This window comes from Pectobacterium nicotianae (assembly GCF_023272715.1).
Taxonomy (GTDB): Bacteria; Pseudomonadota; Gammaproteobacteria; order Enterobacterales; family Enterobacteriaceae; genus Pectobacterium; species Pectobacterium brasiliense.
This window is the reverse complement of record NZ_CP096821.1, coordinates 4,785,775-4,843,445: the sequence shown is the minus strand read 5'-3', so window position 1 is coordinate 4,843,445 and position 57,671 is coordinate 4,785,775. Positions and strand designations below refer to the sequence as shown.

Sequence of the window (57,671 nt, the reverse complement as noted above, 5' to 3'; positions counted from 1 at the left end):
TGGTTCTCCCGATTGGTCATTTATCGTCGTGGAACGAATATCGTTGTGGATTGATGTTGTTGCCGTGAGTAGACTAAAGCTAAAAGTGTGCCAACTTTTTAAATGTGTGCAATGTGTTGCTCCTTGGGGCTTTCTCACGGAAATCCACTGCACCATTATAGTCTAAAGCACCAAAATGGTGCTCCATATGTGAATTATTGCACTTTTTTGGTGCATTCATGTTCGCTTGTAGCGCTTTTGCACCGTGAAAGGGATCACAAAGCAGGCAGCTCTAGGTTGTTTATCATAGATGCTTGTGATCTTGTTTAGTCCCTCGATTAATACGTGTACAATAGCGCGCTATTTCTAAATGCCTGAGGCAAAGCTGTGATCGAAAATTTGCGTAACATCGCCATTATTGCGCACGTTGACCATGGGAAAACCACCCTGGTTGACAAGCTGTTGCAACAATCCGGAACGTTCGGTGAACGTGTCGAAGCAACCGAGCGTGTAATGGACTCCAACGATTTGGAGAAAGAGCGTGGAATTACCATCCTCGCAAAAAATACCGCCATTAATTGGAAAGACTACCGTATTAACATCGTAGATACCCCGGGACACGCCGACTTCGGCGGCGAGGTTGAGCGTGTAATGTCGATGGTTGACTCGGTACTGCTGGTTGTTGATGCGATGGATGGCCCGATGCCGCAAACGCGTTTCGTGACCAAAAAAGCATTTGCCAACGGTCTGAAACCGATTGTGGTTATCAACAAAGTTGACCGTCCTGGCGCGCGTCCTGACTGGGTTGTCGATCAGGTATTCGACCTGTTCGTGAACCTGGATGCGACTGACGAGCAACTGGATTTCCCGATCATTTATGCTTCTGCGCTGAATGGTATCGCGGGTCTCGACCATACCGACATGGCGGAAGATATGACTCCGCTGTATCAGGCGATTGTCGATCACGTTTCTCCACCTCAGGTTGAGATGGATGCGCCGTTCCAGATGCAGATCTCTCAGCTGGACTACAACAACTATGTTGGCGTTATCGGTATCGGCCGTATCAAGCGCGGTAAAGTTAAGCCTAACCAACAAGTTACTATTGTTGATAGCGAAGGCAAAACCCGTAACGGTAAAGTCGGTAAAGTTCTGACTCACCTGGGTCTGGAGCGTATCGACGCGACTGAAGCGGAAGCAGGCGATATCATCGCGATCACCGGTCTGGGCGAGCTGAACATTTCCGACACCATCTGCGATCCGCAGAATGTCGAAGCGCTGCCAGCACTGAGCGTCGATGAACCTACCGTTACCATGTTCTTCAACGTCAATACTTCACCATTCTGCGGTAAAGAAGGTAAGTATGTTACGTCGCGCCAGATTCTGGAGCGTCTGAACAAAGAGCTGGTACACAACGTTGCCCTGCGCGTTGACGAAACCGAAGACGCTGATGCGTTCCGCGTTTCCGGCCGTGGTGAGCTGCACCTGTCAGTTCTGATCGAAAACATGCGTCGTGAAGGCTTTGAACTGGCCGTATCACGTCCGAAAGTTATCAACCGCGTTATCGACGGCCGTAACCAAGAGCCGTTTGAAAACGTGACGTTGGACATCGAAGAACAGCACCAGGGTTCAGTCATGCAAGCCATGGGTGAGCGTAAAGGTGATGTGAAAGACATGATCCCAGATGGCAAGGGTCGTATCCGTCTGGATTACCTGATCCCAGCTCGCGGTCTGATCGGTTTCCGTACCGAATTCATGACCATGACCTCTGGTACAGGTCTGCTGTACTCCACGTTCAGCCACTACGATGACGTGCGTCCGGGTGAAATCGGCCAGCGTCAGAACGGCGTTCTGATCTCTAACGGTCAGGGTAAAGCTGTCGCGTTTGCGCTGTTCAGCCTGCAGGATCGCGGTAAGCTGTTCCTCGGACACGGTGCAGAAGTGTATGAAGGCCAGATCATCGGTATTCACTCACGTTCTAACGATCTGACAGTAAACTGTCTGACCGGTAAGAAACTGACCAACATGCGTGCATCGGGTACTGATGAAGCAACCACACTGGTTCCGGCGATCAAAATGTCTCTGGAACAAGCGCTGGAGTTCATTGATGACGACGAACTGGTTGAAGTTACGCCACAGTCTATCCGTATTCGTAAGCGTCACCTGACCGAAAACGATCGTAAACGCGCTAGCCGCGGCAGCAAAGACGTCTAATTTCAGACGGATTTGTCTTGTTACGCAACAGGGCACCTTCGGGTGCCCTGAATTTTATGCGCTTTCTTCCACTTTAACCTTTCCTTTATATTTCCTCCCTGTTCAGTTTCTCCATTTCCCGCTACAGTGAAAATCCTACGATTACGTCAGGAGGTCACTGCCATGCTGTATATCTTTGATTTAGGCAATGTCGTCATAGATATTGATTTCAATAGAGTATTGGGTGTCTGGAGTAATCTGAGCAGCGCGCCGCTCGCGACGTTGCAAGAGCGTTTTGTCATGGGCGACGCGTTTGAACAGCATGAGCGGGGTGAGATCAGTGACGAGGAATTTGCCACCAGACTGTGTCAGGAAATGGGCATCGCTCTGAGCTTCGAACAATTCACCGCTGGCTGGCAGGCTATTTTTGTCGCGTTGCGTCCTGAGGTTATCGACATCATGCAGCGCCTGCGTCAGGAAGGGCACCGCGTGGTGATTCTGTCGAACACCAATCGCCTCCACTGTTCACACTGGCCTGCGCTATTTCCTGAAGTGGCAACGGCGGCTGACAGACTCTACCTGTCGCAAGAGATTGGATTACGTAAACCGGAGCTGGCGATTTACCAATATGTCCTGACAGAGGAAGGCGTTCCGCCTGCGCAAGCCGTCTTTTTTGACGATAATGCTGCGAACGTCGATGCGGCACAAAGCCTGGGCATTCACAGCATTCTGGTGACCGATCGTCAGGTGGTGCCGGATTTTTTCGCCATGCAGGCGACGACGGCTAAAGCATGATTTATATCGCAGGGGCGGACATCGCCCCTATTGGGAATGATGACATCAGGAGTAGTCGGGTTTTATGATTGCGCTAATTCAGCGAGTATCCAGCGCCAGCGTTACGGTAGAAGGCAGTGTGGTTGGGGAAATCGATAAAGGTTTACTGATCCTGCTGGGCGTTGAGCAGGGCGATGACGAAAAAAAAGCTACGCGACTCTGCGAGCGCGTGTTGGGTTACCGCATATTCGGTGACGATGACGGGAAAATGAATCTCAATGTTCGTCAGGCTGGCGGCAATGTGCTGGTGGTTTCGCAGTTTACGCTGGTGGCTGATACGCAGCGTGGCATGCGGCCTGGGTTTTCTCGCGGTGCGCATCCTTCAGAGGCCGATCGTCTCTATCAATACTTTGTCGGACAGTGTCGTGAGCAAGGCGTTCACACAGAAACAGGGCAGTTTGCGGCGGATATGAAAGTGGCATTAGTGAATGATGGCCCAGTGACGTTCTGGCTACAGACATAGGGTTATGACGTCTGGGGTTGTAATGTCATAGGTTTGTAACGCCATTGTCTTATGAAGTGCTATCGCCGTTGCTGCTCAGCGTATAAATTTGCTTCAACAGTCTGATCTTATGAACCCCGATGTCATGAGGCATCTCGGTATAGAGGAAGGGTTATGTATCATTTGAGAGTACCTGAAAGCGCGGAAGAACTGGATGCGTACTATCAATTTCGCTGGGAAATGCTGCGTAAACCTCTACGCCAGCCGCTGGGTTCTGAACGTGATGCTTACGATGCTCTGGCACATCACCAAACCGTGGTGGATGAGCAGGGAAGGCTGGTCGCGATTGGGCGCCTTTCTATCAATGCAGATAATGAAGCGGCAATCCGTTTTTTAGCCGTTCACCCCGATGTGCGGGGGAAAGGGTTAGGCACGCTGCTTGCGATTACCCTGGAGTCCGTTGCGCGTCAGGAAGGCGCCAAGCGCGTGGTTTGTAGCGCCCGTGAAGACGCAATGGATTTCTTCTCCAAGCTGGGTTTTGTTAATCAGGGGGAGATCACCGCGCCACAAACCACACCTGTGCGGCACTTCCTAATGATTAAACCGGTGGCGACGCTGGATGACATTCTGCATCGTCCTGACTGGTGCGGACAGTTGCAGCAGGCGTGGTACGAGCATATTCCCCTGAGTGAAAAAATGGGCGTGCGGATAAGCCAGTACACCGGAAAGCAATTTATTACCACCATGCCTGAAACGGGCAACCAGAATCCGCACCATACGCTTTTTGCCGGCAGCATGTTTTCTCTCGCTACGCTCACCGGGTGGGGATTAATCTGGCTGTTGCTGCGTGAACGGCACCTCGGTGGAACGATTATTCTGGCGGATGCGCACATTCGTTACAGTACACCGGTGAGTGGCCGACCGAACGCCATCGCTGATTTAGGATCGCTGAGTGGCGATCTGGATCGCCTCGCGCGTGGGCGTAAGGCGCGCGTGCAGCTTAATGTTGAGCTCTTTGGTGATGACAATAAAGGGGCGTTGTTCGAAGGGGTTTATATCGTGCTGCCTGCTCAACCGGATGCACCGCTGGAAGAAGGCGGGTCAGAAGTAGATTAGCCTGCCGCTCGGTATTATGACTGTCTTCTCATCAGTACATCACGCTTCACAATCTCTGGCAGTACCCTCGAAACAAGTCGTACCCCGTGATTTCCACGGGGTTTATGATGCTGTTTCAGCACGTAACAACGTTGCGGATGTTTTGAAAACTCTTATTAAAAAACCGTATTTTGAAAACGTAATATTTATTGCGTTTCTGTCACGGTTCCCTGATGCATTTGCTGTCTGATGGGATGATCATTGCTATCCACACCTTGTAGCGTGCCAGTTAGCGTTGGCTTCAACTGCGTATCAGCGGCAAGCCGTCCATTCAGTTGCAATTGCAGATTTGTATTGCCCGTCGGTGCGGTTGCGGGGTCTGGCCATCCCCAACGTGTCAGAACATCCAGCGGTACGGCGCGTCCTGTCAGTGACAGGGAAAAATTGCGTGCCGGTTGCTGATTGATCGTTGCCTTGGCATCCAGCATGCCATTTTGCGTAAACGCGCTGAGTTCGTTAATGGCGATCTGATTATCGTCGGCTACCAGTGCCATCGAAGGACGGCGGACATCGACTTTATTAAACGTCGCGTCGCTGGCATTAAGATTCAACGACCCTGTCCACATTCCCCACTGGTGATTGCGAGCCAGTAGCAAATTGCTGCCGTAGCCATCTAATGCAGTTAGCTGGAAGGGGAAATCCGGATTGATATCGATCAGCAGATTGCGGTTCGCCGTGAATTTTCGCACATTCACTTCTGCCAGCCATGATGGCAGGGTCGCTTGCCACCGTTGACGCCAGTCGCTGGGGAGCGTGTACTCCATCCCTGCGACAACAAACTCATTCAGCTCTAAACGGTGGTTACTACGCTGCCAACTGCCGTTGGTTCGCAGTAAACCGCCTTCCCAGCGCGTAGAAAACTGCTTGATGTTAACGCCCGCCGGTGACAAGTCCAGATTCACGATAGGGTCGATAAGGTGCATGTTGCCGTTCACAATGTCAGTCGCATTGAATGACAGCGTTCCACCCTCGCTCTGCCAGTCATTCTGCTTAAACGTGACATTTTGCAGGGCAACATCAAGGTCGATAAACGCCCATCCCGGTCCTTCAATACGGGCATCAATCAGATCAAAGCGGTCAACGGTAACAGAAGGCAGTTCGGTCACGGGTTGCCAGAAGGCCTCCGGCGTTCTCTGCGTTTGCAAACGGACATTGCTGAGTCGCAGGTTACCGATCTGCCAACTGCCGTCTTCTGCGCGGCTGGCATTGCCCGTTAGCTGCCCCTGAGCGACATCTGCGCCGAAATTGCTCAGAATCAGCTGATTGTGGTTGATTTCGCCCTGAACCAATACCTGACTGGCGGGAATATCGTTGAGTTCGAGTGAGCGGGCGCTGAGCTGGAACTGCCCCTGTTTACCCAGCACATAGCCTGCCTCGGGCTGCCACGGCATTATGCCGCCGTTAATTTGTTGACCGTTCAGACGCCAATCGCCGTCCTTTGCCTGCAGTGCCATTGTACGCAGCTGTAGTACATCGGCTTCGATAGGGAGTGTGGCGGCCTGTGAGGAAAGGTTTAGCGTACCGCCTTCCAGTTCGAGGCTGGCGAAGTGGCGCGGATCGGTAATTTGACGGGCGCTAAACCCGGCTGAAATTTGCTTTGCCGTGAGTGTCGGTGGCTGATTTTTCTGGCCAAAACTGACATCGGTGAATTGGATATGATCGGCTGTTGACCAGTCATGATTAATTTTGCCCAGTGACAACTGGTAGTCGGTATTCTGGTTTACCCAATTACTCACCCAGCCTGCTGCCCAACTGGTTTGCAGTAATACATATACGACTACTAGCGCTAAAAAGGCTAGCAGCAGTAGGGTCAGCAATAATTTCCCGATAAATTTCATCGTGTCAGTCCATGCCAATCGTCAGGGAGAACTGTTCTTATGCCGCAATTTCCCTGAAGGCTCAATAGGTAATGCTGTTACAGACAGTAAAAAGCGAGCGGTGTTGCATCACCGCTCGCTTTTACATGAACTGAACTGAAATTATTGCGGGCTGGCGCTATTTTTCTTCGTGTGGGAAGACAATATTCAGCACGATTGCCGTAATCCCGCCAGCGGCGATACCGGAAGACAGTAATGTTTTAATCCAATCCGGTGCGAACTGCAGAATCAGCGGCTGCTGCGATACGCCAAGGCCAACAGCCAGCGACAGCGCAATAATCATGATCGCACGACGATTCAGCGGCTCACGGGACACAATGCGCACACCAGAAGCGGCGATCGTACCAAACATCACGATAGTGGCACCGCCCAGAACTGGCTCTGGAATATGCTGCACAAATCCGCTAACGGCAGGGAACAGCCCTAGTGCGATCAGCATCAGCGAAACCACGAAACCCACATAGCGGCTGGCAACACCGGTAAGCTGGATGACGCCGTTATTCTGGCCGAAGCAAGAGTTGGGGAAGGTGTTGAATACGGCAGAAAGGCAAGAGTTCAGGCCGTTTGCCAGCACGCCGCCTTTTAAGCGTTTCATGTACAGCGGGCCTCTGACTGGCTGCTCTGAAACGTCGGAGGTCGCGGTGATGTCACCGATGGTTTCTAACGAGGTCACCATGAAGACCAGCATCAGCGGAATCAACAGGTTCCAGTCAAAGCCTAGACCATAATGCAGCGGTGTGGGCACCATAATGACCGTGTCGTTTTGAGCAGGCGCATTTTCCGGCAGCATTCCCATCAACCAGGCACCCAGATAACCCACCGCCATGGCAATCACCAGCGATGCGACGCGCAGGTAAGGATTACGCTGGCGGTTAAGCAGAATAATAACCAGCAACACCACACCCGCTAAGAGTAAGTTCTTGGGGGCGCCGAAGGTGTTATTACCCATTGCGGCATAGCCGCCGCCGATGGAGGTCAGGCCGACTTGAATCAGCGACAGCCCAATGATCATCACCACAATGCCGGAAACCAGCGGGGTAATAATGCGGCGGGTTAAATGCAGGAAGCGTGAAAGAATGATTTCGGTGAAGGAAGCGACCATCAGCGTACCGAACAGTGCTGCCATCATCGTGGGAACATCTGCACCGCCGTTTTTCAGCGCCAATCCACCCATAATCAGCGGCGTCACGAAGTTAAAGCTGGTGCCCTGAATAGACAGCAGACCAGAACCGACAGGGCCCCAGGTTTTAATTTGTAGAATAGAGGCCAGACCGGAAGCGAAAAGCGACATGCTGATGATGCGCTGCGTATCCTCAGCGGGTAAACCTAATGCCTGACAGATCAGTAGCGCGGGGGTAATCACCGCAACAAACATGGCAAGCAAGTGCTGACTGGCGGCGAACAGCGTTTGCGGCAGCGGCGGCCGATCTTCAAGATGATAGATGAGTTCACTGCGCTGAGGTGCAGCAGCGGCTTCTGTTTGGGACGTTTCCGTGGTGGTAGTCATGATGTAAGTTGGCGTTCCTGAAACGACAAAGAGCGCATTTTAATGATCTCTTTGCTGAAAGCAAACGTTTGCTAACTCATCTTTTCGATATGAATTTTGTCTGATAAGCAAGGCCTTATTATTTAAGGGGATACTTTTAGGAAAAATGCAGAATACATAGCCGCAATCAGGCGTTGGTGTAGCGTGCGCGCTCGGGTAGCCAGCGTTCGATTAGTGCAACGGCATGCTCGGGATAGTGTTCGTGTAAGTGGCGAGCAACGCGCTGTACCTGTGGAATCAGGCCCTGATCGCGCAGGAGGTCAGCGACTTTAAACTCGGCATTACCCGTCTGGCGCGTACCGAGTAATTCTCCCGGCCCGCGAATTTCCAGATCGCGCTGCGCGATAACAAAGCCATCGTTGCTATCGCGTAGAACCTGGAGCCGCTTTTGTGCAGTCTTGCTCATTGGCGTTTTGTAGAGCAGCACGCAGTGAGATGCCACCGCACCGCGTCCGACGCGCCCGCGCAACTGGTGCAGTTGCGCTAAGCCCAGACGCTCAGGGTTCTCAATGATCATCAGGCTGGCATTCGGTACATCCACACCTACCTCGATGACGGTGGTCGCTACCAGCAGTTGCAGTTCGCCCTGTTTGAAAGCCTGCATTACCGCCTGCTTTTCCTGCGCTTTCATGCGGCCGTGAACCAATCCAACCTTGAGATTCGGCAGGGCAGCCTTCAGCTCTTCGCTGGTGGCTTCTGCTGCCTGCGCTTCTAGCAGGTCGGATTCTTCGATCAGCGTACACACCCAATAGGCCTGTCGCCCTTCCTGCTGACAGGCATTATTCACGCGTTCGATAATGTCGCTGCGGCGTGAATCGGGTATGGCGACGGTGGTGACGGGGGTTCTGCCCGGCGGCAGTTCATCAATGACGGACGTATCCAGATCGGCATAGGCCGTCATCGCCAGCGTACGGGGAATCGGTGTCGCGGTCATAATCAATTGATGGGCATGAAAGCCCTGTTCTTCGCCTTTTTCCCACAGCGCAAGGCGTTGATGCACGCCAAAGCGGTGCTGTTCATCGATAATGACCAATGCCAGCCCGTTGAATTGTACCTGCTGCTGGAAAATAGCGTGCGTCCCGACAACCATGGAAACCTGACCGCTGGCGATGGCACCCTGCTGCGCCTGACGCGCTTTCCCTTTTTGTTTGCCAGCCAGCCAGCCGACTTCAAGCCCTAGTGGTTCAAACCACTGGCGGAAATTATGGGCGTGCTGTTCGGCCAATAGCTCTGTGGGTGCCATCAGCGCGACCTGCTTGCCGTTGGCAATGGCGCGTAATGCTGCCAGCGCGGCGACCAGCGTTTTTCCTGAACCCACATCGCCCTGCACCAGACGCATCATCGGGAAATCTTTCGCCATATCCGCTTCAATTTCGGCTACGACACGTTCTTGCGCCTGCGTGGGTTTGAACGGCAGCGCAGCGAGCAACTGTTGCTTCAAACCGTCTTGTGCCTGTAGTGGTGAGGCTTTATGCCGTTGTTCCCCCGCCCGCACCGCGAGCATACTCAGGTTATGCGCCAGCAGTTCTTCCATAATCAACCGCTGTTGTGCCGGGTGTTTCCCGTGCTCAAGCTCGCTGAGCTGCATATCCGGCGGGGGACGATGTAAGGTGCGTAGTGCGTCCGGCAGGCTAATGAGCGAACGGCTTAGAGATTCAGGCAGCAGCTCATCGATGTGGTTGGCATCGAGCAACGCCAGCGCCTGATCGGTCAGTTTGCGGAGCGTGGCCTGACGAACGCCCTCTGTGGAAGGGTAAACCGGCGTGAGCGATTCTTGTAACTCGACCTGCGTACTATCCCCCTGAACTCTATATTCAGGATGGATGATCTCCGCGCCGATTTTGCCACGCTTGATTTCACCATAAGCGGTAACGCGCTGTCCCGGTGCGAGGCTGTTTTTCATCGCGGCGCTGAAATTGAAGAAACGCATGGTCAGCATGCCGCTGCCGTCGCTGATTTGGCAGGTCAACATGCGACGGCTGCCAAAGGTGATGTCGTTGCGTAGGATTTCACCTTCCACGGTGGCATACATACCTGGGAGGAGGTCGCCAATCGGGTAAAGATGCGTGCGGTCTTCGTAGCGCAGAGGTAAATGCAGGAGGAGATCCTGCACGGTTTCCAGCCCGAGTCGCGCGAGCTTCGCTGCCTGACTTGCACCCACGCCAGTAAGTGTACTCAGCGGTTGGGTGTTCAGCAGGCGGCCTTTCATCAGCACTCCGACGATTGCATCGCGGCCCACCACGGGGTATCCGCTACAATCTGACCCTGATGGTCAATATAAGGACGAGGCAGTCCTTTACGTTTTGCGACGCGCGCCAGTACCGGGTAGCCCCCTTCGAAAAGCAGGCGCTGCTGCTCTTCTTCATCAAGCGGGCTGTCTTCACGCTGGTACATACCGGCGATCTGGCGCTGGCGTTGCGCTTCATACAGGATCAACGCTGAGGCAACGGAGACATTCAGCGACTGCACCATGCCAGTCATCGGAATGATGATATCCCGATCGGCCAGTTTGAGCGCTTCGGCAGTAATACCGGTTTTTTCTTGCCCGAGCAGAATACAGGTGGGGCGGGTGTAATCAATTTCCCGAAAATCGACGGCATGTTCAGACAAATTGGTCGCCAGAACCTGCATGCCTTCTGCTTTCAGATGGCCGACTGCATCACCGATATTGCGATGGGTTTTCACCTGTACCCAGCTATTGCTGCCTGCGGCGGAGGAAACCAGCGTTTTCATCCGGCTGGTGGGCCAAATCGCATGGACCTGATGCACGCCGACGGCATCCGCCGTACGGATAACGGCGGAAATATTATGGGGTTTATGCACCTGCTCCATGCAAATCGTCAGATCGGGCTGACGACAGTTGAGCATTTCTTTTATACGTGCATAACGTTGAGGGGTCATGACGATTAATTTCGGTTACGGTTAACTTTGATGACATCCGGCATCACGCGGATTTTACGCATAATATTGGCCAGATGAACGCGATCGAGAGTCGTGAGACGGATAAAGGCACTGTATACGCGGCCGTCCTTCTCTTCCGTATTGATGCTCTGAATATTGGAGTTCGCGGCGTTGATCGCTGCCGTCAGGTTCGCCAGCGCGCCCTGATGGTTGAACATATCGACTTTGATTTCGGCGATGAACTCTTGTTCCGTCACCTTATCCCACTCTACCGCCATGAATTTTTCAGGTTCTTTCTGATAGCCGCGAATATTGCGACAGGATTCATGGTGAATAACCAGCCCTTTACCGGGGCTGACGTGGGCAATAATCGGGTCACCGGGGATAGGGCGGCAGCACTTGGCAAATGAGATCATGACGCCATCTGCGCCTTTGATCGGCAACTTGCGCAGCCCGGTGGTTCCCAGTTCAGATTGTTCGTTCAGCAGATTTTTCGCCACAACGACGCTCATGGCATTACCCATACCAATTTCCGCCATCAGATCGTCCAGCGTAGCGAGCTTCATGCGCTCAAGCTCAAGCTGAATCGACTTTTCAGGGATGTCGGAGAGTTTGCGACCGTTGCCCAATGCGTGATTCAGCAAACGGCGACCGAGGCTCACGGAGTCATCACGCTTGAGGTTTTTCAGCATCTGACGAATTTTGGAGCGTGCTCTGGAGCTCACCACGAAATTAAGCCAGGCGGCGTTTGGTCTGGCACCCGGCGCGGTAATGATTTCAACGGTTTGGCCGCTGGTGAGCGACTGTGACAGCGGGTAAGGCTGGCGGTCGACGCGGGCGCCGACGCAGGCATGCCCGATATCGGTGTGTACCGCGTAGGCGAAATCGACGGGTGTCGCGCCTGCGGGGAGTTCCACAATACGGCCTTCCGGCGTAAAGACGTACATCTCGTCAGGGAAGAGATCGGACTTCACGCTTTCGATAAATTCGAATGAGCTACCGGCGCTTTGCTGGAGTTCCAGCAGGCTTTGCATCCAGCGTTGAGCGCGTACCTGTGCGGTAGTGCTGCTTTCGCCTTCTTTATAGGCCCAGTGCGCGGCAACACCCATTTCCGCCATTTGGTCCATGTCGTCGGTACGAATCTGTACTTCGACCGGCACGCCGTGCGGACCAATCAGAGACGTGTGCAGCGACTGATAGCCGTTGGCTTTGGGAATGGCAATGTAGTCTTTTACCCGACCTGGGCGCGGCTTATACAGGCTGTGAACCTGACCGAGCACGCGATAGCAGGTGTCCAACTCTTTCACGATGACCCGAAACGCGTAGATATCCATGATGGAGTGAAAACGCTGTTCTTTCAGGTGCATTTTGCAGTAGATGGAATACAGGTGTTTTTCGCGACCGCTGACGCGGCAGGCAATCCCGGCTTCAGTCAAACGCCCTTCGATTTCCGACAGGATTTTTTGAATCATCTCCTTACGGTTACCGCGTGCGGCCTTGACGACCTCTTTAATGACGCGATAACGGTTCGGATACAGCGCCTCAAAACCCAGTTCTTCCAGCTCGGTTTTGAGATGATGGATACCCAGTCGATGTGCCAGTGGACTGTATATTTCCAGTGTTTCACGGGCAATGCGGCGGCGCTTGTCCGGGCGCAATGAGCCCAGTGTGCGCATGTTATGGGTACGGTCTGCGAGTTTGATCAGGATGACGCGAATATCTTGCACCATCGCCATGATCATTTTGCGAAAGTTTTCAGCCTGCGCTTCTTTCTTATCGCGGAACTTCAACTTGTCCAGCTTGGACACGCCCTCTACCAGTTCAGCAACGCTTTTACCAAAAAGCTGTTCCATGTCCTGATAGGTGGCGGGGGTGTCTTCTATGACATCATGCAGCAGTGCTGCCATCAGCGTTTCGTAATCGAGACGCATCTCCGCCAGAATACAGGCGACAGCAACAGGGTGTGTGATGTAGGGTTCACCGCTGGAGCGAGTCTGCCCCTCGTGAGCATCACGTGCAACTAAGTAAGCCTGCTGTAAACGTTTGATCTGGTCTTCTGGCAGATAACGTTGAATCAGCAGATTAAGGCTTTCAAAAATGTACAAGGGCGACTCGTGGTGTGATTAACGACGGCCTTCAGCAATCGCGGTAACCGCCTGAATCTCTGCGGCTTCCTGCTCTTGCTGTTCCTGACGGTCACGAACATCCAGAATCTGGTTGTTGATCAGACCTTCTTCGATTTCACGCAGTGCGATCACGGTGTACTTATCGTTTTCTTCAGGAACCAGCGGATCTTTGCCGCCAGTCTGGATTTGACGGGCGCGACGAGCAGCGACCAACACCAGGTCAAAACGGTTACCAATTTTCTCTACAGCGTCTTGAACAGTTACGCGTGCCATAATGTGCTACTCCACAGGAAATAAAATGACTGCGCATCATACTGAAAGAGGCGTCAGTCTGCCAATAGTTTGGTGATTAATGCATCATGCCGAACCTGTTGTCTGCTCAAACGCAGACGTTCGGCGCGAATAATGGTTTTTAGATCGAGCAGCGCCAGATCGAAATCATCATTCACAATCAGGTAATCATACTCGCCGTAGTGCGTCATTTCAGCCACTGCCTGAGACATACGACGGGCAATCACTTCATCGCTGTCTTGTCCACGACCACGCAGGCGGCGAGCCAACTCTTCTTTTGACGGCGGCAGAATGAAAATACTGCGCGCGTGCTGCATCTGGGCGCGGATTTGCTTGGCTCCTTGCCAATCGATATCCAGAAAAACATCAACGCCAGTCGCTAATACCTGCTCAATTGCCGGCCGGGATGTGCCGTAGTAATTGCCAAAGACTTCAGCGTGTTCCAGAAACTCGTTATCCTGAATCATACGCTTAAATTCATCGACTTCGACGAAGAAATAGTGCTCGCCGTGGTTTTCTCCCGGTCGTTTCGCTCGCGTGGTATGCGAAATCGATACCTGAGTGTCGTAAAGCGGCTGAGTTTTTAATAACGCCTGAATCAGGCTGGATTTCCCAGCTCCACTGGGAGCAGAAACGATATATAACGTGCCTTGAGCCATAATGAAGTTTTATTAACGGTTACGGTGGTGAATGGTGATATGCAGCAGAAAAATGCGCATTTCTCCGCATTATACACGCCTATATGTCATCAGTCGCGCTGCGATAAATTCTCCGCTGACTGTTTTTTCGTTATGCCATCGGGAAAATTTTTTGCCAATGTTTCTTTTTTAGATTGCGAAGCGCGTTCCCGTCTTTTTTATCGCTGCTGCAAACGATGAATCATCTTGCGGCGCGTTTAGCATTTCTCCTTTTTTTGCCTCGTATTTTCCTCTCCGTTGCTATGTACTGCGGCCCTTCGCTAATGGATGGCAGGAGGGGTTATGTGGCTCAGGATTCGTACATTTTTAATCATCATCGTCATGGGGAGCATCAGCAATTTCCCTGCCATGGCTGCGGTGTGCCCCGATTGGGATAGCACGCGTTCCGGCAAGGAAATTGATGCATTGCGTCACCAGCTAGAACAGTGGGATGACGTGTATTACACCGAAGGGAAAAGCCCGATAGAAGATGATGTTTACGATCAACTGCGGGACCAGTTAAACCAGTGGTTAGGCTGTTTTCAGCCTCAAAACGCTATTCCTGCTCGGTTACCCGATAATGGTAAGCAGCCTCACCCTGTTGCCCATACGGGACTGAAAAAATTGTCCGATCGTCGACAGCTGATGCAATGGATCGCATCGCGTGAGGATTTATGGATTCAGCCAAAAGTTGATGGTGTGGCTGTTACGTTGGCCTATCAGCACGGTAAGCTCGTGTCTGCGGTTAGCCGGGGTAACGGCCTGCAAGGCGAAGACTGGACGGAAAAGGTGCGCCTGATTCCGGGAATTCCTCATTTATTAACCGACGCGCCTTCCTCATTGGTACTACAAGGGGAGCTTTTCTTGAAGATGACCGATCATCGACAGCGTACCCAGGGCGGCGTTAATGCCCGCTCGGTCGTGGCCGGTGAAATGCGTCGTCATAAGCCATCTCCCGTGTTGTCGCAGATTGGTCTGTTTGTCTGGGAATGGCCGGATGGCCCAAAGACGATGCCCGAGCGTCTGGAGAAATTGAAGGAAATGGGGTTTGTGATGACGGCGGACTATACCCATGCCATTGGGTCATTCGCCGACGCGGAGAAATGGCGTCATCACTGGTATAACAGTACACAGCCCTTCGTGACGGATGGCGTGGTGATTCGCCAGACTAAAGAGCCGCAGGGGCGCTATTGGCGTAATACATCAGCCGACTGGGCGATCGCATGGAAATACCCACCTGTTCATCAGGTTGCGGAAGTGGCTGATGTGACATTTTCTGTCGGGCGGACGGGTAAAGTCGCCGTAGTACTGAAGCTTAATCCTTTGAAATTGGATGACAAATCGGTCAGCCGGGTGAATGTGGGCTCGCTGTCGCGTTGGAAACAGTGGGATGTGTTGCCCGGCGATCGGGTGAGTGTCAGTCTGGCAGGGCAGGGGATTCCACGTCTGGATAATGTGGTATGGCGTGGCACTGAGCGGCCTGCCATCGTTTCCCCTAATGAACATGATTTCCATGCTTTTAGCTGTTTTCGGTATAGCGCGGCTTGTCAGCAGCAATTTTTGGCGCGCTTAGTCTGGTTGAGTGGAGAACATGGTTTAAATCTGGCAGGAGTGCGTGAAGGGATGTGGCTGCGCCTGATACAACATGATTTACTGGAGGATGTGCTGTCATGGCTATCTCTGACGGAGGCACAGCTTAATGCGGTCAATGGCATGGGCGATAAGCGGGCGCGGGATATTTATACAAGCTTGCAGTCTGCACGGCAGATGCCACTATCCCGCTGGCTGCTTGCGCTGGGTATTCCTGTGCCTCGTTCCGCCAGTAGCGCATTGGATAATGTGGGTTGGCTGGCGTTACAGCAATGGACAGCGCAACAGTGGCGACAGTTCTCTGGTATTGGGGAGCGACGCGCGGAAGAGATTATGGCGTTCCTGAAGCACCCTATCGTGGTGGAATTAATTGCCCGATTAGGTCGTGAAGGCGTACATAGATAAGCGGTGGTAATTTTTCATAACAGATTGGGAGCGTGTCTTTTATTTTTTCATGGATTCATTCACATAAAAGGACAATTTTTTTCTGTTCTCTCGACTTAATCATAAGTAAAATTTACGAATTAAAGATCTACGCCTGTTTGCTGTTTTGCGATATAGAATTGCCTGATCGTCTGATTATTTCCGTTGAACTCAGGCATACGGATGTTGTCGTATAACTTCAGATAATAAGAAAGGTTTGTTGGAGCACTTGTCATAATGAAGTTTGTAGCATCTTTTTCGCAACCCAAATTATCGTTTGTCCTGGCAATTTATATTGGTCTTTTTCTCAATATCTCAGTGTATTATCGCCGATTTGATTATTTTTCACTCTCTGCTGGCAGTCAGGTTCCAACGCTTATTCCCGCTCTTGTCGAATTGACCGCGAGTATCTTATTTACCTTTTTCCTGATGAGAATTATTTCACTCGGGGGACGCCGTTTTTATCGGATAATCGCTTCTCTCTTGGTGCTGATCTCCGTTGCTGCCAGCTATTACATGACGTTTTTTAATGTTGTGATTGGCTATGGCATTATTGCTGCGGTCATGACCACGGATATTGATCTTTCTAAAGAAGTGATTGGTTTTCGTTTTTTCCTGTGGATGCTGGTGGTAAGTGCCCTGCCGCTGTTTTTAATCTGGAAGAACTCGCTACGCCATACGCTGATCGAACAGCTTAAATCACCGGGAAAGCGGCTGATTCCTCTTCTGGTTCTTATCGCCGTTGTTGCGCTGGTTTGGATGCCGCTTCGCTATATGGACAACGTTCAGTCAGTGTCCGAGCGAGAATCCAATGTGGATTTGCCCAGCTATGGTGGTGTGGTGGCTCACTCGTATCTGCCTTCTAACTGGTTGTCTGCGTTAGGATTATTTGCGTACACCAAGTATGACGAGAGCCAGGATTCTTCTAATCTTTTCGATCCGGCTCAGCATTTTACCTATGTCCCACCGAAAGGCATTGACGATACCTACGTCGTTTTCATTATCGGTGAAACCACCCGATGGGATCATATGGGGCTGTTAGGCTACGAGCGAGATACGACGCCGAAGCTATCAAAAGAAAAAAACCTGGTCGCATTCCGTGGTCAGTCGTGTGATACCTCAACCAAGCTTTCCATGCGTTGTATGTTTGTGCGGGAAGGCGGTACGGAAGACAACCCGCAGCGAACCCTGAAAGAGCAGAACATCTTTGCCGTGCTGAAAGAGCTGGGCTTTACCTCTGAGCTGTTTGCTATGCAGAGTGAGGTGTGGTTTTACAATAGTATCGAGGCAAACAACTATTCTTTCCGTGAAATGATTGCGTCAGAGAAACACAATGACGGCAAGTCGGTGCAAGATATGTTGCTGGTCGACGAGGTTAAGGAATCGCTGGCACGCTACCCCAAAGGTAAGCACCTGATTGTGCTGCATACCAAAGGTTCCCACTATCTGTATTCCATGCGCTATCCCCGCAGCTATGCGCGCTATCAGCCAGAATGTATGGGCGTTGATGCCTCTTGTACGCGTGAGCAGTTGATTAATGCTTTCGATAATAGCGTGCTCTATACCGATAGCTTTATTGATAGCGTGATCGATCAGGTGCGGGATAAGAAAGCGATTGTGTTTTATGCCTCCGATCACGGTGAATCCATCGATGATAACTATCATTTGCACGGCACGCCGCGTCAGATGGCACCGCCTGAACAGTTCCGTTCACCGATGATGGTGTGGACATCGGATAAGTTTCTGGCTGATCCCGATAACCAGCATGCGTTTGAGCAGTTGAAGGCTCAGCAGCGCGTTGGCAAAACACATCGCCATGAAGAGCTGTTTGATACGATTCTTGGATGTGTGGGATACACATCGCCTGACGGCGGTATTAACCCTAAAAATAACTGGTGTCAGAAACCTGCTAATTGATATGAATCACGGACAAGGACGTCGGTTTCAGGCTGTAAATACAAGAGATGGATACTTTAACGACAGCCGGAATCCTTTTGCTAAAAAGGTATTGACGCTCTAATAAGGTAGCAGTAATATGCGCCCGCATTCGGCGAGTAGCGCAGCTTGGTAGCGCAACTGGTTTGGGACCAGTGGGTCGGAGGTTCGAATCCTCTCTCGCCGACCAACTTTCTTCCTCAGTAAGCCATTCTCAAGTAAGTCATCCTCAATTTTTCTCCTGTTTCGAATCATCGTCTACTCATACTATCGGTTTAAAAATAATCTCGTTTTAAGCACGTTTTTGTTTAAAAAATAGTCGTTTTGAAAAGTTTCCCTTTATAAGTGTAGGGTTTTACCTCCGTATTCTTTGGCGTCGAAAATTTCCATATTTCCTCGGCCTTCAGTTCAGAATGTTCCCAAAAATAGTGTTAATAGTCGCACGTTAATTACCATGAATAATATCTATCTTTTTGTTTTTTAATGATTTAAATAAATTTCAATCCGATTATTTAAAAATAATTCTGACTTTACCTCTTCGTATTTAAATGTAAGTTTATGTGCGGCCAACATTCGCGATAATTATATATTCGCTTTGTTGAAACCGTCTTTTTATTCAAATATGGAAGATGTTTCGATCATGAAAAAAACAACACTGCTACTCTCCACTTTGATTGCTTGTGCCATGGGAATGTCTGCTGCTCAGGCGACACAAACAGTGTCTTTGGGTTATGCTCAGGCGAAAGTCGATGACTTTAAAGATCCAAAAGGGATTACGGCCAAATACCATTATCAGGGCGATTCTGCGCTCGGTATTATCGGTTCTTTCACTTATGTGAGCGCGGAACAAACTGAGTATTATCAGAATTCAAGCAGTGATGTTTATCAGCTGAAATATTATTCACTAATGGCTGGTCCATCTTACCGCTTTAACGAATATGTCAGCGTTTATGGCCTGGCGGGTATTGGCCGCGGCAAATCCACTTGGGAAGAAGACGGGGATGCTTTCCGCCAATCTGGTAGCGAAAGCAAATCCAGCTTCGCTTACGGTGCAGGTATTCAAATTACGCCAGTAGCAAACTGGGCGATTGATATTGGCTACGAAGGCACGAAAATCGATGAAACGCGTGTAGACGGTTTTAATATTGGTGTCGGTTACCGTTTCTGATTTGCCTATTATTGAATACCGGTGGACAGCCTTCCGCCGGTTATTACTGCTTTCCCCCTTCTTTGTTTTTATTCATAAAGCTCTCAATCGATTTATTGCCATTATAGTGAAGCCAGACCAGCAACGATTCATTGTCCATTGGCTTGGCATAAAGGAATCCCTGTATATATTTGACGCCGCGCCGTTGTAAATACAGGAGCTGTTGTTCGGTTTCCACGCCTTCCGCTACGGATTGAAGCTTGATGCGATGGCTCAAAGTAATAATGGCATCAAGAATAGGAGCTTCTTCATCCGGTGATGAAACCGCGCCGACAAATCCCTGGTCTATTTTCAGGCAATCCAGCGGAAAATTTTGCAGGTAAGAGAGTGAACAGTGGCCGGTGCCGAAGTCATCAATGGCAATCATAAAGCCATCTTCACGCAGCTGATGCAGGCGCTGTATGATTTCAGGGCCGTTGCTAATGAGGTTACGTTCTGTCAGTTCCAGCGTAATGTTTAATGAATGAGCGGCGACTTTCTCTGCGAAGCGGTGTACGTCTGATACGAAACTTGGGTGATGCAAATGCTCTGCTGCAACGTTGAGCCCCAGATGGAAACCCGGTTTTACCTGCCAACTGGCGATATCTGACGCTACCAGTTCAAATAAATGTCGTGTGATGGGAATGATCATACTTTCTGCTTCGGCGGCAGAGATAAATATATCGGGTCTAATCCACTGCCCGTCGCTGCGTCGCCAGCGCAGTAGCGTTTCTACTCCAGTACAGGCTCGTGATTCCGTGTCATAGATAGGCTGGTAATAGACGGAAAATTCGCCGTTAGCGATACCCTTACGGATTTCTTCGCGGAAGAATAATTTACGTTTTTGCCAGTACCACATTGCCGTAGTGAAAAGCAGAGAGAGAATAATGGCCAGTGGCAGAAACGTGAAAAATGCCTGCTTCCAGTTGGTGAGTTCCTGGGTGGCGGGGGCGGTAATATTGAGGGTAATCGGAAAGCGGCTCGACTTGATTTCAAGCGCAGAGGTAGAAAATAGGCTCCTGTGCGGCGTAATGGTTGGGCCCGTTTGAATCGGATGACCGTTATCCATTTGCAGGATAAGTTGATAGCCGCGAATCTTGCTAATCGCAGTCATGAGATCGATCAGATATTGCGCATCGACCATGGCATAAGCGCCGTAACCCGTAGGAGGCATCTGGACGAAGATCAGCGCCGGGCGTTCTTTCACGTTATCTGAACCGGCAATCGACAGGCTCCAGCGTTCAGAATAGGTCTCCGGTAGCGGCTGTTGAATGACGCGGCTTATGGGTGTCAGCGTGCTGCCAAACGTTGAAGAGCAATAGACGTCGGTATTATGGATAACGCCGATTGCGCGAAAGTAAGAAAAGACCGAACCAAGACGTTGTAGTTCATCGCCGATGACGTCGCAGGGCTGACCATGAAAGCGCTGGAGGCGATCCACCATCTGCCATGCCTGTGTCGAAATATTCTCGGCATGATTCATTGCGATTTGCGCGGTGGATTCCAAATCGCGCTTTACCATTAATCTGGACTCAACAAACGTGAACAATAAACCCAGCAGCAGTGGCAGCATGCCTGCAACCAGTAACTGCAATATGTTGATTTTAGGTTTACTACGTCTAGGGCTCATCCACATCTCCTTTCTGGCAGCAGAGGCCTATGTAGAGACGTCCTTTTCTCCGTGAATCAAAGGAGAGTGCTGAATAGAGATTATTATAGTGCCTATTTGCTAAAAGGCAGTGCCTGCGCGCACGCCCATGCTGAGCTCCACGCCCATTGGAAGTTATAGCCGCCGAGCCAGCCGGTCACATCGACCACTTCGCCGATGAAATACAGCCCCGACACCGCGCTGGCTTCCATAGTTTTGGAGGACAGCGCGCGGGTGTCAACGCCGCCGATGGTGACTTCGGCAGTGCGATAACCTTCCGTACCGTTTGGCTGCACGCGCCACTGTTGCAGGCTCTGTTCAATCTGCGTTTGCTGTGTGCTGTTGAGCTGTTTCAGTGTGACGTCCGGCAGTTGTCCTAACTCCTGTAGGCATTCAACCAGTCGTTTAGGTAGCCACTGTGCCAGCGTGTTTTTCAGGCTTTGGTTCGGGTGAGCGGTGCGCTCGTCATTAATAAGCTGGGTGAGATCGCGATCGGGCAGCAGATTGATGGTGACGAATTCACCCGCTTGCCAGTAGCTGGAGATCTGCAAAATAGCCGGGCCAGAAAGCCCACGGTGCGTAAACAGGATATTTTCACGGAACGTCACGCCGTTTTCTGCGGTGATGACGGTCGGCACGGAGACGCCGGAGAGCGTTTGCAGCTGTTCGAGCAGCGGCTTGTGTAGCGTAAAGGGTACCAGTGCAGCACGAGTTGGGAGCACGTTGATACCGAACTGTGTGGCAAGCTGGTAGCCAAACGGCGTCGCGCCCAGGCCGGGCATCGACAGGCCGCCGCAGGCAACGACCAACGATGCGCTCTGGAATGATGTGCCGTTGCTTAGCTGGACGGTGAACCGATCGTCTGATTTCTCCACCGAGGTCACTTCACTGCGCAGACGGAGGGTGACATTCGCCCGCTCACATTCTGTTACCAGCATGTCCACGATTTGCTGTGCGGAATCATCGCAGAATAGCTGACCGAGCGTTTTCTCGTGATAAGCGATGCGGTGGCTGTTGACCAGGCTGATGAAATCCCATTGGGTATAACGCGCCAGTGCTGATTTACAAAAGTGAGGATTGTGAGACAGATAGGCTGCTGGCTCTGCATACATATTGGTAAAGTTGCAGCGCCCGCCCCCGGACATCAATATTTTCCGGCCAGCCTTCTTGCCGTTATCGAGCAGTAGAACACGCAGTCCGCGTTGTCCTGCCTGTGCCGCACAAAACATGCCTGCTGCACCGGCACCGATGATGACAGCGTCAAACTGTTCCACAATGCATTTCTCCGATGAGTGATTTTATCTTCTTGGATTGCCACAGGCCGATAAGCCATAGGGCGGCAAATTGTAGTGTTGGTTTTTGTTCGATACCAGCGTAACAATTTGCATATTTTAGTAAAAATATATAATTATTTGATTTTTATTGATTAAGTGATTTATCCATCGATCGTCGTCACATATTAAGTCAAAAAAATGTCATATTTCGCTTTTCCCGACCCCTGCTTGTCGCCGATAATGCGCCGCGTTCATGACCACTAAATGGCCTAACGTTTATGCTACATTTATTTGCCGGTTTGGATTACTACACTGGCCTGATGTTGATATTGGCTTTGTTGTTTGTACTGATGTATGAAGCCATCAACGGTTTTCACGATACTGCGAACGCCGTTGCCACTGTTATTTATACCCGCGCCATGCGTGCCGAGTTTGCTGTTGTTATGGCGGGTGTCTTTAATTTCTTCGGTGTACTGCTGGGCGGCCTGAGCGTGGCCTATGCAATTGTTCACCTTCTCCCCACGGATTTATTGCTGAACGTGAGTTCGGCGCACGGTCTGGCGATGGTCTTTTCCATGCTGCTGGCCGCCATTATCTGGAACCTGGGTACCTGGTACTTCGGTATTCCTGCCTCCAGTTCTCACACGCTGATCGGCTCCATTATTGGTATTGGTTTAACCAACGCGCTGTTGACGGATACCTCCGTTGTGGATGCGTTGAACGTGCCGAAAATGATCAGCATTTTCCTGTCGTTGCTGCTCTCGCCGATTGTGGGGATGGTGGTTGCAGGCCTGCTGGTGCTGGTGCTGCGTCGGTTCTGGAACAACAGCAAAAAACGCAAGCGCGTGCATCTGACGCCTGTCGATCGCGAAAAGCAGGACGGCAAACGTAAGCCGCCGTTCTGGACGCGCACCGCGCTGATTTTATCGGCGATTGGGGTGAGCTTCTCTCACGGTGCAAACGACGGTCAGAAAGGTATCGGCTTGATTATGCTGGTGCTGATTGGCGTCGCGCCAGCCGGGTTTATTGTCAACATGAACGCGTCTGGCTATGACATCAGCCGTACCCGTGATGCCGTTGTCAATTTGCAGGAATACTACAAGCAGCACGGCGACGCGCTGACGCACGTTATCGACCTGTCTCCGCCAGTCATTCCTACGCCAGAAAGCACGATTCCCGGCAACGGTCAGAAAGAGTTTCACTGTGACAGTTCACGCGTGATGATTGCGATTGACCGTACACAGGGTCTGCTGAATAACCTGAAAAGTTACGACCAGCTGAACCCTGACGATCGTAGCAGAGTGCGTCGTTTGCTGATGTGTATCTCTGACACGATGGATCGGGTGATCAAGCTGCCAGAAACGTCGGGCGAAGATAAGCGCTACCTGAGCAATCTGCGTAAAGACATGCTGCAGACGATTGAGTATGCCCCTCTTTGGATTATCGTCGCTGTCGCATTGGCGCTGTCTCTGGGCACCATGGTGGGCTGGAAACGCGTTGCGGTGACCATCGGTGAGAAGATTGGTAAGAAAGGCATGACCTACGCACAGGGCGTTTCGGCGCAGGTGACGGCGGCCCTGTCGATTGGTGTCGCCAGCTATACCGGTATGCCTGTTTCCACCACGCACGTATTGTCCTCGGCGGTTGCCGGGACGATGATTGCGGACGGTGGTGGCGTACAGGGCAAAACGATAAGAAGTATTCTGCTTGCCTGGGTGTTGACGCTGCCTGTCTCAATGCTGATGTCCGGTACGCTGTACTGGCTGGCGCTGAAGCTGATCTAATTGCGATAATTCATCACGCATAAATAAAAAAGGCGATTCTGTGGGGAATCGCCTTTTTACTTTTTATCGACGTTCATGGTGTTAATACCAGAGAGTGTGAGTACCAATAATTATATAAGTACGATGTTTTAATACCATATCATCATGGCAATCAGGCTGATGACAATGAGGCCACACAAGGCGGTCGTGAGCAGGAATTGTCCCCGCACCCGCTCGCAGCGGCGAATAAACTCAGGGTCGTGATGATCAAGATAGCGTTGTGCGTAGATATAGCCTACCAGCCTGATTTGCTTGCTTGGCTGGCCGTGCGAGGTAAAGAATCCCCCTCCGTCAACGTATTGGTAAAGCAGCGGGTCACAGTCACGCAAAACCAGCAGTAACACGCGCAATGAAGAGTAGTACCTCGCCATATTGATGATGCAGACGATACATAAAGCCCAGAAAAGCGCAAATGTACTAATCATGCTTCCCTCCCGGTCGTTCTATTCGTCAGATTCGATGGCCATACCTTCCCGTTGTCCACCTGTCACCGATGACAAGCGCTACTCTTTATCCGCGACGCTTATCTACGACGTTTGTCTGTGACATTTTTCTACGAATAGTTATGCCACGCGCTTGCGCACGATTTTATTGTCATTTTGGATAGCCAACGGCATCACGGCTAGCCCCATTCTCGTTTTCCATCCCAGGGGGCAGCGGACAGGCTCACCGCTCCCTACTTGTAGTGTAGAAGAAGAATGTTCGTTTGTGCCAGAGAGGCAGGCGCAATCGGCATGAAGGACGATTTTCGACGAGATAATGCCCTTTCTGAAAGGAGAAGCTACGCGATTTAACTGTGAAAAGGAGCGGTTTCTACTACACTTATCAATAGAATTAACAGGTTTGAAAACGGGTTGTGATCGACTGAACAGTCCGATAGCGTGGACGAGTGCTATCCTATAATCCGCTGGTAAGTATCAGATTGGCAGGAGAAATATCTGCTAACCCTTAATTAGTCTTTACGGAAGGAGTCTTATTATGGCTTACAAACACATCCTTATTGCTGTTGACCTTTCTCCAGAAAGCAAAGTGTTAGTGGAAAAAGCGGTTTCAATGGCAAGACCGTACAATGCGAAAGTGTCGTTAATCCACGTCGATGTGAACTACTCCGATCTCTATACTGGGCTTATTGACGTCAATCTGGGTGACATGCAACAGCGTATCTCCGAAGAAACCCAGAACGCGTTGGCTGAGCTGTCCCAGAACGCGGGCTACCCTATCAGCGAGACGCTGAGCGGCAGCGGCGATTTAGGGCAGGTGCTGGTTGATGCGATTAAGAAATACGATGTCGACCTCGTACTGTGCGGTCACCATCAGGACTTCTGGAGCAAACTGATGTCTTCTGCTCGTCAGCTGATTAATACCGTACATGTCGACATGCTCATCGTGCCGCTGCGTGATGATGAAGACGAATAAAAATTAGCTTTTTTTGCATTTTTTTTCAGTGATGAAAGGCACGGCTTCTTAGCTGTGCCTTTTGTTATATAACAAAAACTTATAGCAAATTTCTCTTCTCAAATCGCCAAAAAACCCTTCCTATCCCATTGGATTATAACGTTTATCTGAAAAGAAAACGCTTGCTTAAATATCCATCGCCAGTGTTATAGTCCAGAGGACACAACATCATTTTCACCGATCCCACAAGCTTCTGCGTGTCTAAAAATAAAGAAGCAGACGGGGACTTATTCGTTCAATCAGGAGCTGTTCATGGCACAAATCGTATCTCTGGCAAGTTTTCTTGATTCTGTTCAACAACGCGATCCGCATCAGCCTGAATTTCTACAGGCCGTTAATGAAGTCCTTTCCACTCTGTGGCCTTTTCTGGAGCAGAACCCTCACTATGCGGATTACAGCCTGCTGGAACGATTGGTAGAACCGGAACGCGTGATTCAGTTCCGCGTCGCATGGACGGACGACAAAGGTCAGGTACAGGTGAACCGCGCCTGGCGTGTCCAGTTCAGCTCCGCGATTGGTCCGTACAAAGGCGGCATGCGTTTCCACCCTTCTGTTAACCTGTCGATTCTGAAATTCCTCGGATTCGAGCAGACGTTCAAAAATGCGCTGACGACGCTGCCAATGGGCGGCGGCAAGGGCGGCTCGGACTTTAACCCGAAAGGGAAAAGCCAGGGCGAAGTCATGCGCTTCTGTCAGGCGCTGATGACGGAGCTGTATCGTCATCTGGGCGCGGATACGGACGTTCCGGCAGGCGACATCGGCGTGGGCGGCCGTGAAGTCGGTTTCATGACCGGCATGATGAAGAAGCTGACCAACAACACGGCGTGCGTCTTCACGGGTAAAGGATTGTCGTTCGGCGGCAGTCTGATCCGTCCTGAAGCGACGGGCTACGGCCTGATCTACTTCACGGAAGCGATGCTGAAACGCCACGGTCTTGGCTTTGAAGGCATGCGTGTCGCGGTATCCGGTTCTGGTAATGTGGCGCAGTACGCGATTGAAAAAGCGATGGAACTGGGTGCACGCGTGGTTACGGCATCGGATTCTAACGGCACGGTGGTAGATGAGAGCGGGTTTACCCCAGAGAAACTGGCGCTGCTGGAAGAGATTAAAAACAAACGCTATGGCCGCGTGGAAGATTACGCGCGCGAAGCGAAGCTGACCTACCTTGCAGGCAAAACGCCGTGGGAAGTGCCGGTAGACATCGCGCTGCCGTGTGCGACGCAGAATGAGCTGGATCTGCCTGCGGCGCAGACGCTGATTGCTAACGGTGTGAAAGCCGTGGCAGAAGGTGCCAACATGCCAACCACGATCCCAGCGACCGACGCGTTCCTGGATGCTGGCGTACTGTTTGCGCCGGGCAAAGCGGCCAACGCCGGCGGTGTGGCGACATCCGGTCTGGAAATGGCGCAGAACGCAGCACGTTTGGGCTGGAAAGCCGAGAAGGTGGATGCGCGTCTGCACCACATCATGCTGGATATTCACAATGCCTGTGTGCAGTACGGCGGTGAAAACAGCCAAACTAACTACGTGCGCGGTGCTAACGTGGCGGGCTTTGTAAAAGTGGCCGACGCGATGCTGGCGCAGGGCGTCGTGTAACGACTGTTTACTTAAAGCGCCTGTATTCGCAGGCGCTCTTACCCGTCATACTTCAAGTTACAGGTGTGTTGGCTGCGTTCAGTCACCCGAATCACTTACTTGAGTAAGCTCATCGGGATTTCCTCTCTTGCCGCCTTCCTGTAACTCGAATTATTTAGGGTATGTACACGCCAATTATTTAAAATATATACATTTCTTGCTGGACACCGCTTCCTGCCTTTCTTTATCTTAATCAGCATTGCGTATCGTCAGTCTTCTGGTACAACCCGTTCTCTTCAAGGCTTACACCATTGTGAAAATCAAACATCTTCCTTTCGATCAGAATCGTAATGGCTGGTCGGCAGATCTTATCGATAAACCGAATTATCCGCAGCAGCGTGGAAAAACAACGGCGGACTGGCTGGTGATCGGCGCGGGCTATGCGGGGATTGCCTTTGCACAGCGTCTGGCTGAACAGCGCCCGGATAAACACATTATCTTGCTGGATGCGGGTGAGATTGGCGACAATGCCTCCGGGCGTAACTCCGGTTTCGTGATCGATTTGCCGCACAACATCGGCAGTTCGACGGCCGAGCTGGAAAAAGCGGCGGCTTACCGTCGTCTGTTGCAGTCCGGCGTCGCGCATCTGAAAGAGAAGGTGGATCGCCATGCGATTGCGTGCGACTGGAGCGTGGCGGGGAAATATCACTGCGCTGTCAGTTCAACGTTTGACGGCCTGATCGATACCTATGTCCGTGAATTGGACGATTTGGGTGAATCCTATCAGGTGGTGGAAAAAGACGAGCTTGCTCGCCGCCTCGGCACGTCTTTCTATCATCGTGCGGTGTACACCCCCAATTGCATTTTGCTAAACCCGGCGGCGCTGGTGGTCGGGCTGGTGGCGAACCTACCGAAGAACGTGACGGTCTACGCCCATTCTCCGGCGCTGAATATCGAAACGGGATCGCGCATTCGCGTGGAAACGCCGTACGGCGAGATTCAGGCAGATAAGCTGATGATGGCGATTAACGGCGCGGCGCGCGGCCTGCCGCTGTTCAATGGCCGGGTATTTGCCGTGGCGACTTTCGCGACGCTGACGGAACCGCTGAATGCGGAACAGCTAGCACGTATGGGCGACATGCCGGACTGGGGGTTGACGCCGGTCAATGCGCTGGCCAGCGCGACGCTGCGCTATACGCGCGACCATCGTTTCCTGATTCGGGAGCATGTGAAATTTACGCCTGAGCTGGTCAATAGCGCGGTAGAAACCGGACGCCACGCGCGTCGTCACGCGGCTATTTTTGCCCGAATGTTCCCGCAGTTGAGCGATGTGAAGATGGCGCATACCTGGTCAGGCTTGATTAGTGTCACGCGCAACGGAGCACCAATTTGGGGGCAGTTAAGCGACAATGTGTACGCGTCCGCTGGCTGTAACGGGGCGGGGCTGTCGAAGCAAACCGCTGCCGGGCATATTCTGGCGGATTTAGCGCTGGGTGAAGACAACCCGCTGATTAGCGATATGCAATCGCTCGGGCAGGCAAATTACTTGCCGCCACGCCCTTTCCTGGATGTGGGCGTGAACGGCTACCTGACGAGCGAACGCTGGAAAGCCCGCAGCGAGAGATAATACAGCCTGCCAATGGCAGGCTGTGCAGCGTCTTTACGATCTATCCATTATCACCGCTCGACGCATGTTGTCAGCGATCCTGGATTCCCGCTGACGTGTCGGTTAGTTAATGGCCGCGATAATCGTCAGTTGATCGTTCAGCCGCTGTTTGGTCAACGCGTTGGTGGCGCTGTCGCGCTGTTGCGTCAATTCCGCTACGCGTTTCTCCTTCTGCGCGGTATCCGGCAGCAGCAGCGATTTCACGTTGATGGATTGAACGTTGCTGTAGCGACCGTCGTCTGAGGTTGGCACGCTGATTTTCCCGCTGTTGAGCAGCGATTCGATAATGCGGCGTTCGCGCTCATAGCCCTGCAATCCTGCCAGCTTCCAGCGCTGCGGCACCGTACCCTCGTATTGGCCTTTTTTCACCTCGGTCAGATAGCGGATAGTCAGGTTACGAATTGTGCCTGCCTCTTCACCATATTCCGCTTTAGTATCTGACAGTACCGGGAACTGCATACCTTCCAGCACGCCGCCTTTCTGCGTCAGGTGGCCCATACGATAGCTGTTCATGCCCAGACGAATCGGCATGTCATCGGTAACTGGCATGCCGTTACTCATTTTCAGGTCAGTGATGCGCTGCCCGGCAGGTTTTGTCAGGTCGATGGTGTACGTCACGCCGTCGAAGAAATCATTGGTGGAATACTTGGACGCGCGGCGCTGCGGATTGAAGCTGTAAGTCACATCGCCGTCCTGCAACTGGTTGAAGTAACCCGCAGACCATTCCATGTATTTCTTCAGTTCTTTACCGGTGAGCTGATAAACCGTGATCTCGCCGCCAGCGTATTGATAGTTAAAGGCAATGTCCTTCGCGGCGATGGTGCCGACGTTCAGCTTGGGCCGATCGTTATCAATTTGCAGCGCGATGACCTGCGCTTTAGGGGCGTAATGGCGGCTGGCTTCCTGGAACAGGGCGCTGATGCCCGTGTCCTGCACGTGTACCTGAGGAATGCCTTTCACGGCATCTTGCGGCACCAGATCGTGCCCGAGAAGCTGCGCAATCGGACGGTTAGCGTTGGCGCGCAGGGTATTGTGATAAGGCTCGTAGATGTCTTCCATCTTGCGGTCAGAATCCACGTCCTTGATCGAATAGGTATAGCTGTCTTTGTTGATCAGCACGTACTTGCCGTTTTGCTGCTCAAACTGCAAATCGATGCGCGACAGTGCACGACCATATCTGTCCGGTTCGGTGACAATCACGCCATTAATCACCTCTTTGTCTACTTTTACGTGCATATGGCCCGCGACGATGGCGGCTAATTCCGGGTTAGCGCGAGCGATATCACCGACGCCAGTGCCTGGCCGCTGGTTCTCGTTATCGATGCCCATATGGGCGACCAGCACGATGGCATCCACGTTGCCGTGGATTTGCTGGATAACGGTTTTTACCGCCCCGACAGGATCGGTAAAGTTCAGCCCTTTCACGCGGTCAGTGCCTTTGGCGAATTCCGCGGTCATCGGCGTATCCATGCCGATGATGCCAATCTTCACGCCCTGCCGTTCGACAATTTTATAGGCGGGTAAGTAAGGCTTACCGCTTTCCCAAAAAATGTTGCCTGCCAGCGCGGTGCCTTTGAACTGGTCAAGCGAAGTGCTGAGCACGTTCAGCCCGAAATCGAACTCGTGGTTGCCCAGCACCCAGACGTCATAATTCAGGGCATTAAAACCGAGGATCATCGGGCTGGTTTTGTCATTCTTAAAGGTTTCGACAAAGTTACCCTGAATGGTATCGCCCGCATCAACCAGAATCACATTCGGCTGCTGCGCACGAACCTTATGCACCTGCGTGGCGATCTGGCTCAGGCTGCCAGCCATGTTGGCGGTGTCGGTGGCGTAATCCCAGGGAACAAAGGTGCCATGCAGATCGGATGTCCCCAGAATCGTAATATTGACGGGTTCTTGAGCGGCCATAGCAGAAGTACTCAAACAAAGCAGAAGTGACAGAAGCGTTTTTTTCATTATGTCATCTTAGTGTCATAAAAGGGGATAGCGCGGAATTATGCGATTTGCTTCTCATTAGTGCCACAGACTTTGCAAAAGCAGCGTAGGAAATGCGAAGCAGGCTAAGTTTTTAGTCGCCGATACGCTTAGCGTCGCGGCGACGAGATTGTTCAGGCGGGAAGATAGAAATCGAAGCGGTGGCTTTTGGTTTCCAGCATAGACTGCGCCGGTATGCCTGCCAGCGGCGGTGCATAGTCTGGTCGCTTCACCACGACGCGTTTTTTCGCCAGCGCGCGGGCGGGTTCCAGCAGCGCATCGGCATCGTCATCCGCACCCACCAGCGACTGAAACACGCGCATTTCTTTCTTCACCAGCGCGCTCTTTTGTTTATGTGGGAACATCGGATCGAGATAAACCACATCCGGCGGCGGTGTGATATCGCGCAGCGCGGTCATGCTCGACGCGTGCAGCAGCGTCAGCCGCTCCCGTAGCCATGGGCCAATTTCTGCGTCCCGATAGCCACGCTGCAACCCGTCGTCCAGCAGCGCTGCAACCACTGGATTACGCTCCACCATGCGTACGTGGCAGCCTAATGCGGCCAACACAAAGGCGTCGCGACCTAGCCCGGCCGTCGCATCCACGACATCCGGCAGGTAATCTTTTTTGATCCCGACAGCTTTGGCTACAGCCTCACCGCGTCCGCCGCCAAAGCGGCGACGGTGCGCCATCACCCCACCAACGAAATCCACGAAAATAGCACCGAGCTTCGGTTCGTCCTGCTTACGCAGTTCCAGACGTTCCGCAGTCAGCACCAGCGCCATGACCGCATCGGGATCGGAAACCAGCCCCCAGCGTGCGGCCAGAGAAGATAAGGCGCCACTATCGGCGCCTTCCTCTGCGATTAAGCAGATGCTCATCCTTTGATGCCGTAATGCGCGAGCATGGCGTCTAACTGCGGTTCACGGCCACGGAAGCGTTTGAACAGCTCCATTGGCTCTTCGGAACCGCCGCGGGTCAGGATGTTATCCAGGAAAGACTGGCCGGTTTCACGGTTGAAGATCCCTTCTTCCTCGAAGCGGGAATAGGCATCGGCTGCCAGCACGTCTGCCCACAGATAGCTGTAATAGCCTGCGGCATAGCCGCCCGCGAAGATGTGACTGAACGCGTGCGGGAAGCGGCCCCAGCTTGGGCTTGGCACCACGGCCACCTGCGCTTTGATTTCTGCCAGCGTCGGCAGAATCTGTGCGCCTTTCGCAGGATCAAACTCGGCATGCAGGCGGAAATCGAACAGGCCGAATTCCAGCTGACGCAGAATGAATAGCGCGGCCTGATAGTTCTTCGCCGCCAGCATTTTATCCAGCAGTTCCTGCGGCAGCGGTTCACCGGTTTCGTGGTGGCCGGAGATAAAGGCCAGCGCTTCCGGTTCCCAGCACCAGTTTTCCATAAACTGACTTGGCAGCTCGACCGCATCCCACGGTACACCGTTGATGCCCGCAACACCGGCGGTATCGATCTGGGTCAGCATGTGGTGCAGGCCGTGACCAAATTCGTGGAACAGCGTGGTGACTTCGTCGTGAGTAAACAGCGCTGGTTTGCCGTTGACCGGACGGTTGAAGTTACAGACCAGATAGGCGACCGGTTTTTGCAGTTCGCCGTTTCCTTTACGCAGTTTACCCGCGCAGTCGTCCATCCAGGCTCCGCCGCGCTTGTGTTCACGGGCATATAAATCGAGGTAGAAGCTGCCACGCAGTTCACCGCTTTCATCGAACAGATCGAAGAAGCGAACGTCCGGGTGCCAGACATCGACGTCTTTACGCTCTTTGGCGGTGATGCCGTAGATGCGTTTAACCACTTCGAACAGGCCGTTCACCGCGCGTTCTTCTGGGAAGTACGGACGAAGCTGCTCATCGCTGATGGAATATCGGTGCTGCTTCTGCTGTTCGCTGTAGTAGGTGATATCCCAGGCCTGCAATTCCTCTACGCCGTAGTGTTCTTTGGCGAAGGCACGCAGCTGCGCGAGTTCTTCTTCCGCCTGTGGACGGGCGCGTTTTGCCAGATCGGTCAGGAAATCGAGTACCTGCTGTGGGTTTTCCGCCATTTTGGTCGCCAGCGATTTGTGCGCGTAGCTGTCGAAGCCCAGTAGTTGTGCCAGTTCGTGACGCAGTGCCAGCTCTTCTGCCATCACCTCACTATTGTCCCACTTGCCTGCGTTCGGCCCCTGATCGGAAGCGCGCGTGCCGTAGGCACGGTACATCTCTTCGCGCAGCGCCTGATTGGTGCAGTAGGTCATCACCGGCAGGTAGCTTGGGATATCCAGCGTCAGCAGCCAGCCGTCTTGTTCTTTGGCTTCAGCCTGCGCTTTGGCCGCTGCCAGCGCGCTTTCTGGCATGCCATCCAGCTCGGCGACGTCGGTAATCAGCTTGCTCCAGCCCATCGTGGCATCCAGCACGTTGTTGCTGTACTGCGAGCCAAGTTCGGACAGGCGAGCGGAAATTTCGCCATAGCGTTTCTGTTTTTCCGGCGACAGACCGATACCAGACAGCTCAAAATCGCGCAGCGCGTTATCAACGGATTTCTTCTGCGCCAGGCTCAGTGCGGTGTAGTGCTCGCCGTCGCGCAGGCTGCGATAGGCCTGATAGAGTCCAGCATGTTGGCCGACCCAGGTGCTGTGTTCGGACAGCAGCGGCAGACATTCTTCATAAACCGCACGCAGCTCCGGGCTGTTCTTTACCGCGTTCAGGTGGCTGATGGGGGAGAATATGCGGCCAAGACGATCGTCGCTGTCTGCCAGCGGCTGGCACAGATTATCCCATGTAAACGGCCCCGCTTGCGCCACCACACGCTCTACCGTCTCGCGGCATTCATCCAGTGCGGACTTCACCGCTGGGACAATATCTTCCGTTTTGATACTGGAGAACGGGGGCAGGGTAAATGAGGTCAGTAATGGATTCGTCATGGTGCCGTCCTGATAATTGTGGGTGATCTCGTTGCCGGTAAGTGGAATCTGTTGAATAAAGGCCGGCAAGGCGGATATCTACTGCGGATTAATTACTAAGATGAGGTCAAGCGCCGTGAAAATCAATGGCAGAGGGATTATCGCTCGTGACCAAAGGTGCGTTTTGTGGCCTTGGATAGGCCCCGTTTGTCACCTGAACACGGCGGCGAATGCCGTGTTGAATACGTTTTCCTGAAATTTTTTGCACTTTCCCTGCCCGATTTGGTTTTTCGCGTGACCTACCTGATGTGTCTTTTTTTTCAATACTTCAGGGGAATGACAATGGCGATAAACAATCATAAGGGCGGGCGCATCGCGCACAAACCCGCCTTGACGGTGGCGCGGGCAGTGCATCTGGCGCTGTCCGGCGTGTTGATCTTGAGTGCCGGAACGGTCAGTTCGACGCTGGCGGCGGAAACGATGACTGCTGCCGCAGCACCGACCGTGGCGTTTTCCATTCCGGCAGGGGCGCTCGGATCTACGTTGCAGGCTATTGCCAGCCGCGCCAATGTCATTCTCACGTTTTCTCCCGATCAAACACAGAATAAAACCAGCGGGAGCGTGCAGGGAAGCTACACCGTTCAGGAAGCTTTTGCCGCCGCGCTGGCGGGAACGGGATTGAGTGCGGTACAGACGGCCACGGGCTATCGGCTGGAATCCGCGCTTGCCGCTGAAGGAAGCGACGGCAGCCTGATGATCCCGACGCTGTCGGTTGTTGGTGGCACATCGGACAGCGCTGCCGCCGGACGTTCCGTGCTGCGTCAGGCCGATGTTGACCGCGTGCAGGCCGATAATATTGCCAGCCTGCTCGATAAGCTCCCCGGCGTATCGATGGCGGGGTCTCCCCGTCCGGGTGGGCAGAGCCTGAATATCTGGGGCATGGGCGATATGGAAGACGTCAAAGTCGTACTGGACGGTGCGCCAAAAGGCTTTGAGAAATACCGTCAGGGCTCGGTGTTTATTGAGCCTGAGCTGATTAAACGGATCGACGTCGATAAAGGGCCGCATGATATTCGCAGCGGCAACGGCGGCTTCGGCGGTACCATTCACGTTGATACCAAAGACGCTGGCGATCTGTTGCTGCCGGGAGAGAATTTCGGCGGGATGGCCAAATACAGCTATCACACCAACGATCGGCAAAATATCTACAGCGGCGCGCTGTATGGCCGCACTGAAGACGGAATGGCTGACGGCCTGCTCTACATGAGCAAGCGCGATGGCGACAACATCGAACGTCCTGACGGCACGCGCTTTGTCTATTCGACCAGCGACATGGCGTCCTATTTACTGAAGACTAACATCTATCTGACGGACGCTCAGACGCTGACGCTCTCTGCCATGCGTTCCGAATCTGACGGCTGGCAGCCGTTTGCCGCGAAGCGTGACGATATGGCGTCACCCACACAAAGGGAAGTTGATCTCTACGGTTGGGAAGAGGCCTGGCGGCGTAAGCTGGTTTACCGCGATCAGGTCGATAAGAACTACTCGCTGAAATGGAATATCGCGCCAGAGGATCAGCCGTGGCTGAATCTGACGGCGTCATTTGCCACCTCAAAAACCGAACAGCATGACCGACGCCCTGATTCGGCTTCACAGAGTAGCTATCTGGGATCGCTGGGGAACGAAAGCTGGGTGAGCTATAAAGATCAGCTGGCGGAGGTCAGTAACGAAAGCCAGTTCACCACTGGCCCGCTCGATCATAAGCTGCTGGTGGGTATGCGCTGGCATCAGCATAAGCGCGACACGCTGATCTACTATCCATCCGGTAAGAATAACGCCGAGTATAACTACGGCTATTTCCAGCCTTACTACATGCCTGCTGGGGAACAGGAAACCCGCAGCCTGTATGTACAGGATGCGGTGACGCTGGGGAGCGTGACGATCACGCCGGGCGTGCGTTATGACCATGTGACGAATACAGGGAAACCTAACCTCGCGCCACGTTATAACAGCAGCATTCCGGCCGCAGGACATGATTACAGCAGCGTGACCTATACCGGCTGGTCGCCGCGTATTGGGGCGTTGTGGAAGGCGACGGATAATCTGTCGCTGTTTGCCGATGCCAGCCGTACCTGGCGTGCACCGGTCGTCGATGAACAGTATGAAGTGCAGTCTGCCGCGTCCAGCGTGCCGGGAACCAGCCGTAATCTGCAAGTGGAAAGCATCAAAGCATTTCGTCTGGGCGCGATTCTGGACTTCAACAACCTGATGCTGGAAGAAGACAGTCTGCAAATTCGCACCACGCTGTTCCGTAACCGCGGTAAAAACGAAATTTTCTACCGTCGCGGTATCCTGTGTGACGCACAGACGCAGAGTGGGACGTCATCATCTTGTGGGCAGCCGCTCTCTAACTACCGTAATTTGCCGGGCTATACGATTGAAGGGGTAGAGATTGAATCCTTCTACGACAGCCGCTGGCTGTTTGGCAGCCTGTCCTTCTCCTCAATTCGCGGCGAGCGCGATGCGTCACCACGTAATCCGTGGGGCAATAAAACCTGGATCGCCGAAATACCACCGACGACAGCACACGCCACGCTGGGCACCAAAATCCCAAGTCTGGACATGGCGGTAGGCTGGACGGGGGACTTTGTGCGTAAGCAGGATCGTTCACCTGCCGATGGCGATCCACAGGCCGATATTTGGGCGTTACCGAAGAGTAAGGGATACGTGCTGCATGGCCTGTTTGCCAGCTGGCAGCCGCAGGCAATAAAAGGATTTGAAGCGCGAGTGACGGTTGATAACCTGCTGAATACCGATTATTACCCGTATCTGGGCGAATCCGTATCCGGCGTAGGACGTAACGTAAAAATCAGCGTGTTACAGCGTTTCTGATTGCGATGCTCGGGGCGGTTAGAATCGCCGCCCCGTTAGCGGATGATGTTGCATGGGCGTAATGCAAATTCAGCAAATTTGAATAATTTTCGTTTCGGAACTTGACAGTCAGAGGGAAAAAACATAAATAAGAACGATTATCATTCTTATGTTTAAATAGTGCTTTGGGGTAAAGTTCGATGGTGAGGAAAGCGACGGCCAGCGTTAATGACTTTGCCCAGCAGCTCTATTTCGATCACCACCGCTGGTTGTGTAACTGGCTGCGCCATAAACTGGACTGCGCTCAGCATGCGGAAGATCTGGCACAGGATACGTTCCTGAGCGTGCTGATGAATCCAGAACTGCTCACGATTCGCCAGCCGCGCCCGTTTCTGGCTACCGTGGCTCGCCGTTTGGTCGCCAACCATTACCGCCGTAAAAAGATTGAAGATGCCTATCTGGATGTGTTGAGCACGCAGCCGGATGCCTGTATGCCCTCTCCAGAAACGCGTCTGCTTACCCTCGAAATTCTTGAACAGCTTGATGCTGCATTGGACGGCCTGCCAGCGCCGGTCAGGGAAGCGTTTCTGCTGGCGCACCTCCACGGTATGCGCTACAGCGATATCGCCGAACGCTTGCGGGTTTCCAGCAGTTCGGTGAAACAGTATCTGCAACGCGCCAACCTCCAGTGTTTCTTTGCGCTGCCACTATGAACGATCGCACTTTTTATCGTGACCGACAGGGTCAGCCGATTCAGCCGGACAGCGCGCGTGAAGCGGTGGCGTGGCTGACGCAGCTGATGTCCGACAGCGTCACGGAACAGGATCGCCGCGAGTGGCAGCGTTGGCGGGAAGCCTCGCCGGATAACGAACAGGCGTGGCAGCATATCGAATCCGTGTGTGCCAATCTGGGTCAGCTTAACGCACGGGCGGCACACCATAGCCTGTCGACGCTTAACGGTATGCAGCGTCGCAGCGTACTCAAAGCGCTGGCGATTCTCTGTCTGACCGGCGGCGCTGGTGTGGCGGGATCGCGCACCGACCTCTGGCAGTCGTTGACGGCGGATTACCAGACGCAGGTCGGTGAACAGCGCCATGCGGTATTGGACGATGGCACGACGCTGCTGCTGAATACGCAGACGGCGCTGAATGTGGCCTACGGTGACGATCTACGCCAGCTTACGCTGATTCGCGGTGAAGTCATGATCGAAACCGGTCAGGCGGAGAAGGCCGCGTTGTATCCACGTCCTTTCATTGTGACGACGGCACAGGGAAAAGTGCAGGCACTGGGGACGCGCTTTAATCTGCGAGTGCAGGATGAACACACGCAGGTGGCGGTGTATGACGGCGCGGTAAGGCTTCATCCGCAGCAGAACGGTCAGGATATACAGGTGGTGAAAAGCGGACAGACGGCGACGTTCACCACGCAGCGCTGTGGCCAGATAGCGGCGGCGAAAGCAGAGCCTGCCTGGGTGAAAGGACAACTGCTGGCGGATAATCAGCGTCTGGTGGATTTTGTTGATGAACTGAGCCGCTATCGCAGCGGTATCATTCGTTGCCAACCAGAGGTGGAGAGCCTGCGGTTTTCCGGCGTATTCCCGCTGTCAGACACCGATAATATTTTAGCGGCGCTGGTGGAGGCGCTACCTGTACAGGTGCGTTATTTCTCTCGTTACTGGGTTCAGATTGCTGCGCGATAAAATATCCTGCTAAAACGTAATAACATTACTTTTTATGCTGTTTTCACTTTTTTTCTGCCCGATCCCCGTAGCTGAACGACCTACTATTATCTGCTGTCCGTTTTATACCTAACGATGTGATGAAGAACGCATGATGACCTCCTCAGAGCCCCATTCATTGAGAGTGCAGCCCCTGTCTCCACGGCGAGGGGCAGTAGGCTAATGGCTGCACAGACGCTGCAATACAATACGATTCAGCCCGCCACGACGGTTCGTTGGGGGAGCGGCTGGCTGCTGGCATTGGCGTTACACGCGGGGCTGATTGTCTGGATTAGCTACCATGCGCTTGATTCCTCCATTGAAGCGCCACCGCCCGCCATGATGTTGATGGTGGCGGATAGCGTGCAATCGACACCGAGCCCTCAGGATGCGCCTGTCGGCCCGCAGCAGACGCTGTCTACACCGCAAGAGGCGGCGACTCAGTCGGAAAAAATGACGCAGGATGTGCCGCTGCTTGCGCCCGCGCCGAAGCCGGTGATAGCGGCGGCACAAAAGGAAAAGCCGCAGCCGCAGAAAAAAGTGCAGAAAAAAATGGAAAAACCGGTGCTGGAGACCACGCCACAGGAAGAGATTGCGCCATCAGAAAAACCGCCCGCACCCGTCACCAGCGCGCCGCTGCCGGGCAGCAGCCAGCAAGTTGCTGCGCCATATAACAGCGATGCCGCGCAGATGCGCAAAGGGGTGGCGGACTGGAGCAGCCAACTGCTGGCACATCTGAGCCGCTATAAGCGTTACCCGGCGCAGGCGGTGCGGCAGCGATTGCAGGGCGTCGCCCAGATTCGCGTGACGTTGGATCGGACGGGGAACGTTCTGGCCGTTTCGTTAGCCAGCAGTAGCGGCATGATGCCGCTCGATAAGGAATCTGTCACTTTGCCGCAGCGTGCTCAGCCGCTTCCGGCTCCGCCAGCAGAGGTGATAGGGGATAATGCGCAACTCACCATCACCATCCCCATTAGCTTTGATTTACGGGAAGCGCGCCGCTAACTGGCATCCACTAGCGCGGCGTGTGCGCATCGTAGCCTGCATAAAAAAACCGAATCGCGTATGGGTTACCTTGTTCGGTAAAGAACTCTGCGACTCTCTCCCGCTCCAGCCCGTAGCGGCGTGACAACAACCCTGCCTCGAAGGCGGCCTGCTGGCGGTCGCCTTTGGTTTCAGCCAGATTGTGAGCATAGCCACAGATATAGCCGCGCCGATAGTCGTAGCAGTAGGGATTAATGTCGTTGGTGGATTTTGGGTTGGCCGATCTCAGCCCCGCGAGGACGCCCCGCTCAAAATGGTTTCCCATGATAATGCTCCGTGAATGATCGTTATATATTAAATAATATAACGCTTATTTATCACTCACCAGATCTGTTGAAAAATATTCCTGAATCCGTCGTGCGCGGTCTTTTCCCGATCAAGATGTATATACTGTTGCCCTGCTCGCCGAATGGGCTACTGATCTGCGCCTGATGAGCACTCTGGGAATAGGTAGTGTACGGAATGGTTAAATAAGGAATAACAGCATGACGCACCCGCAAGACGCTTCTCTGGCGATTGGTATCGATCTGGGCACGACGAACAGCCTGATTAGCGTTTGGCAAAATGGCGAGGCCCGCCTGATACCGAATGCGCTGAATGATAACTTCACGCCCTCGGCCGTCAGTATTGATGAAGACGGTAGCATTCTGGTCGGTAAACCCGCGATTTCCCGTTTGACCACGCACCCGCAGGTGTCGGCGTCGCTGTTTAAGCGCTACATGGGGAGCAAGAAAGCCTTCCGGCTCGGGGATAAAACGTTCTCTCCCGCCGAACTGTCGGCCATGGTGTTGAAATCGCTCAAAGCCGATGCGGAAAGTTACCTTGGGCACCCCATTAAGGATGTGGTGATCTCCGTGCCAGCCTATTTCAGCGATGAACAGCGTAAGCAGACGCGTTTTGCGGCAGAACTGGCCGATCTGAATGCCGTTCGTTTAATCAATGAACCCACCGCTGCCTCTATGGCTTACGGCTTACACACGCAGGAGTTGGGGCGTACGCTGGTCTTTGATTTAGGCGGCGGCACTTTTGACGTCAGCGTGTTGGAATACGCGTTTCCGCTAATCGAAGTACACAGCTCGGCGGGCGACAACTATCTGGGGGGAGAAGACTTCACGCAGGCGATGGTGAAAACCTGTCTGAAAGCGTGGGAGCTTGAGGGCGTGGAGATTCCTGCGGCGGATCTGGCGCGTCTTTACAGCCATGCAGAAGCGCTGAAATGTCAGCCCGGCTTTCCTTCTCAATCGAATGAGCTGGTATGGCACTGGCGCGAAGAAGAATGGCGCATCGTACTGGATAATGAAGAAATCGAAGCCGCCTGGTTGCCGTTGATGAACCGCATTCGCGCGCCGATAGAACAGGCGCTGCACGATGCTCGCCTGAAACCAGAGCAGCTAGACCATGTGGTGCTGGTCGGCGGAGCATCAAAGATGTCGGTTATCCAGAAGCTGGTGGTCAGGCTGTTTGGCAAATTACCTTATCAGCATCTGGATGCCGATACCGTGGTTGCCAAAGGCGCGGCGGTGCAGGCCGCCTGTCGGTTGCGTGAGCAGGATATCGAAGAAGTGATCCTGACGGACGTTTGTCCGTACACTCTCGGAATCCGAGTCTCTAATGATAAGCAAAGCGGTCTGTTTTCCCCGATACTGGAGCGCAATACGGTGGTGCCGACCTCGCGGGTCGAGACATTTTCCACGGGCTCCGCCGGACAAGACAATATCTGCATCGCGATCTATCAGGGGGAAAGCCCTTACGTCGATAACAACGTGTTTATCGATGAATTCACCATGCCGATAAAAGCGAAATCGTATAAGCAATCCATTGAAGTACGTTTCAGCTATGACATCAATGGGCTGCTGGAAGTGGATGTTAATCTGCCGGACAGCGGCGATAACTTCACGAAAGTGATCGATCGCAGTCCGACCGGCCTGAGTGCCGAGCAGCAGCAGAAAAGTCATCAGAAACTGCAAGCGCTGAAGATCCACCCCAGAGATAACCTGATGAACCGCAACCTGCTGGCGCGGCTGGAAAAAGCCTGGGCGCAGACGCGTCTGGAAGAGCGGGAACAGATTGGCTTCTGGCTGCGTGATTTTGAACAGGTGCTGGCGGGGCAATACGCTCCGGCGATTGACGAAACGCGGCAGCGTATTGAGCAATATCTGGATGAATTCTCTCGTTGATATTTGGGCGGCGTGTCATTGCTACGCCGCCCGATTCACTGTCGTCAGCTAGGCTGGGTGTCCGTTTCGGCTTTCTTGCCAGCCGGAGGCGGCCCGAATTGGTTCCAGCGGTTAAGGCTCGGCGTCAGCAGGGGGAGCAGCAGAAACAGCGGTATGAGTAGAGTGAGGAAACTCATCACCCACGGCATATTGGAACCGATATCGTTATAGCGTCGACGCGTCGCACTCAACAGATTGAGCACGATGAGCACCATCAGTAGCCCTTCAATAAACGCCGGTGGCGACCCGATCCAGTCACTCGCGCGATAGAGAAAATAGCTTCCCAGCCCAGCCTGCATCAGAAAACCGAGACGGCCGATGCGAGCGTTCGTGCGCCACAGTTGCCACCAGTAGCTCTTTTTAGCCTGTGATGTCTGGAACTGACGTTCGCGCCGATCGGCACATTGCAGCAGCACTTTCGACACCAATCTCAGCGTAACGTCTTCGTGCGGATAGGACAGATGCTCGGTTAGAAATTCCTGATCGCTGTTATCGAATAAGGACGTGTCATCCTTCGCACAGTTCTGAATCAGCTTGCCGATGAGCGTGACCCGTTTGTCGTCGGAGAGCTGTTTTAGCTGTTTCTCCAGTTCATCCGACCCTTCGGTAAAGGCGGTGCGGATCGCATCTTCCTGTTCCCTTTCTACGGGAATAGCAGCCAGCCGCTCAAGGTGTTGCCCGGCCTGTTCTTCCTCTCCCACAAGGGCACAAAACGCGTGGAAAAAGATCTGGTAGATGATGGGCGATTTTGCCAGTTCCGTTTGCCAATGCTCATCGGTAAGATAAAAATGGCTTGCAGCGGACTCGCTATAAATCTCCCTGCTGCTGAGATATTCCTCAATAGACGCGGGGAAGTTCATCCAGCAGTGATAGTGCAGCGGATCGGTGAGTTCCAGCTGTTTTTTCAACGGCGTCACCGCATCACCATCGTGGCATTCCGCCTTGCGGAAGAGCCGAGAGAGCGAATGTGCAGGGTGGATTAAGGCCAGTTCGGGCAGCACCGATTGACGCGGTAAACCCAGACAAGACGTTGGATCGGTCATCATTAATGCGATCAGAATAGCCTGTCTCAGTTCCTCTTTAGCGCTGAGATCCTGCGGCGTCTCCGCCCCTTGCGGCACCAGAGATACATCGCACTGGTAGCGTGCGGATAGCTCTACCAGACAATCGTTGATCGGGTCGATTTCTTCCGTATGTATGCCGCTGCGATACAGCTTATTCAACTGATCAAGCGACAGCGGACGCCATTGTCGCAGCCAGGTTTGTGCTTGTAGCCAGGCGGACGATTTCTGGTTAGTGAACACGCTGGGCAACGCCTCTTCTGACGGCGAATACAGCCATTCCGTGAAGGCGTGAATCGCGCCGGAGGTGTGCAGCCAGGATAGGCGCTGTGTCGCCTGAAACTGTAATCCCTGTAAGATCAACGCATACAGCGGTTCCTCGGGCAACGGCTGCGCCAGAATGTCCTGCAACAGGCGTTCATTACCCACGGTTAACATGCTGGCGTGCCAATACAGGCGATCCTGAATCGCCCCCCCGCTGTGCAGCAGAAGATGTCGGTAGATGTCCTGCAAATCCTGTTTGCCCAGCTTCCAACGGGCATAGCTTTCTGCCATAGGCGACAGCGGCAGTTTCAGCGCTTCTCCCCAACGTATCAGCATTTGGGTGTTGTGCTGAGAAATGAAGAAACGCTGGCGCGAATCGTCCAGCGCTAACCCTGTCAGGTCTGGCGCTGGCGTATAGTTGAACGACTGAATCAGTAAGGGAAGCGCATCCGGCTGATGCTGTTTACACCAGTTAATTAGCCATTGTTCCGCCTGTGCATGGCGGGTTTGCTGATAAAGCGTCAGCCACAGAGTAAATGCCTGCTCGTTTTCTCCGGTAAGCGAACAGAGGCTGGCGCTGAGTTCGAGCCATTCCGCGTCGTTCGGGGTCGCATCCAACTGTTGCAGGCAGTAATCGCGCAGGATGGCGTTGGGTACACCGGCGTGGCTGTGCCAGCGCACGAGCTTTTGCATCAGCGACGGGCTGTCGGGCCAATAAATTGCGGTCGGGGTGCGCAGCAGCGTGGCCAACATAAATGCCGGCCGATTCCAGTACATGCCGTTGGCCTGCTGGAAATAGAAGATAGTTTCCAACTGTGCGGGCAGGTTCAGGTGCGATAGCAGGGAAAAATCGAACAGATCCTCATAGCCGAGCGAGTCGAGGAAGTGGCGGACATCTTCCACCCCGTCACCGGACAGCTCCCCTTGCCGCTGCTGCCAGCGCAGGCGTTCGGCCAGCACGCGGACACAGAGGATTGAGATACAAGACTCACTCATCAGGCGCTGAAGCAGCGGCCAGCGAATGCGATCGATCACCTCGAAATCCTGCTGATTCAACAGCTGAATGTAGCGCTCCCAGTGCAGCGGAACGAAACGTTCGGCTGGGTTGCTTAACAGCTGCTCAAACGCGTTAACCAGCGCTTCTGCCTGCTCGGCTAAGGCCTTCTCGGTTGCTGAGGAGGCGTTTTGTGATTCGGCAGGGGTCTGCTCTTCTTCATCCGACAGTACGGGATTCTTCGCCAGCTTACAGGCGGTGTCGTACGCATCGCGCAGCTGTTTAAAGCCCTCTGGGTCGGTTTCCGGGTGAAACTGCGGTACTTTCTGACGATAAGCCTGACGGATAACATCCAGATCCTGAGTCGGCTCAATGCCTAGTCGCTGCCAGCATTGTGTGTCCATTATATTTCCGCTTCTGGTAAGGACTCGGGCTTATCCATTTCTATCGGATCAACATCCCAGTCGAGGTCATGAATCGGGCAGTCCGGGTGGATATAGAGCGTGCCGATCTGGTCAATGTAGTCAGGATTCTGGCTAGCGTTGCTGAAAATGTAGCGCTGGCACTCAGGGTCTTCTTCATCCAGAGTGAGCCAGTAAGTGCGGCCGATTAAGAACGCCGCGTAATAATTTTCCCAACTGCGGTAATAGTAACGCGCCCTGTCGGCTAGCCGGGTGTGAATCCACAGGTTCTCTTTTTCGCTAATCCAGCCGTTGAGTAATCCGATGCGGCTCAGGAAACTCATGCGCCCCAGATCCCAGGCACGGATCCCGCCTTCACCGCATAGCGCGGCCGTTTCGGTCACCAGCGCGAGTGCACCCTGTACGTCTTCAGATTGATTGGTGCAGTAGTGCTGCCATTCGGATGCCGTCAGGTGGTGCCAAAGGTGATAGTAATACGCCAGACGCTCGGCGTGGCCGCCGTCTGTCATATCGTTAATCATTGAGATCAGGCCTTCGCGGGAGGTGATGCCCCAGCTGTTGCTCAGACTGACGGGTTCACCGGGCTCATAGAAGGTCGGCTCGCAGAAGCGGGCACCATACTTGATGTTGAGTGCGACCATCGGGGCGGAAAGCGCCATCAGCCAGCGCTGATATTCAGGTTCCATCAGAATAACGTCCAATTCCATCATGGTTAGCGTGCGATCGTACTTTATGTGGCTCGTCTGGAAAACGAAAAATATCCCACGCTAAAGCAGTTTTTTACACAGATTGGTTTTTACACAAGTTGGAATCAGCTGCGCAATGGGCACGTTTTCCAGACCCCAGAGTAAGGTGATTACGCCAGTCAGGTGAAGGCGCGAAACTGAACGCTCTCTTTCATTACACCCTTCTCATTTATGAGAAGTGGACTGTCATTTATGACTATACCCTTTTAGCTCTGCTGCTTTTATGCTGCGAGGATTACGGAATCCTGCCAATTCGCTAGGTTTTGCGCTGGTTTTGTTCCTGTTCCTCCCGTTTTTGATACATGAATCAGAAAGGGGACTCAGAGTCGTGAATTGACGGAGAAAAAGATGGCACAGTATTTCGACAGAAAACTTAGGAAAGCGACATTGTTGCTCACAACCGTTATGGCACTGACGGCCGCAGGCTACGCAAGTGCGCATGAAGAAACGGCGGGTGCAAAAACTCTACTCGCACATAATGCAGATTTTCAGAAGCAGATAGTGGAAGTCGCAAAAGGCGTTTATGTGGCCGTTGGGTATTCGGCTGCAAACGTGACCCTGATTCAGGGAAAAGAGGGCGCGATTATCGTGGATACGTCGGCGAATCCTGTAGATGCAAAAGCGATCATTGAAGCCTTCGGCAGCCGTATGGTTCGGCCTGTGCAAGCGATCATTTACACACATAACCATCCCGACCACTCCGGCGGCGCGACGGTTTTTGCCGGTAATGACAAGCCAGAAATTATCAGCCACCGTCTTTTGGTGACAGCAAAACCGGATACCGGTCGTGGAAAGCGTGAGGGCGGTGACGCCTTCGGGACCTCCTTACCTGATGACCAATTTATTAATGCAGGCACGCAGCTTGAATACGGTCGTAAAACGCCACACACCCGTGAAGGTTTTCTGCCACCGACCCAAACATTTGACGGTGATAGCAAGAACCTGACCCTTTCAGGCGTAAAAATGGAACTTCTCCATACGCCGGGTGAGTCTGACGAAAACACGGCTGTCTGGCTGCCTGAGCAGAAGGTCTTGCTGGCGGGTGATAATTTTCTGAAAACCTTTCCGAACATCGCTCCGCTGCGCGGTCTGCCAACGCGTAAAATTGACGAATGGATTGCCAGCCTGGACAAAATAATTGCACTGAACGCAGAGCACCTCATTCCCGGACACATGCAGCCAATTAGCGGTGCTACCGACGTCAAGGCTGCTCTGACCGCTTACCGAGACGGCATCAAAAGCGTCTGGGATCAGACGATGGCCGGCATCGCCAAAGGAATGACGCCGGATGAACTGGTACAGACGGTGAAACTGCCTCCAGAGCTGGCAAAAAATCCTTATCTACAGGAATATTACGGCACGGTGGCGTTTACTGTTCGCGGTATTTACGCGCAGCAGGCGGGCTGGTTTGACGGCAATCCAACACACATGTATCCGCTGACTGAGAAGGATAGAGCCACAAGGTTACTGGCTATGACCGGCGGTCAGGTGAACATGCTTAAAAGCGCGGAGAAAGCCCTGTCGTCCGGCGATTTCCAGTGGGCTGCCGAACAGGCGGATTACGTGCTGGCCGTTGAACCACATAATTCAGAAGCCAGAAAGATTAAAGCGGATGCGCTGACTGAGCTGGGCGAACGTCAGAATAACGCGACGGCGCGTAATTATTATCTGACCGTGGCGCAGTATCTGAAGAAAAATCCCTGACCTGCTACCCTTGCTTTAATGCTCTTATCGAATGCCGGATTTATCCGGCATTCTGCTTTCCTAAATGCCTGATTAATTACCGCGTAAAAGGAGACTGATATGAATATGTCTGGAGAGTTGACCGCGTTCATCATGGATCAGCTTTCACCACTCGGTCGTTTTGTCCCGCGTAAGATGTTTGGCTGTCTGGCGATTTTTCACGATGGCTTAATGGTTTTACTTATCAATAATCAGGGTGAGATTTTCGTTAAAACAGACGACCTGAATCGCAGTCTTTTTGATCGGGCAGGGTGTCAGCCGTTCACTTACACCCGCCGTGGAGAGGATGGCAAGCTCAAAACTATTTGTCTGTCTTTCTCACAGTTGCCGGACGATGCGATGGAGGAGCAGGAAACGTTTGTCCGTTGGGTGGCATCGGGTATTGAGGCCGCACGACGCACCGCGAGCCTGAAAGGTAAATCTACCAACGCACCAACGCCGTGAATTATTTTAGCTGTCCGTAAGAGATTACTGAGCAAAACGCAGCCCTGGCGTGGTTGATTTTCGGCGTACTACGTTGCCCCCTTTATCTGCCTCAATATCGGCAGTTTTCAATCGAATGAAAAACGGCCATGTTTCTCAATTTACTGATTTAAGAAGATAAAAACGGCTGGTTTGCGGGGCGGCTCGCAGAGGGGAGTGTTTGACGGGATATTTTCCGTCGCAGACGGTTATACTGTCGGTTAATCGACGTTATTTATAAAAACTTCACCGGAAAGCAAGCATGCTAAGTTACCGCCACAGTTTCCATGCCGGCAATCACGCCGACGTGCTGAAACACACCGTTCAGAGCCTGATCATCACTGCCCTGAAAGAGAAAGAGAAACCTTTCCTGTATCTGGATACTCACGCGGGTGCCGGTCGCTATCAGCTCAGCGGCGAACACGCCGAGCGCACAGGCGAGTATCTGGATGGCATCGCGAAAATCTGGCAGCGTGACGACATTCCGGCTGAACTTGAACCTTACATGCAGGCCGTGCGCACCTATAACCACAACGGCCAGTTGCGCTATTACCCCGGTTCTCCGCTGATTGCCCGCCAGCTGCTGCGCGAACAGGACAAACTCCACCTGACCGAACTGCACCCCAGCGATTTCCCATTGCTGCGCAATGAATTCCAGAAGGATTCGCGTACCAAAGTGCTGCGTGACGATGGCTACCAGCAGTTGAAATCCCAGCTGCCGCCGCTTTCCCGTCGCGGCTTTGTACTGATCGATCCACCATATGAGCTGAAGACGGACTATCAGGCCGTGGTGAAAGGCATTCAGGAAGGGCATAAGCGCTTTGCGACCGGCGTCTTTGCGCTGTGGTATCCGGTGGTGCTGCGCCAGCACATCAAACGCATGCTGAAAGAGCTGGAAGCTACGGGCATTCGCAACATTCTGCAAATTGAGCTGGCGGTGCTGCCGGACAGCGATCGCTACGGCATGACGGCGTCTGGCATGATTGTGATTAACCCGCCGTGGAAGCTGGCATCGCAGATGAAGAGCGTGCTGCCGTGGTTGCATAGCGTACTGGTACCAGAAGGCACCGGACATACGCTGGTGGAGCAAATCGTACCGGAGTAATGCACACGGTTGTGGGGGACGTGGGTCGGTTTTTCCTATCGCAACCATAGGCATAACCTTTATTCGGCGTATGGCTCTGGCGTTACACTCTAGGCAAATTTTATTCACTTAAGCATGGATACACTGATGACCAAACACTATGACTACCTTGCTATTGGCGGCGGCAGCGGCGGTATCGCGTCTATTAACCGCGCGGCGATGTATGGACAAAAATGTGCGTTGATCGAAGCAAAATATCTGGGCGGCACCTGCGTCAACGTCGGCTGCGTGCCGAAGAAAGTGATGTGGCATGCGGCGCAGATTGCCGAAGCGATCCATCAGTACGGGCCGGATTACGGGTTCGATACCACGGTAAACCAGTTTAACTGGGGCACGCTGGTCAAGAATCGTAGCGCCTACATCGATCGTATCCACCAGTCATACGATAACGTGCTGGGCAAGAATAAAGTCGATGTCATCCACGGTTTTGCCCGCTTTGTCGATGCGCACACGGTGGAAGTGAACGGCGAGAAAATTACGGCTGACCATATCCTGATCGCGACCGGCGGTCGTCCGGTTCACCCTGCTATTCCCGGTGCGGAATACGGTATCGATTCTGACGGCTTCTTTGAACTGGATGCGTTGCCGAAGCGTACGGCTATTGTCGGTGCTGGCTATATTGCCGTGGAGATTGCCGGCGTGCTGAACGGACTGGGTTCTGAAACCCACCTGTTTGTGCGTAAACACGCACCGCTGCGTAGCTTTGATCCGCTGATTGTCGATACGCTGGTGGAAGTGATGAACACCGAAGGGCCGACGCTGCATACCGAGTCGATCCCGAAAGCGATTGTGAAGAACGCGGATGGCAGCCTGACGCTGGAGCTGGAAAACGGTCAGTCACAGACTGTTGATTGCCTGATTTGGGCAATTGGTCGTGAACCCGCGACGGATAACCTGAACCTGAGCGTTACGGGCGTGGAGCTGAACGACAAAGGCTACATCAACGTCGATAAATTCCAGAACACCAACGTTCCTGGCATTTATGCCGTAGGTGATAACACCGGTGCCGTCGAGCTAACGCCGGTTGCTGTCGCCGCAGGGCGTCGTTTGTCCGAACGTCTGTTTAATAACAAGCCGGACGAGCATCTGGATTACAGCAACATCCCGACCGTCGTCTTTAGCCACCCGCCGATTGGCACCGTTGGGCTGACCGAACCGCAGGCGCGTGAGCAGTACGGCGACGATCAGGTGAAAGTCTATAAATCTGCCTTTACCGCGATGTACACCGCCGTTACGCAGCACCGCCAGCCGTGCCGCATGAAGCTGGTCTGCGTGGGTAAAGAAGAAAAAATCGTCGGCATCCATGGCATCGGTTTTGGTATGGACGAAATGCTGCAAGGCTTCGCGGTCGCTGTCAAAATGGGCGCAACCAAGAAAGACTTCGACAACACCGTCGCCATTCACCCGACTGCGTCAGAAGAGTTTGTGACGATGCGTTGATGGTGTAGTAGTAAAGGAAAGCGGGTCTTACTGCTTTTCTGAAAAACGAAAATGTGCTGGCTGAATAGTGAACTATTTTGCCAGCATTTTTTTATGTGAGGAAACACATGGTCTAGTTGATTTTTTCATATGGTACTTGCTCTGTTAGCGTAGTGAACTGAGTCAGTCCTCGATTTTTCTCAATAAATAGATAACACATTGTTTTAAAAAGATTGGATGGAATTTAAATAAATACTCATCTAATGATTCATAGTAAATTTAATTTATTGCTAATAAAAATTTTATCTCAAAGTTATTTTTTCATTCATCGTTTTTTGCAGTAATAGGATGCTTTATCATTTTCTCGTTACTGAATAAGACTGTAGTGCGGTCGCTTGTCTTAAATCTAAAAGTAATCTATAGCATGAATTGTTTCCCCATCGTTTGATTGTTGTAAATGTGATGTCATCGAAATCACAGGAACAACACAAGGAATGATTTTATGAGCTATAAAGAAAGTTCAGCACTTAATGACTTTTTCTACGGACTTGATGTAAAGAAGTTACCTGATCAATTTCAGGAGTTAATTGATATCATGGGATTGGAGGATGCCTATATTTTTTCAAAATTATTTGGTGGTCAGTGTAAATATATTCCCAAGTCACCAAAGTGTTTTTGTTTAGATCTCAATGAGGATTCTATCGAAAGATTATGCCATGAATTTGGTGGTTTAAGTATTGATGTCCCTCATGCAAAAAATATTGACAGACAGTTACGCAACCGTGAAATTATCAATTTATTAGATAGAGGGAAATCTCGAACGGAAGTTGCTAAAATATACAATCTTGGCGTAAGGCAAGTGGCTAATATCAAGAAGACAGTGTGCAAATAAACCCCCATGAATATCATCGATAAATAAAAAGCATCCAACACAACTTGGATGCTTTTTATTTATCACTTCTTGTTAAAGACTAATGGTTTTACCGAATTTGAAATCTCCGGATTTTTGTCCAAAATCACTTAATAGATAAGACGTTGCGGTTGTATGTTCTCCCATTGCGATCAGATAATCACCTGTTTCGGTATGGTAGAAAAAGATACTTACGCTTTTTTGATTATTGCCAGAAGAGGCATGTAGCACGGGATGGTCATCATAGACGTAACTGCCCGTCGCTTTTCCTTTTCCAGATGTAATATCATTCATTGCTTGCTTCATATTGGCGTAGCGGTTCTTTTCAAGATAGCCTTCTAATTCCTTTTCTGCCTGAACCTGATTGAAAGGACCGCTTTGTATACCTTGATCAATGATATAAATATCAGACATATTATTTCTCCAAAAGATAGGGGATAAGGAAGGCAGGAACCTACCTGCCTTCCGATTGCTGGATCAGGAAATAGTCCAGGTATTGTTTTGTTGCAGTGTAGCGACAACGCCGTAAATGTTGGGTTCGAACACTAATTCAACGGCATCGCTGATTTGCTCAACATCCAGAATTTCACCTTCTTCATAGTTACCAAATACAATCCAGTAAGAAGGGTGTGGGATAAACTCAATATGCAAATTTGGCTGTGCCGCCTGTACGAAAGTCCCTGCGTTACTCATTCCGATACCGACAGCGGCCTGCTTGAGTGGAACGTTACCGCTTTCATCAATATAGAGTGAACCCGCTTGACCTGTGAATGATGTCGGGCCAAAGAAATATCCTCCATTATAGTCCAATGTGATGGTGTTAGCTGACTGAAGGTTGGCAGGAATTTCTTCACCTCCTTCAAAAATAACACCAGGTTTGACTTCCCCGGTATCTGACCAAACAAAAGAGTAATCAATGTTCCAGCGGAAGGTTTCATGCACATTTGGATTCACGAACTTGCTGAACCACGCCAGTGAGAAAATATTTCTCGCCTTCTGGTCAGGCGCTTTTTGGAAGATTGCTACATTACCTGAATTACTTGAATGGTTGATAAATTCAACGCTGTATTGATTAGACATAATGTATTCCTCTTTATTATGAACCCAGTATTAGGCTCAATTTCTATTATCCATGTGCCTATTTTTAAAATAACGGGGAAGTAAGTCCTGTTAATTATAGATTTCATTTTTTTATGCTGAAAATTATTTCTTTCAATTAAAATGATTATGATGATTAGTAATTTCGTAAGATAAGAAATGATAAGTAATCAATATACCGCAGATGTTTATTAGAAATGATGTAGCTTAATGCTAACTCTCACACTCTCATGTATATAAAGCGTAGGGAGCTAAAAGCAGAAATCAGAGTATGAGGTTAGGCCGATACAACGAGGGCTAACTTGGCTTCCTATCTGTGTGCGTCTCAGCATTTTGAGATAACAGACTGATAATGATTATCGTTAGTGTTTTGTTTATGGTAAGTTGCGGTGAATAGGGTTTATCCCGTGAACTGATTTTCCTTACAAAACATACGGTTTTCTCACTATGTCTTTAGCTACCCGTACAACGTCTTCCGCCTATCGGTTGTTCACCTTACGCTTAGAGAGTAAGACGTTACTCTCACCTTCATTAGCTCGCTGTGTGTTCACTGGCCCGGAAGTGCGCCAGATGAAACTGGATGCGCCGGATCAGCGCATCAAGCTGCTGTTCGCCAGTGAAAGCGGGGAGCTGACGCCGATGGCCGTGAGCGATACCTGGTATCAGGATTATCTGGCGCTGCCGCGTGAGTGTCGTCCGATTTTGCGCACCTATACGCTGCGTTCTGTCTCACGCGAGTCACAGCAGGCAACAATCGATTTTGTGCTGCACGGTGATACCGGGCCTGCTTCAAGCTGGGCGAATCACGCTAAGCCGGGCGATGCGCTACAGATTGTCGCGCCCAATGCGGAGGCCGATGGCGACAGCGGCGGCTATGAATGGGCACCGCACGAGGGCGTTGAGCAGGTGCTGCTGATTGCAGATGAAACGGCGCTGCCAGCGGCAATGGGAATTCTTGAACAGCTGGCTACCCAGCCTTCTCCGCCGTCGGTGCAGGCTTTTTTTGAAGTGCCGAAAGCGGCTGACTGCGTGACATCAGGCGACTTCCCTTTTGCGCAGATTTACTGGCTGCCGCGTGAGGAAACCGGCAGCACAGTATGGGGCGAACGCCTGCTGGCTGCGGTGCAGCAGGACGTGAAGATTCCCGCCAGCGCCTGTACCAACCGTGATGAAATCGCACAGGAAACGCCGGAAGACGAGCTACTGTGGGAACGGGCAACGGCACATCGCCCGTTTTACGCATGGGCGGCGGGAGAGTCTTCCGCCATCAAACGGCTGCGCCGCTATCTGCTCGACGAGCGGCACCTCGATAAAGAGACGATCAACTTTATGGCGTACTGGTCTCATCGCTAAGAGAAACGTCAGGAGGGAGATTCCCTCCTGTGTCTATTTCCCCATCATCTCCGCCAGCTGCTGTGCATCCGGCAGCCCGACGACCTGCTGTAGCTCATTCTTATCATTCAGGTAATAGATGGCGGGCGTGACGTTTGCACCCAGTTCATCCATTAGTCGCTGATTATGCTGAATGTTATTCCAGATATCGCGTGATGAGTCCTTGGGGAACGGGGGCACTGTTTTACCGTTCGACAGTTCATATTCGTGCCAGGCTTTGGCCGGATCGCTGGCGGCAAGAATCGCGGCGGCATAACGTCCGCTTTCCGGTTTGATGACGCCGACCAGTAGCGTTTGCAGTTGGACTTTCCCTGCTTTTACCCACGGCTGTGCCTGTTGCCAGAACTGTTTGCAATACGGGCAGAACGGGTCAGCAAAGACGATGATTTTACGCGGCGCATCCTTCGCCCCTTCGGTGATAAACGACGCCTGCTGTAATTTCTGCCACATCTCTCGACCGGCAGGCACATACACTTCCTGCTGGATTAGCGCTTCACTCAGGTTGTTGCCGTGTTCGTCATACATATAGCCCGAAATGGCATGCTTACCGTCCGGCGTTAAGTAGATGGTCACCCCTACGCCCTGATAGCTACCCAGCCAGCCTTGCACGCCGCCGGGCGCGGTGAACGGTTTGATGATCGTAATACCTTGTTTTTCGATGCTCTTCACCGCATCTGGCAGAGCATCTTGCGCCAGAGAAGGCGCGGAAAGCGTCAATAAAGCGAGCGTGAGGAAGAAACGTTTTATCATGGTGTTGCGCCTGTATCGTGAGTCATTGCCTGCCGGATAGCGTAGCGGAAGGTAAGCGATCGGAGGAGTTTATTTGCGCTTTTTGAACCAGGACCAGATTGATTTGCCTGATGTCTCCGAGGTGCTTGCTGGCGATGGTGCATCGTCAAAAATCTCTGCCAATGCATCGAGGAAATGGTATTTCTCTGGCCGTAGCGTGTTGAAACTCCGGCCACCGTCATCCTCAAGACGGATATTGACGTTGCCTGCGTTTAACTCCTCCATCATCCAGTGGACGAAGGCATCAAGACTGGGAGCGCTGGCTATTTTCCTGTCTTCGTCACGTCCACAGTTGATTACCTGTCCACGCGTACCTTGTACATCGGGATCCAGATCGACCGCCAGATAGTTGCCGCCCCAGTCATAGGCGAAGGGAATCCACAGTGGATTGGCATAAACAGGCTTAACGTAGTGAGGGGGCGTAGATGACATCCCGTAATTCAAGCTGGTGAGATCGTCATCGCTTGATGTATTCACAATCTCTCGCCATCCATCGACTTCTTGCATGACGCGCGCTAGCGGTAAAAAGCTCATGCCATACCACAGGCCGGTATTCTGTTCCATACGCTGCCCGTTGTGCCAGCGATACAGCGCGAGAAAATCATCCGGCACTGCTACGCCGATGTGCTCTATAAAGGCATCGAGCTCGCTTTGCGCTGCGCCGGGGTTTAGGTCTTCTATTACTTCAGGCAACTCATTGATTAACCAGCTTTCTAGATCATCGAGTCTGTGCATCTCATTTTTCGCTATCGTTATGTGATGTTGAGTTGTATGGCCTGGCTGAAGAGATGGATATGACCATGCCCTATCGTCTATTAGGTAGAGATTACTATAAGATAGCGTGTCCGCTAACTTGCCTCATTCTCGATGAGGATGGCGCGTTTTGTGGTTTTCCCTGCTGGAGTGATGAATTACCGTGACGTTGACCGAATCGCTGATTGCTTTTACGTTTGCCGCGACGATATTAACCCTGACGCCGGGTTTGGACACGGCATTGATTCTACGCACCGCGACCGTTGAAGGCAGTAAGAAAGCCTTCCATGCGGCGTTTGGTATTCAAGTCGGCTGCCTGATTTGGGGCGCGATGGTGGCGTTTGGTCTGGGAACACTGATTGCGGCGTCGGAACTGGCCTATAACATCCTGAAGTGGTGCGGTGCGGCGTACCTCTGCTGGCTGGGTTTGCAAATGATCCTGAAACCCAGAACCGAGCTGGTGATGGCGGCGTCACAAGACGCACCGAAGCAGCAGAACTGGTTTCTCCGTGGCATGTTGGGTAACGTACTCAACCCGAAAATTGGCGTGTTCTATGTTTCATTCCTGCCGCAGTTTATCCCTGCCGGCCATTCGGTCGTGCTGTGGACTTACCTGCTTGTTCTTATTCACGTCTTTATCGGCACGCTGTGGTCGTCCACGCTGATTGCCGCTACGCGCCCGCTGTCGCGTTTTTTGCGTCGTGGTTCCGTAGTGAAGTGGATGGACCGAACGACAGGCGTTCTCTTTCTGGCATTCGCCGCGCGTCTGGCTTTGTCCCGGCGGTAGGACGGCTTTAGCATCGATATTATCGATAAACGCCCCTCATACCTCAGAGCCTGCCGAACAGTAGCGCGATGAGCGTGAGGATCGCTTTACTGAGCGGCTGTCCTTTCTCTTCTGCTAACAGATAGAGTGGGGTGGTGCGCCTTTCCCCCTGTTGCAACGGTAATATTTGCAATTCGCCTCGCGTATGCGGTGTTGTGCGCGTCACGATCTCAGCGAGACAGCGCCTCGCGCGTTTTCAACTGCTCCGGCGTTTCATTACGCAGAATTTCAGTCAGATGGATACATTAAGATTTCATGGATAGAACTGACAGGAACGGACGTCAGCCTGATTCGCTATCGTAGAATTTTAGGGAGAGGAATGAATCAGACAATGGTGAAGCAGTGATAGAATAAGTGCATCGTGTTACTTTTAGATAATTTATTCATTATCAACTTATACTTATGAGCAGGTTATAAAAACCAAAAACCATCTTATTTGAATAAGATGGTTTTTAAACTGATGTAGCGTGCTATATATGTCAGTTGAATTTATTCGCTAGCTAATGCAGAGATTCTATCAATAGGAACGAATTTCCATTGTTGAGCGATTGAACCATTAAATTCATATAGCTGAACACGTGTTCCTGCACCACCACGGGTATCATCGTCGATAACATAGGATTTATTCGCCTGGCTCAAAATAAATCCAGGTTTGCTTGCAAAATCCCATTTTTGAGTTGGTTCATTCTGATTGGTTACCTGTAAAACAATATCTGTACCGCTAGTAATAGCTTTGTTTTTAATTGCCAGCGCTAGATTTCCGTCACTCGCCGCCAGTGAAATCACCCCTGTGCTACTATTCAAATCCCATAGAATTTTATCGAGAGAAGAGTCTGCACGGAGAAGAACGGCTTTGGCATCTTTCATCTGATCGGATACGCCTAATGCCAGTGTTTTATCTGCTGCATATTTCAAAATACCAATCATAGTAACTCCCTTGCTATTAATATTAGTCGATGGTTTCTGACTTGCTACATTTAGTCAGTGATTAAACTGTAGTTGTCTTTATTTTTTCTTCCACTGGTTAAATTGAAAAATAATGAGTTAAATGAAAATTAATTATTTTATTTAACTTTTGAATCATGAATGTTTTTATTTTTTAAGGGGTTTTCGGAACATGAATAGACGGGGGGTGTTTTTTGTATTTAGTAGTGATGTATTTAATTATGCGAATGCTAATTATAATTTCATTAAATAAAGTTACGGTGATATATATTAATTAAAATAATTTAGTCTATTCCGTTATTGATGCAGCATGAATATCATCAGGATCAGAATTCATTCCGAATGAGAGCGGCCTGTTCAAGATAGTGAAACAGACCGCTTGGGTATTAATGCTCCGGCCAGAACGGTTCGCCTAGCGTCAGCATCAGTCGGTTGGCCCATGAGAAGAAGGCGGCCGACTGCACCACATCGACAATCTCTAGCGTATCCAATCCCTGTTCTTGCAGCTGTTTCAGGTCGTTTGCGTTGACCTGCGCGGGCGTGGCGGAAAGGCGTGCCGAGAAATCGATCATCGCCTGCCAGCGCGGGCTTTGGCCGATGCTTAAATCCCCGCCGGGGACGACGTCCAGCAGCCGCTGCACATCGCCGTCCTGCTTGGAGAGCTGGCTGGCTTTACGCGCGTGTACCGAGGCGCAGTAGATGCAGCCGTTGACCTTGCTGGTGACGGCGGCGATCAGTTCGCGCTCCTTGCGCGGCAGGCCGCCAGTGGTATAGAAAATCCCTTTATCCGTCAGCGTGCGCTGTTCCAGCACCGGAAGGTTGCGGCCTAGCAAACGGAAATAATCGGAATCGGTGTGGCCGAAGCGCGCCAGAATCGCCTGCTCATCGGCATTGAACTCGGCCAGCGGTTTGGGGGCGATCCACGGTTCCCAGCCCAGTTCTGCCTGAGTAAACGCCTGCGGCGCAGACTTACCGCTGTGCGTCTGCGGTTGGGTATGCCACTGACCTGCGACAGCGGCCTGAGAATGCGGTTGGCTGACGCGATGACCGGCAATCAGGCGATAGCCACGCAGCAATCGGCTTTGAAAATTTACAAACGCGATGAGCTGCGACAGCGTCACGATGTCGTCTACCGACCAGCCCGCCTGTTCCAGCGTGTTGACGTGGGACGCCGAGGCTTGCACAGGCGTTTTCGTCAGACGCTCGGCATGGTTTAGCGCCAGCTGTAGCGTGGGTGTCAGTGCGGGTTCCGGGAAATCTGCCAGCCGCTCGGCATAAAAATGCTGTAGCTGATCGTCCTGCTGCCAGCCGCTGATTTTGGTCGCAAACCAGAAGCGCAGCGATAACGGCAATGTCGCATCGTCTGCGGCGTTAAACAACGCATCG

46 protein-coding genes and 1 tRNA gene (1 of these 47 running past the window's edge) are annotated in these 57,671 nt (G+C 52.2%); 24 read left to right on the top strand and 23 right to left on the bottom strand.

All coding sequences use genetic code 11. The features are described from left to right. Positions 1-366 precede the first annotated feature (366 nt). The 4 genes from typA (at position 367) to fabY (ending at position 4,561) form a co-directional block, all read left to right on the top strand. Positions 367-2,190 carry a ribosome-dependent GTPase TypA gene (gene typA / locus MYB54_RS21545; RefSeq protein WP_010298147.1) on the top strand — a complete coding sequence of 608 codons (1,824 nt, stop codon included), beginning with the start codon at positions 367-369 and terminating at the stop codon, positions 2,188-2,190. Positions 2,191-2,352: 162 nt separating this feature from the next. Further along, a complete protein-coding gene (gene yihX / locus MYB54_RS21540) occupies positions 2,353-2,964 on the top strand; it encodes a glucose-1-phosphatase (RefSeq protein WP_039463572.1) in 612 nt (203 codons plus the stop codon). 64 nt (positions 2,965-3,028) lie between these two features. Further along, positions 3,029-3,466 (top strand): D-aminoacyl-tRNA deacylase, encoded by a 438-nt coding sequence (gene dtd / locus MYB54_RS21535; protein ID WP_039556443.1) that lies wholly within the window; start codon positions 3,029-3,031, stop codon positions 3,464-3,466. Positions 3,467-3,619: 153 nt separating this feature from the next. Next, on the top strand, positions 3,620-4,561 hold the full coding sequence (gene fabY / locus MYB54_RS21530) for a fatty acid biosynthesis protein FabY (RefSeq protein WP_039498342.1): 942 nt from the start codon (positions 3,620-3,622) through the stop codon (positions 4,559-4,561). A 185-nt stretch (positions 4,562-4,746) separates the two neighbouring features. Here the strand turns inward: fabY and MYB54_RS21525 are convergent, their stop codons facing one another. The 7 genes from MYB54_RS21525 to gmk form a co-directional block, all read right to left on the bottom strand. Continuing rightward, a complete protein-coding gene (locus MYB54_RS21525) occupies positions 4,747-6,438 on the bottom strand; it encodes an AsmA family protein (RefSeq protein ID WP_205593304.1) in 1,692 nt (563 codons plus the stop codon). Positions 6,439-6,595: 157 nt separating this feature from the next. Further along, complete coding sequence (locus MYB54_RS21520) at positions 6,596-7,984, bottom strand: nucleobase:cation symporter-2 family protein (protein WP_010281660.1); 1,389 nt, start codon at positions 7,982-7,984, stop codon at positions 6,596-6,598. Positions 7,985-8,150: 166 nt separating this feature from the next. Continuing rightward, the gene (gene recG / locus MYB54_RS21515) at positions 8,151-10,232 is read right to left on the bottom strand and encodes an ATP-dependent DNA helicase RecG (protein ID WP_248721992.1); all 2,082 of its coding nucleotides are present in this window, start codon (positions 10,230-10,232) and stop codon (positions 8,151-8,153) included. Next, positions 10,232-10,924: a tRNA (guanosine(18)-2'-O)-methyltransferase TrmH gene (gene trmH / locus MYB54_RS21510; RefSeq protein ID WP_014913643.1), complete on the bottom strand. Its 693-nt coding sequence runs from the start codon at positions 10,922-10,924 to the stop codon at positions 10,232-10,234. The genes recG and trmH overlap by 1 nt, the downstream gene beginning before the upstream one ends. A 5-nt stretch (positions 10,925-10,929) precedes the next feature. Then, entirely contained in the window at positions 10,930-13,029 is a 2,100-nt protein-coding gene (spoT, locus tag MYB54_RS21505) for a bifunctional GTP diphosphokinase/guanosine-3',5'-bis pyrophosphate 3'-pyrophosphohydrolase (RefSeq protein WP_010281663.1), read from the bottom strand. An 18-nt stretch (positions 13,030-13,047) separates the two neighbouring features. Continuing rightward, a complete protein-coding gene (gene rpoZ, locus MYB54_RS21500) occupies positions 13,048-13,323 on the bottom strand; it encodes a DNA-directed RNA polymerase subunit omega (RefSeq protein ID WP_005968230.1) in 276 nt (91 codons plus the stop codon). A 53-nt stretch (positions 13,324-13,376) separates the two neighbouring features. Next, positions 13,377-14,000: a guanylate kinase gene (gene gmk / locus MYB54_RS21495; protein ID WP_014913644.1), complete on the bottom strand. Its 624-nt coding sequence runs from the start codon at positions 13,998-14,000 to the stop codon at positions 13,377-13,379. A 321-nt stretch (positions 14,001-14,321) separates the two neighbouring features. On the opposite strand from gmk, the gene ligB reads away from it, so the two are divergent. The 4 genes from ligB (at position 14,322) to MYB54_RS21475 (ending at position 19,134) form a co-directional block, all read left to right on the top strand. Then, positions 14,322-16,013 carry an NAD-dependent DNA ligase LigB gene (gene ligB / locus MYB54_RS21490; RefSeq protein WP_248721344.1) on the top strand — a complete coding sequence of 564 codons (1,692 nt, stop codon included), beginning with the start codon at positions 14,322-14,324 and terminating at the stop codon, positions 16,011-16,013. Positions 16,014-16,268: 255 nt separating this feature from the next. Continuing rightward, positions 16,269-17,948 carry a kdo(2)-lipid A phosphoethanolamine 7''-transferase gene (eptB, locus tag MYB54_RS21485; protein ID WP_205533902.1) on the top strand — a complete coding sequence of 560 codons (1,680 nt, stop codon included), beginning with the start codon at positions 16,269-16,271 and terminating at the stop codon, positions 17,946-17,948. A 131-nt stretch (positions 17,949-18,079) separates the two neighbouring features. Continuing rightward, positions 18,080-18,156, top strand: a tRNA-Pro gene (locus MYB54_RS21480). Positions 18,157-18,606: 450 nt separating this feature from the next. Next, entirely contained in the window at positions 18,607-19,134 is a 528-nt protein-coding gene (locus MYB54_RS21475; RefSeq protein WP_039527973.1) for an Ail/Lom family outer membrane beta-barrel protein, read from the top strand. Positions 19,135-19,177: 43 nt separating this feature from the next. Here the strand turns inward: MYB54_RS21475 and MYB54_RS21470 are convergent, their stop codons facing one another. Both MYB54_RS21470 and MYB54_RS21465 read right to left on the bottom strand, forming a co-directional pair. Then, positions 19,178-20,782: an EAL domain-containing protein gene (locus tag MYB54_RS21470; protein ID WP_248721343.1), complete on the bottom strand. Its 1,605-nt coding sequence runs from the start codon at positions 20,780-20,782 to the stop codon at positions 19,178-19,180. A 92-nt stretch (positions 20,783-20,874) separates the two neighbouring features. Then, positions 20,875-22,074: a BaiN/RdsA family NAD(P)/FAD-dependent oxidoreductase gene (locus MYB54_RS21465; protein WP_205595240.1), complete on the bottom strand. Its 1,200-nt coding sequence runs from the start codon at positions 22,072-22,074 to the stop codon at positions 20,875-20,877. Positions 22,075-22,352: 278 nt separating this feature from the next. Between MYB54_RS21465 and pitA the strand changes: the two genes are divergently transcribed. Then, complete coding sequence (gene pitA, locus MYB54_RS21460; protein WP_014913650.1) at positions 22,353-23,858, top strand: inorganic phosphate transporter PitA; 1,506 nt, start codon at positions 22,353-22,355, stop codon at positions 23,856-23,858. Between the two features lie 128 nt (positions 23,859-23,986). Here pitA and uspB read toward each other — a convergent pair whose 3' ends face one another. Further along, entirely contained in the window at positions 23,987-24,322 is a 336-nt protein-coding gene (gene uspB, locus MYB54_RS21455; protein ID WP_014913651.1) for a universal stress protein UspB, read from the bottom strand. A 553-nt stretch (positions 24,323-24,875) separates the two neighbouring features. Here uspB and uspA point away from each other — a divergent pair. The 3 genes from uspA to MYB54_RS21440 all read left to right on the top strand — a co-directional run bounded on the left by uspA (position 24,876) and on the right by MYB54_RS21440 (position 28,554). Next, on the top strand, positions 24,876-25,313 hold the full coding sequence (gene uspA / locus MYB54_RS21450) for a universal stress protein UspA (protein WP_014913652.1): 438 nt from the start codon (positions 24,876-24,878) through the stop codon (positions 25,311-25,313). 291 nt (positions 25,314-25,604) lie between these two features. Further along, positions 25,605-26,948, top strand: coding sequence for an NADP-specific glutamate dehydrogenase (gene gdhA, locus MYB54_RS21445; protein WP_014913653.1), 1,344 nt, complete (start codon positions 25,605-25,607; stop codon positions 26,946-26,948). 292 nt (positions 26,949-27,240) lie between these two features. Continuing rightward, positions 27,241-28,554 carry an NAD(P)/FAD-dependent oxidoreductase gene (locus tag MYB54_RS21440; RefSeq protein ID WP_205593298.1) on the top strand — a complete coding sequence of 438 codons (1,314 nt, stop codon included), beginning with the start codon at positions 27,241-27,243 and terminating at the stop codon, positions 28,552-28,554. A 102-nt stretch (positions 28,555-28,656) separates the two neighbouring features. On the opposite strand, the gene MYB54_RS21435 is transcribed toward MYB54_RS21440, so the two are convergent. From MYB54_RS21435 to prlC, 3 genes are all read right to left on the bottom strand, one after another. Then, positions 28,657-30,552: a bifunctional metallophosphatase/5'-nucleotidase gene (locus MYB54_RS21435; protein WP_248721342.1), complete on the bottom strand. Its 1,896-nt coding sequence runs from the start codon at positions 30,550-30,552 to the stop codon at positions 28,657-28,659. Between the two features lie 152 nt (positions 30,553-30,704). After that, positions 30,705-31,451, bottom strand: coding sequence for a 16S rRNA (guanine(1516)-N(2))-methyltransferase RsmJ (gene rsmJ / locus MYB54_RS21430; RefSeq protein WP_248721341.1), 747 nt, complete (start codon positions 31,449-31,451; stop codon positions 30,705-30,707). Further along, the gene (prlC, locus tag MYB54_RS21425; RefSeq protein ID WP_039284904.1) at positions 31,448-33,490 is read right to left on the bottom strand and encodes an oligopeptidase A; all 2,043 of its coding nucleotides are present in this window, start codon (positions 33,488-33,490) and stop codon (positions 31,448-31,450) included. Before prlC ends, rsmJ begins: the two co-directional genes overlap by 4 nt. Positions 33,491-33,811: 321 nt before the next feature. On the opposite strand from prlC, the gene MYB54_RS21420 reads away from it, so the two are divergent. The 4 genes from MYB54_RS21420 to MYB54_RS21405 all read left to right on the top strand — a co-directional run bounded on the left by MYB54_RS21420 (position 33,812) and on the right by MYB54_RS21405 (position 39,062). Next, on the top strand, positions 33,812-36,361 hold the full coding sequence (locus MYB54_RS21420; protein WP_248721340.1) for a TonB-dependent receptor: 2,550 nt from the start codon (positions 33,812-33,814) through the stop codon (positions 36,359-36,361). A gap of 179 nt (positions 36,362-36,540) precedes the next feature. Beyond that, positions 36,541-37,053, top strand: a complete 513-nt coding sequence (locus MYB54_RS21415) for a sigma-70 family RNA polymerase sigma factor (protein ID WP_010296516.1) — start codon at positions 36,541-36,543, stop codon at positions 37,051-37,053. After that, positions 37,050-38,039, top strand: a complete 990-nt coding sequence (locus MYB54_RS21410) for a FecR domain-containing protein (RefSeq protein WP_248721339.1) — start codon at positions 37,050-37,052, stop codon at positions 38,037-38,039. Before MYB54_RS21415 ends, MYB54_RS21410 begins: the two co-directional genes overlap by 4 nt. A 201-nt stretch (positions 38,040-38,240) precedes the next feature. Beyond that, entirely contained in the window at positions 38,241-39,062 is an 822-nt protein-coding gene (locus MYB54_RS21405) for an energy transducer TonB family protein (protein ID WP_206555888.1), read from the top strand. Positions 39,063-39,072: 10 nt separating this feature from the next. Here the strand turns inward: MYB54_RS21405 and MYB54_RS21400 are convergent, their stop codons facing one another. Beyond that, positions 39,073-39,366 carry a DUF2623 domain-containing protein gene (locus MYB54_RS21400; protein WP_005968196.1) on the bottom strand — a complete coding sequence of 98 codons (294 nt, stop codon included), beginning with the start codon at positions 39,364-39,366 and terminating at the stop codon, positions 39,073-39,075. Between the two features lie 220 nt (positions 39,367-39,586). On the opposite strand from MYB54_RS21400, the gene MYB54_RS21395 reads away from it, so the two are divergent. Continuing rightward, positions 39,587-41,278, top strand: coding sequence for a molecular chaperone HscC (locus MYB54_RS21395; RefSeq protein WP_248721338.1), 1,692 nt, complete (start codon positions 39,587-39,589; stop codon positions 41,276-41,278). Positions 41,279-41,322: 44 nt separating this feature from the next. Here MYB54_RS21395 and MYB54_RS21390 read toward each other — a convergent pair whose 3' ends face one another. Together MYB54_RS21390 and MYB54_RS21385 are read right to left on the bottom strand one after the other, a co-directional pair. Next, positions 41,323-44,040: a J domain-containing protein gene (locus MYB54_RS21390; protein ID WP_248721337.1), complete on the bottom strand. Its 2,718-nt coding sequence runs from the start codon at positions 44,038-44,040 to the stop codon at positions 41,323-41,325. Then, entirely contained in the window at positions 44,040-44,768 is a 729-nt protein-coding gene (locus MYB54_RS21385; RefSeq protein ID WP_248721336.1) for a DUF1266 domain-containing protein, read from the bottom strand. The genes MYB54_RS21390 and MYB54_RS21385 overlap by 1 nt, the downstream gene beginning before the upstream one ends. A gap of 384 nt (positions 44,769-45,152) precedes the next feature. Here MYB54_RS21385 and MYB54_RS21380 point away from each other — a divergent pair, with 384 nt between their 5' ends. From MYB54_RS21380 to MYB54_RS21360, 5 genes are all read left to right on the top strand, one after another. Continuing rightward, the gene (locus MYB54_RS21380) at positions 45,153-46,508 is read left to right on the top strand and encodes an alkyl/aryl-sulfatase (RefSeq protein ID WP_205543701.1); all 1,356 of its coding nucleotides are present in this window, start codon (positions 45,153-45,155) and stop codon (positions 46,506-46,508) included. 99 nt (positions 46,509-46,607) lie between these two features. Beyond that, the gene (locus MYB54_RS21375) at positions 46,608-46,991 is read left to right on the top strand and encodes a TfoX/Sxy family protein (RefSeq protein ID WP_039516179.1); all 384 of its coding nucleotides are present in this window, start codon (positions 46,608-46,610) and stop codon (positions 46,989-46,991) included. Between the two features lie 280 nt (positions 46,992-47,271). Beyond that, positions 47,272-48,114: a 23S rRNA (adenine(2030)-N(6))-methyltransferase RlmJ gene (locus MYB54_RS21370; RefSeq protein ID WP_010281707.1), complete on the top strand. Its 843-nt coding sequence runs from the start codon at positions 47,272-47,274 to the stop codon at positions 48,112-48,114. A gap of 126 nt (positions 48,115-48,240) precedes the next feature. Next, a complete protein-coding gene (gene gorA / locus MYB54_RS21365) occupies positions 48,241-49,593 on the top strand; it encodes a glutathione-disulfide reductase (protein WP_010296544.1) in 1,353 nt (450 codons plus the stop codon). Positions 49,594-50,074: 481 nt separating this feature from the next. Beyond that, the gene (locus MYB54_RS21360; RefSeq protein WP_248721335.1) at positions 50,075-50,464 is read left to right on the top strand and encodes a helix-turn-helix domain-containing protein; all 390 of its coding nucleotides are present in this window, start codon (positions 50,075-50,077) and stop codon (positions 50,462-50,464) included. Between the two features lie 72 nt (positions 50,465-50,536). Here the strand turns inward: MYB54_RS21360 and MYB54_RS21355 are convergent, their stop codons facing one another. Continuing rightward, complete coding sequence (locus MYB54_RS21355) at positions 50,537-50,896, bottom strand: hypothetical protein (RefSeq protein ID WP_248721334.1); 360 nt, start codon at positions 50,894-50,896, stop codon at positions 50,537-50,539. A gap of 63 nt (positions 50,897-50,959) precedes the next feature. Next, positions 50,960-51,562: a RhiA family protein gene (locus MYB54_RS21350; RefSeq protein WP_039279928.1), complete on the bottom strand. Its 603-nt coding sequence runs from the start codon at positions 51,560-51,562 to the stop codon at positions 50,960-50,962. Between the two features lie 465 nt (positions 51,563-52,027). On the opposite strand from MYB54_RS21350, the gene MYB54_RS21345 reads away from it, so the two are divergent. Further along, positions 52,028-52,933 carry a siderophore-interacting protein gene (locus MYB54_RS21345; RefSeq protein WP_248721333.1) on the top strand — a complete coding sequence of 302 codons (906 nt, stop codon included), beginning with the start codon at positions 52,028-52,030 and terminating at the stop codon, positions 52,931-52,933. Positions 52,934-52,966: 33 nt separating this feature from the next. Here the strand turns inward: MYB54_RS21345 and dsbG are convergent, their stop codons facing one another. Beyond that, entirely contained in the window at positions 52,967-53,722 is a 756-nt protein-coding gene (gene dsbG / locus MYB54_RS21340; RefSeq protein WP_248721332.1) for a thiol:disulfide interchange protein DsbG, read from the bottom strand. Between the two features lie 69 nt (positions 53,723-53,791). Beyond that, positions 53,792-54,496: an SMI1/KNR4 family protein gene (locus MYB54_RS21335; RefSeq protein ID WP_248721331.1), complete on the bottom strand. Its 705-nt coding sequence runs from the start codon at positions 54,494-54,496 to the stop codon at positions 53,792-53,794. 181 nt (positions 54,497-54,677) lie between these two features. Between MYB54_RS21335 and MYB54_RS21330 the strand changes: the two genes are divergently transcribed. Then, the gene (locus MYB54_RS21330) at positions 54,678-55,301 is read left to right on the top strand and encodes a LysE family translocator (protein WP_039510292.1); all 624 of its coding nucleotides are present in this window, start codon (positions 54,678-54,680) and stop codon (positions 55,299-55,301) included. Between the two features lie 43 nt (positions 55,302-55,344). On the opposite strand, the gene MYB54_RS21965 is transcribed toward MYB54_RS21330, so the two are convergent. The 3 genes from MYB54_RS21965 to MYB54_RS21320 all read right to left on the bottom strand — a co-directional run. Further along, positions 55,345-55,473: a hypothetical protein gene (locus tag MYB54_RS21965; protein WP_256468927.1), complete on the bottom strand. Its 129-nt coding sequence runs from the start codon at positions 55,471-55,473 to the stop codon at positions 55,345-55,347. A 356-nt stretch (positions 55,474-55,829) separates the two neighbouring features. Further along, on the bottom strand, positions 55,830-56,267 hold the full coding sequence (locus tag MYB54_RS21325; protein WP_205543697.1) for a ricin-type beta-trefoil lectin domain protein: 438 nt from the start codon (positions 56,265-56,267) through the stop codon (positions 55,830-55,832). A 404-nt stretch (positions 56,268-56,671) separates the two neighbouring features. Continuing rightward, on the bottom strand, positions 56,672-57,671 hold the 3' portion of the coding sequence (locus MYB54_RS21320) for an alkylhydroperoxidase domain protein (RefSeq protein ID WP_248721330.1). 128 nt of this gene lie beyond the right edge of the window; only the last 1,000 of its 1,128 coding nucleotides appear in the window; its start codon lies off the right edge, out of view; its stop codon occupies positions 56,672-56,674.

Bases quoted from the DNA above. Each gene is read 5' to 3' on its own strand.
- yihX (WP_039463572.1), top strand. From the start codon at position 2,353: ATGCTGTATATCTTTGATTTAGGCAATGTCGTCATAGATATTGATTTC.
- dtd (WP_039556443.1), top strand. From the start codon at position 3,029: ATGATTGCGCTAATTCAGCGAGTATCCAGCGCCAGCGTTACGGTAGAA.
- fabY (WP_039498342.1), top strand. From the start codon at position 3,620: ATGTATCATTTGAGAGTACCTGAAAGCGCGGAAGAACTGGATGCGTAC.
- MYB54_RS21525 (WP_205593304.1), bottom strand. From the start codon at position 6,438: ATGAAATTTATCGGGAAATTATTGCTGACCCTACTGCTGCTAGCCTTT.
- MYB54_RS21520 (WP_010281660.1), bottom strand. From the start codon at position 7,984: ATGACTACCACCACGGAAACGTCCCAAACAGAAGCCGCTGCTGCACCT.
- recG (WP_248721992.1), bottom strand. From the start codon at position 10,232: ATGAAAGGCCGCCTGCTGAACACCCAACCGCTGAGTACACTTACTGGC.
- trmH (WP_014913643.1), bottom strand. From the start codon at position 10,924: ATGACCCCTCAACGTTATGCACGTATAAAAGAAATGCTCAACTGTCGT.
- rpoZ (WP_005968230.1), bottom strand. From the start codon at position 13,323: ATGGCACGCGTAACTGTTCAAGACGCTGTAGAGAAAATTGGTAACCGT.
- gmk (WP_014913644.1), bottom strand. From the start codon at position 14,000: ATGGCTCAAGGCACGTTATATATCGTTTCTGCTCCCAGTGGAGCTGGG.
- ligB (WP_248721344.1), top strand. From the start codon at position 14,322: ATGTGGCTCAGGATTCGTACATTTTTAATCATCATCGTCATGGGGAGC.
- eptB (WP_205533902.1), top strand. From the start codon at position 16,269: ATGAAGTTTGTAGCATCTTTTTCGCAACCCAAATTATCGTTTGTCCTG.
- MYB54_RS21475 (WP_039527973.1), top strand. From the start codon at position 18,607: ATGAAAAAAACAACACTGCTACTCTCCACTTTGATTGCTTGTGCCATG.
- MYB54_RS21470 (WP_248721343.1), bottom strand. From the start codon at position 20,782: ATGAGCCCTAGACGTAGTAAACCTAAAATCAACATATTGCAGTTACTG.
- pitA (WP_014913650.1), top strand. From the start codon at position 22,353: ATGCTACATTTATTTGCCGGTTTGGATTACTACACTGGCCTGATGTTG.
- uspB (WP_014913651.1), bottom strand. From the start codon at position 24,322: ATGATTAGTACATTTGCGCTTTTCTGGGCTTTATGTATCGTCTGCATC.
- uspA (WP_014913652.1), top strand. From the start codon at position 24,876: ATGGCTTACAAACACATCCTTATTGCTGTTGACCTTTCTCCAGAAAGC.
- gdhA (WP_014913653.1), top strand. From the start codon at position 25,605: ATGGCACAAATCGTATCTCTGGCAAGTTTTCTTGATTCTGTTCAACAA.
- MYB54_RS21435 (WP_248721342.1), bottom strand. From the start codon at position 30,552: ATGAAAAAAACGCTTCTGTCACTTCTGCTTTGTTTGAGTACTTCTGCT.
- rsmJ (WP_248721341.1), bottom strand. From the start codon at position 31,451: ATGAGCATCTGCTTAATCGCAGAGGAAGGCGCCGATAGTGGCGCCTTA.
- prlC (WP_039284904.1), bottom strand. From the start codon at position 33,490: ATGACGAATCCATTACTGACCTCATTTACCCTGCCCCCGTTCTCCAGT.
- MYB54_RS21420 (WP_248721340.1), top strand. From the start codon at position 33,812: ATGGCGATAAACAATCATAAGGGCGGGCGCATCGCGCACAAACCCGCC.
- MYB54_RS21415 (WP_010296516.1), top strand. From the start codon at position 36,541: ATGGTGAGGAAAGCGACGGCCAGCGTTAATGACTTTGCCCAGCAGCTC.
- MYB54_RS21410 (WP_248721339.1), top strand. From the start codon at position 37,050: ATGAACGATCGCACTTTTTATCGTGACCGACAGGGTCAGCCGATTCAG.
- MYB54_RS21405 (WP_206555888.1), top strand. From the start codon at position 38,241: ATGGCTGCACAGACGCTGCAATACAATACGATTCAGCCCGCCACGACG.
- MYB54_RS21400 (WP_005968196.1), bottom strand. From the start codon at position 39,366: ATGGGAAACCATTTTGAGCGGGGCGTCCTCGCGGGGCTGAGATCGGCC.
- MYB54_RS21395 (WP_248721338.1), top strand. From the start codon at position 39,587: ATGACGCACCCGCAAGACGCTTCTCTGGCGATTGGTATCGATCTGGGC.
- MYB54_RS21390 (WP_248721337.1), bottom strand. From the start codon at position 44,040: ATGGACACACAATGCTGGCAGCGACTAGGCATTGAGCCGACTCAGGAT.
- MYB54_RS21385 (WP_248721336.1), bottom strand. From the start codon at position 44,768: ATGATGGAATTGGACGTTATTCTGATGGAACCTGAATATCAGCGCTGG.
- MYB54_RS21380 (WP_205543701.1), top strand. From the start codon at position 45,153: ATGGCACAGTATTTCGACAGAAAACTTAGGAAAGCGACATTGTTGCTC.
- MYB54_RS21375 (WP_039516179.1), top strand. From the start codon at position 46,608: ATGAATATGTCTGGAGAGTTGACCGCGTTCATCATGGATCAGCTTTCA.
- MYB54_RS21370 (WP_010281707.1), top strand. From the start codon at position 47,272: ATGCTAAGTTACCGCCACAGTTTCCATGCCGGCAATCACGCCGACGTG.
- gorA (WP_010296544.1), top strand. From the start codon at position 48,241: ATGACCAAACACTATGACTACCTTGCTATTGGCGGCGGCAGCGGCGGT.
- MYB54_RS21360 (WP_248721335.1), top strand. From the start codon at position 50,075: ATGAGCTATAAAGAAAGTTCAGCACTTAATGACTTTTTCTACGGACTT.
- MYB54_RS21355 (WP_248721334.1), bottom strand. From the start codon at position 50,896: ATGTCTGATATTTATATCATTGATCAAGGTATACAAAGCGGTCCTTTC.
- MYB54_RS21350 (WP_039279928.1), bottom strand. From the start codon at position 51,562: ATGTCTAATCAATACAGCGTTGAATTTATCAACCATTCAAGTAATTCA.
- MYB54_RS21345 (WP_248721333.1), top strand. From the start codon at position 52,028: ATGTCTTTAGCTACCCGTACAACGTCTTCCGCCTATCGGTTGTTCACC.
- dsbG (WP_248721332.1), bottom strand. From the start codon at position 53,722: ATGATAAAACGTTTCTTCCTCACGCTCGCTTTATTGACGCTTTCCGCG.
- MYB54_RS21335 (WP_248721331.1), bottom strand. From the start codon at position 54,496: ATGCACAGACTCGATGATCTAGAAAGCTGGTTAATCAATGAGTTGCCT.
- MYB54_RS21325 (WP_205543697.1), bottom strand. From the start codon at position 56,267: ATGATTGGTATTTTGAAATATGCAGCAGATAAAACACTGGCATTAGGC.